We start from the raw sequence: 57,671 nt of genomic DNA on the forward strand, positions 1-57,671 counted from the left end.
TATGTGCGCGAGTTGCGCGATCGCAGCTACACCGTGGATGAGCTGAACCGCGCGATCGACCGCCTGTGTCGTGAAAATGACATCAATATCGCGTTCAATCAGTTGGAAGTGTATTTGCACAATGAGCAGGGCAAGGAAGTGAAAGAAATTTCCCGTTCGTTGCCGGAAAACCCATCGCTCCTGTAAAGGGGGGCGGGAAATAGCCGGAACAAACGCCTGAAACGTCTGTTCCGGCTTACAACCGCTAGTCGGTTGAGAGATCGCCCTGTCCCTGGGACTTGTGCAGATAATCCTTACGTACAATGTCGAGTGCGGCCAGCACCACCTCGGGTTCAATCTGGTTGGTCTCAAACAACATGATGAGATCCACCGCCAGTTTGACTTCGGGAGCTGCATTTTCCAGTGACATAGTGGGTTCACCTTCCCGTTCGCTCGGAATCAACGTGTAGATATAGCAGATATCACCGCGGGCAACGAGTTTTAGGAACCTTGTTCCCGTCTTTCTATCTGTCGCTCTAAACGCGTGAGCGCCTGTCGACACCGCGCCAGCCGGCCTTCCAGCGCCGCCAACTCTTTCTGTAACCGCTGTTGCTCGTCAAAGGCGGTTTGCTTGAGAAGTAAACTTTCCCGATCCTGAATCATCGCGATCAAACGCCGCTCATAGCCCTGATGCTCCGCCAGCTTGTGGTAAAGATCGGGCGGCGGCGTGGCTGCTGGGCTCTGCTGCCGCATTTTCCAGGTCCCCAGCTCGCGCTGCAGCGCGGTAATCTGAGCCAGCAGTTTCTCGGCCATAAAGGCCACCCGGTCGGTGCGATTCTCGGCGACATATTGTTGCAGATGCTGGTGATTTTGCTTCACTTCGGCCAGATAGTCGCCGAAACGTGTGCCATAACAGCCAAACAGCTGCCGGTCAAAGCGGGAGCGGGCTGTCGTCATCCCTATCACCGGCGCTATCTGCTCGGCCAAGCTGGCGATCTGATGGTCTAGCGCTTGCAGCAGCGTAGAGGTACTCATTCGGTTGCCTCAGTCATCAATAGGTGAAACTCGGAGGCGGGCCGGCGTCAAAGACGGGGCTTGCCGCTATGAAATTTAAAATCGTCATCAGGCGAGACGATCAGCTCGGCCTCGACTTCGGCAAAGAACGCGATCCTGGGTGAAAGATCCCGATCGGCGATCTGCCGGGCCAGCGCAAGATAGTCCTGATAGTGGCGGGCCTCAGACCTCAACAGGGAGAGATAGAATTTCTGTAACTGCGTTTCCAGACACGGGGCCAGTTTAGCAAAACGCTCGCAGGAGCGGGCCTCAATAAATGCGCCGATAATCAGCTTGTCGACCAGCGTATTCGGCTCATGGGTAATGACATGTTGTAACATGCCTTTCGCATAGCGGCTGGCTGGCAGTCGCTGGTAAACGATGCCCAACGACATCATGATTTCCAGCACCTGATGAAAATGGTGCAGTTCTTCTTTTATCAGCAGCACCATTTTATCGATCATATCCTGACCATAATGGCAGCCGGGTCGAATACCTAACTGTTTGGACACCGGGCTTTTTGTTCCCAGTTCAGCGAATTCGCCGCGGTGGTGATAAGCGAAGTTTTCATAGGGCGTGAGCCAGTCCATCAGCTGTCGCTGGCCAGGCTCATCGACGGCGTAGCGCCGCAGGACGTGCGCCGCATTTTGCGCCGCTTTCAGCTCGCACAGCGCGTGGTCGCGTAATATCGTCGGTAGATTATCGGCTTTTTGTGCTCGATAACCCACTCATCAGGCGTTTCCGCCGTCAAGAATTGGTCGATGGGGGTGAGAATAGCGCGATCGAACATGGATTAGGTACAAAGCAACGGTGGATGAAATAGATCGTCATGATACCGACTTTGTCGTCATTTGCGATCCCGCTCCGCGATGGTCAAATCAGCGTGATACCCGTTACTATAAGCGGGCAGCGTTTGGCGGCGTCTAACAGCGGGAGTATTGTGTATGTATCGTGTGACTTTGATCGTGCTGGGATGGCTTGCCGTCGTACTGGCGACGCTAGGCGTCGTACTGCCGCTTTTGCCCACCACGCCGTTTCTGCTGTTGGCCGCCTGGTGTTTTGCCCGATCGTCGCCGCGTTTTCACTACTGGCTGTTGCATCGTTCGTGGTTCGGCGGTTATTTACGGTACTGGCAACAACATCGGGCTTTACCGCCGGGCGTCAAGGTTAAAGCGGTTGTGGTGATCGTCGTCACCTTCGCCGTCTCGATATGGATGGTCCATATTCCGTGGGTCAGGGGAGTATTACTGGCGATCATGGCCTGCCTGCTGATCTTCATGTGGCGTCTGCCGGTGGTTGATCGGGAGCAATAAAAGTAGGCGACCGGATGCAGGGCTGTTGCATTTGTCAGTCAGTTTGACTAGATTTGAGCGTTTTCGTGCGCGCCCCGCCTCTATACCTTTCCCGGCGAAGGGCGCGTGATGGCCGTCAGAGCTACAGCGGGCGTCCGTTATTCACTGAACAGATTGTTTTATCAGGCACAGGATTATGACCGTAACACAGCCAGAATTAATTAAAAACAGTATCAAGAGCGTTCCCGACTACCCAAAGCCGGGCATACTGTTCCGTGACGTCACGAGCCTGTTGGAAAATCCGCAGGCTTACGCGGCCAGCATTTCCCTCCTGGCAGAGCGTTATCGTCATGCTGGCATCACCAAAGTCGTTGGAACCGAAGCGCGTGGCTTTCTGTTCGGTGCGCCGGTGGCGCTGGCGATGAACGTAGGCTTCGTGCCGGTGCGCAAGCCCGGAAAATTGCCGCGTAAAACGTTGAGCGAAAGCTATGAACTGGAATACGGCACCGACACGCTGGAAATCCACGAAGACTCTATTACTGCCGGCGACAAAGTGCTGGTGATCGACGATCTGCTGGCAACCGGCGGAACAGTCGAAGCAACGGTAAAACTGATCCGTCGTTTAGGCGGCGAAGTGACCGATGCTGCCTTTGTCATCAACCTGTTTGACCTCGGTGGTCAGCAGCGCCTGGAAGCCATGGGCGTACAGTGTTTCAGCCTGGTCGACTTCCCCGGTCATTAAGCACAACAGTCTCGCCGATGGCGGCGAGACTGTGTTAGCATCACCACCTCAATAACTCAACTGTTGCGGTATTGATGAGCTATCAGGTTCTTGCCCGTAAGTGGCGCCCTCAAACCTTTGCCGATGTCGTGGGTCAGGAACATGTCCTGACCGCGCTGGCTAATGGTCTTTCGCTAGGCCGAATCCACCATGCCTATCTGTTTTCCGGCACCCGCGGGGTGGGGAAGACCACTATCGCGCGTCTGCTGGCGAAAGGACTGAACTGTGAGGCCGGCATCACGGCAACGCCCTGCGGTAAATGCGAAAACTGCCTTGAGATCGAGCAGGGCCGTTTTGTCGATCTGATCGAGATCGACGCCGCTTCCCGCACTAAGGTCGAAGACACGCGCGACTTGCTGGACAACGTGCAGTACGCTCCGGCACGCGGCCGCTTCAAGGTGTACCTCATTGATGAAGTGCACATGCTTTCCCGGCACAGCTTCAATGCGCTGCTTAAAACGCTGGAAGAGCCGCCGTCGCACGTCAAATTCCTACTGGCTACCACCGATCCCCAAAAGCTCCCGGTCACCATTCTGTCGCGCTGCCTGCAGTTCCATCTCAAAGCGTTGGATGCGGAACAAATTCGCGCCCATCTGCAGCACGTCTTGCAGGAAGAGCAACTGCCCGCCGAGGCGCGTGCATTGCAGTTGCTGGCGCGTGCGGCGGAAGGCAGCCTGCGCGATGCGCTTTCTCTGGCCGACCAGGCTATCGCTATCGGTCAGGGGCAGGTCACGACCGAAACGGTCAGCCAGATGCTGGGAACGCTGGACGACGAACAGCCTCTGGCATTGATAGAGGCGCTGGTGAAAGCCGATAGCGCACAGGTGATGGCCTTGCTGCAACAAGCGGCCGCGCGCGGCGTGGATTGGGAAACGCTGTTGGTGGAAACGCTGACCTTGCTGCATCGTATCGCCATGGTGCAAATGCTGCCTTCGGCGTTGGGCGACGAGTACAGCAGCGTGGCGCCTCGCCTGCGGGATTTGGCGCGCGACGTCCCCCCTGCGGAAGTGCAGCTGTATTACCAGACCCTGCTGATTGGCCGCAAAGAGCTGACCTATGCGCCGGACCCGCGAATGGGCGTTGAAATGACGTTACTGCGCGCGCTGGCGTTTCATCCCCGCCAGGTCATTGAAGCGCCTGCCCCCGTCACCGTCGCGGCGCCGATAGCCGCTCCGCAGATGACGACGAATACGGCCAATACGCCAGTGCAGCCAGCCCCTCAGGCTGCGGCCGCGCCGGCGGACGAGATGTCGCCACCCCCTCAGCAGCCAGCGGAGCCCGCTCAGCCACCCGCGTCCGCTGCGCCATCGACGAGCCATTTACCGGACACGACGGCGCAGCTGTTGCAGGCGCGCAGCCAACTGTTGCAGAAACAGGGAACGCCTCCGCCAAAAAAGTCTGAACCGGCAGCGTCAGGAAGAACGCGGCCGGGGACGTCAGCGCTGGAACGATTGGCTTCAGTGAGCGAACGTGGTCAGCAGCGGATGGCGTCGAAGGCGGAAGAAAAACGTGAACCGAAGAAGCCGGAGGCCTATCGCTGGAAGGCGCAGAATACGGTTCCACAGGAACAAAAAGTGGAAGTCGCGACGCCCAAGGCGCTGCGTTCCGCACTAGAGCATGAGAAGACGCCGGAGCTGGTCGCCCGGTTGGCGGAAGAAGCCAAAACGCGCGATGAGTGGGCGGCTGAAATAGACCATCTGCCGCTGCCGAAATTAGTGCAGCAGTTGGCGCTTAATGCGTTCAGAGAGAGACCGACGGAGAGCGAGATTCATCTGCATCTGCGTCCGTCTCAACGTCATCTGAACACCAGCGCGGCGCAGCAGGCGCTGGCATCGGCGCTATCAGCGTACCACGGGCGTGATATCGCGCTGACGGTCGCTGAAGATGATAATCCGGCGGTTCGGACGCCGCTGGAGTGGCGACAGGCCATTTATGAAGAAAAACTGGCGCAAGCGCGTCAGTCGATCATGACGGATAATAACATTCAGACGCTGCGCCGATTCTTCGACGCGGAGCTGGATGAAGACAGTATCCGACCCGTTTAACTGCTGCTGTAGCAGCCCGAGTGATAGAGAGAACGATATGTTTGGTAAAGGCGGAATAGGCAATCTGATGAAGCAGGCTCAGCAGATGCAGGAAAAAATGCAGCAGGCTCAGGAAGAAATTGCCAATCTGGAAGTCACTGGGGAATCCGGTGCCGGACTGGTTAAAGTCACCATCAACGGCGCGCACAACTGCCGTCGCGTCGAGCTGGATCCTAGCCTGCTCGAAGATGACAAAGACATGCTGGAAGATCTGATCGCAGCTGCGTTCAACGATGCGGCGCGTCGCATTGCGGAAACGCAGAAAGAGAAAATGGCCGCAGTTTCTGGCGGGATGCAGCTGCCGCCGGGCTTCAAGATGCCGTTCTGATGCAAACCAGTCCGCTTCTTGAATCACTGATGGAATCCCTGCGCTGTTTACCCGGCGTAGGGCCCAAATCAGCCCAGCGTATGGCCTTTCACCTGCTGCAGCGCGATCGCAGCGGCGGGATGAAATTGGCGCAGGCGCTGACGCGCGCCATGTCGGAAATCGGCCACTGCGAGGACTGCCGTACCTTTACCGAACAGGACGTCTGCAATATCTGTGCAAACGCCCGTCGTCAGGAAAACGGTCTGATCTGCGTCGTGGAAAGTCCGGCTGATATTCATGCCGTTGAGCAAACCGGCCAGTTCGCCGGCCGCTACTTTGTCTTGATGGGACACCTTTCGCCGCTGGACGGCATTGGTCCGGATGATATCGGCCTGGGTCGACTGGAGGAACGCCTGGAAACGGAGAACATCAGTGAGGTGATTCTGGCGACCAATCCGACGGTAGAAGGCGACGCTACGGCGAACTACATCGCCGAGCTGTGCGCCGAGCATGGCGTGATGGCAAGCCGTATCGCCCACGGTGTGCCGGTAGGCGGCGAGTTGGAAATGGTGGACGGCACGACGCTGTCGCATTCGCTGGCGGGACGCCACCCCTTCAAGTTCTGACTGTCTGACTGCCGAAAATATCGGCAGTCGCACGCCATTCCGCCTTTTTCGCTGCTGAACGCCACCATTGCCCCTTGAAATCCCCCTGTCTGACCCCACCTGTTGCTTATCTGAGAATAAATCAGCCTGAATAAAACACGTTTTGAGGTGAGTCATAATGAGTATGAAAGGCCAAGAGACCCGCGGCTTCCAGTCTGAAGTGAAGCAATTACTGCACCTGATGATCCATTCACTGTATTCCAACAAGGAAGTGTTCCTGCGTGAATTGATCTCTAATGCGTCAGATGCGGCGGATAAACTGCGTTTTCGCGCGTTGTCCACCCCCGATCTGTATGAAGGCGACGGCGACCTGCGTGTACGCGTGTCCACCGATAAAGAAAAACGCACGTTGACCATCTCCGATAACGGTATCGGGATGTCGCGTGAAGACGTTATCGAGAATCTGGGTACTATCGCCAAATCCGGCACCAAAGCGTTTCTGGAATCGCTCGGTTCCGATCAGGCGAAAGACAGCCAGCTGATCGGCCAGTTTGGCGTGGGCTTTTACTCCGCGTTCATCGTCGCTGACAAAGTCACCGTTCGTACCCGTGCCGCGGGCGCCAGCGCCGATCAGGCGTCTTCTGGGAATCTGCGGGTGAAGGCGACTACACCATCGCCGATATCGACAAGCCGGAACGTGGTACTGAAATTACGTTGCACCTGCGTGAAGGCGAAGACGAGTTCCTCGATACCTGGCGCGTACGCTCCACCATCAGCAAATATTCTGACCACATCGCTCTGCCGGTAGAAATTCAAACTGAAACTGAAAGCGAAGAAGAGGGCGGGGAAAAAACCGTCACCTGGGAAAAAATCAACAAGGCTCAGGCGCTGTGGACGCGTAATAAATCCGATATCAGCGACGAAGAGTATGTGGAGTTTTACAAACACATTTCTCACGACTTCGCCGATCCGCTGACCTGGAGCCACAACCGTGTGGAAGGAAAGCAGGAGTACACCAGCCTGCTGTATATCCCTTCTCAGGCACCGTGGGACATGTGGAACCGCGATCATAAACATGGCCTGAAACTCTATGTTCAGCGTGTTTTCATCATGGATGACGCAGAACAGTTTATGCCGAACTACCTGCGTTTCGTGCGTGGTCTCATCGACTCCAACGATCTGCCGCTGAACGTATCGCGTGAAATCCTGCAGGACAATCGCGTCACTCAAAGCCTGCGTACCGCGCTGACCAAACGCGTGCTGCAAATGCTGGAACACCTGGCGAAAAGCGACAGTGAAAAATATCAGACAGTGTGGCAGCAGTTCGGTCAGGTCCTGAAAGAAGGTCCGGCGGAAGACGGCGGCAACCGCGAAACGATCGCTAAACTGCTGCGCTTTGCTTCTACCCATACCGACAGCGCGGCGCAGACCGTCTCGCTGGAAGACTATGTCAGCCGTATGGTGGAAGGTCAGGACAAGATCTATTACATCACCGCCGACAGCTATGCCGCCGCGAAGAGCAGTCCGCATCTGGAGCTGTTCCGTAAGAAAGGCATCGAGGTGCTGCTGCTGTCCGATCGCATCGACGAGTGGATGATGAGCTACCTGACCGAGTTCGACGGTAAATCCTTCCAGTCCGTCAGCAAGGCTGACGAAGCGCTGGATAAGCTGGCCGATGAAGCTGACGAAAGCCAGAAGGAAGCGGAAAAAGCGCTGGAGCCGTTTGTCGATCGCGTGAAAACCCTGCTGGGCGATCGCGTGAAAGAGGTGCGTCTGACGCATCGTCTGACCGATACTCCGGCTATCGTCACCACCGGTGCTGACGAAATGGGAACGCAGATGGCGAAGCTGTTTGCCGCCGCTGGCCAGCAGGCTCCGGAAGTGAAATACATCTTCGAACTGAACCCGGACCATGCGCTGGTTAAACGCGCCTCTGACACCACCGACGACGCTCAGTTCGGCGAGTGGGTCGAGCTGCTGCTGGATCAGGCGCTGTTCGCCGAACGCGGCACGCTGGAAGATCCTAACCAGTTCATCCGTCGCATGAACCAACTGCTGACGGCATAATTTTTCTTCTTTCCCGCCCCGGTTCTCCGGGGCTTTTTTTTGCAGGCGCAACCTCCATTTATTTCCGATCGGATGTCGGCTGAACCGAGCCCGTTCCTTGAGGATGGCGGTACGGAATGGTATGGTTTAGCGTTTTTTCAATTTTGTTTAAATTTTCGAGGGGATCTACGCGATGCGTATTATTCTGCTGGGCGCTCCGGGCGCAGGCAAAGGCACTCAGGCTCAGTTCATCATGGAAAAGTATGGCATTCCGCAGATTTCCACGGGTGACATGCTGCGCGCTGCGGTGAAAGCCGGCAGCGAACTGGGTAAACAGGCAAAAGAGATCATGGATGCGGGCAAATTGGTGACTGACGAGCTGGTCATTGCCCTGGTCAAAGAACGCATCGCTCAGGACGATTGCCGCAACGGTTTCCTGCTGGACGGATTCCCGCGCACCATCCCTCAGGCCGATGCCATGAAAGACGCCGGCATCAACGTTGACTACGTGCTGGAATTCGCCGTACCGGACGAGCTGATCGTCGAACGCATCGTCGGCCGTCGCGTACACGCGGCGTCAGGCCGTGTTTACCACGTTAAATTCAACCCGCCGCAGGTGGAAGGCAAAGACGACGTCACCGGTGAAGCTCTGACTATCCGTAAAGATGATCAGGAAGAGACGGTACGTAAACGTCTGGTCGAGTACCATCAGCAGACGGCTCCGCTGGTCAGCTATTACCAGAAAGAAGCCGATGCCGGTCACACTCAGTACCACAAACTGAACGGCACCCGCAGCGTCAGCGACATTAGCGCGGAGCTGGCCCGCATTCTGGGCTAAGCGATAGTGCCTGCAAAGGCGAGCGCGCAAAAAGCACCATGCCAGACTGTGTCTGGCATTTTTTATGCCTGGCGTTCGGCGCGATCTCGCTGGCTGCGGCGGTGGTTTCGTCGGCATTGCTTCCGGCGATTGCTGATATCGGCACTAACCTCGCTATCGTCCCCGACTCAGGCCGGTTTTTAGCTACAATAAGCGCCTGATCCAGAGTGAATGGCGGAACTGTAGCCCGCTGTCGGAATGAGGAATGCATCAATGAAAGAAGAAAAACACGGTGTGCTGTTGGTCAATCTGGGCACGCCTGATGCGCCCACCCCGCAGGCGGTGAAGCGTTATCTGGCCGAGTTTCTCAGCGACAGGCGCGTTGTGGATGTGAACCCGTTACTGTGGGCGTTAATCCTGCGCGGCGCTATTCTGCCGTTCCGTTCACCGCGTGTAGCCAAGTTATATCAGTCTGTATGGATGGATGGGGGCTCCCCGTTATTGGTCTTCAGCCGCCGTCAGGAAAAAGCGTTGGCTGAACGTCTGTCTGGCACGCCGGTGGCGCTGGGGATGAGTTATGGCTCTCCCAGCCTGCGTTCCGCATTGGAAAGCCTGATGGCGCAGGGGGTGACGTCTCTGACCGTCCTGCCGTTGTATCCGCAATACTCCTGCTCCACGACGGCTGCGGTGTGGGATGGTCTTGCAAACCTTATGAAATCCACTCGCCGGATGCCGGGCATCCGCTTTATCCGCGACTACGCTGAACATCCCGCTTATATCGCGGCGCTGAAACATAGCGTGGAGGCCTCGTTTGCTGAGCATGGCGTGCCTGAACGGCTGGTGATGTCATTCCACGGGATTCCTCAGCGCTATGCTAATGAGGGCGATGACTATCCGCTACGCTGTGCCGCCACGACGGCGGCGCTGACGGCGGCATTGGGCCTACCTCAGGATCAGGTGATGATGACCTTCCAGTCACGTTTCGGACGTGAGCCTTGGCTGACGCCGTATACGGATGAAACCATGCAGGCATTGGGCGCTCAGGGCGTGAAGGATATTCAAATCATGTGCCCCGGATTCGCCTCCGACTGTCTGGAGACGCTGGAGGAGATTCAGGAAGAAAACCGGGAAATCTTCCTGCATGCGGGGGGAGAGCGGTTTAACTATGTTCCTGCGCTGAACGACGACCCGCTGCATATCGATCTGTTTGAACAGCTAGTCACCGCTCCCTAAGGCGATCGAAGGCGTGAGAGACGCTTTCCTGCGATAGACATAAAAATGCCAGACTGAGTCTGGCATTTTTTTATCTGCGTCAGCGCGGGGACCGCGCCGGAATCCGGTCCGTTAAATCGGACACTCCCTCGTCGGCATATCGGGGGTGATGTTCAGCATGGTAATCATGGTATCCGCGATTTCCCTTTCGCCCATCACGACATGATCGGCGCCGTGTTCGGCGATATAGCTCACCTCATCGTCGTAGTGCGCGCGCGCGATGATTTCGAGATCGGGACGCCGGGCGCGGGCGGTGGCGACGATTTCACCGGCCTCGTAGCCGTTCGGGATCGTGAGCAGCAGCCAGCGAGCGCAATCGAGGCGGGCGATATCCATAATTTCCGGCTTGGTCGCATTGCCCAATACCGCTTTGATGCCCTGTTCACGCAGCGCATCGACGCGCGCGCGGGAGGTTTCAATCACTACCATCGGTATGCCGGACTCATGCAGCTGAGCGCCAATCAGGCTGCCGACGCGGCCATAGCCCACCAGACAGGCGTGGTCGCATAGATCCACTGGGATCTGTTTTTCTTCCTCGATAGCCTCTTCCACGATCTGCTCTTCAATGGTTTCGTTCTTAGCCAGATAACGCTCCAGCAGCGAGAACAACAGCGGGTTGAGCATAATCGACAGAATCGACCCGGCCAGCACCAGATGGCGGCCATCTTCGGTCAGAAGACCGAGGTAAATCCCCAGACCGGCCAGAATAAAAGCGAATTCGCCGATCTGGGCCAGACTGACGGAAATGGTCAGCGCCGTGCGTTTCGAATGACCGAACAGTCTGACGATGGCGAAGGCCGCCAGCGATTTGCCGAAGACGACGATCAGCAGCGTACACAGGACGGCCAGCGGCTCGTTGATCAGAATCATCGGGTCGAATAGCATGCCGACCGAGACGAAGAACAGCACGGCGAAAGCATCCCGCAGGGGAAGGGTATCGTGGGCGGCGCGCTGACTGAGTTCGGATTCGTTCAGGACGACGCCGGCGAAGAATGCGCCCAGCGCAAACGAAACATCGAACAGCTTGACCGCGCCGAAGGCGATACCGAGCGCCATGGCGAGTACGGCCAGCGTGAACAGCTCGCGAGAGCCGGTGCTGGCGCTTTTGGCCAGCACCCACGGGACCAGACGACGGCCGACGACCACCATCAGGGTAATGAAGGCGACGACTTTACCCAGCGTGAAAGCCAGATCCTTGAGCAGCTTGCTGGTATTGGCCGTTTCCGAACCCAGCATATCGCTGAAGGCCGGCAGCAGTACCAGCGTCAGGACCATCGCCAGGTCTTCTACTATCAGCCAACCGATGGCAATCTGTCCTCGCTGACTGTCGATAAGCTGGCGTTCTTCGAGCGCTCTCAGCAGCACGACGGTGCTGGCGGTGGACAGACACAGCCCGAACACCAGCCCGCTTTGCAGGCTCCAGCCCAGCAGCGAAGAAAGCCCCAGTCCGAGTAGCGTCGCGACGACGATCTGGACGATAGCGCCGGGGATGGCGATCGATTTGACGGCCATCAGATCACGTAAGGAGAAGTGCAGGCCGACGCCGAACATCAACAGAATCACGCCCAGCTCGGCGATTTCCGGCGCCAGCTTGGTATCCGCGACGAACCCGGGTGTGAATGGACCCAGCAGAACGCCCGCCAGCAGGTAGCCGACCAGAGGTGAAATTCGCAGGCGATGCGCCAAAATACCCAAAAGAAAGGCAAGGACCAGTCCTGCGGCCATTGTGGAGATTAACGGGGTGGTATCATGCATTCCGACTCCTTTGCGAGGGTAAAGTGAGTGAGCGGATGTTCCTGAGCCTTGCATTGTCCGGGCTGGAGCCTGCGACCCTTGAACCCTGGCGGCCCTGATTATCGTGGGCTCTGCCTCTATACTTATGCGCTTGTATGACAAACAGATAAATCAATTTATATAAATAAAGCCAGAGTGGGGCAACGGAATTTTTGTAGAAATGCTGGGCCCCGACAGCTTATGAAGTGGGATGTGCCTTTTTTTATGATAATTAGATTTTATAGTTGATATAAAAGAATAAAAATCACGATAAAAAGCATAAATGTCGGCTTTCCGGCTGAGTGGTGCGGTTATCAGCCTGGTTATATTTGCCTGATGTATCTACTATGCCACAAAATAGTCACTTATGGGGGGAGACGAAGAAAATTTCATCTAAAACGTCTTTTTTGCAAAATACATATTCGACAGGTGTCATTTTCGCTACGTCTCACCACTGACATCAACCGGTGCTATAACGGTTTTCTCTTGGCCAATGACAAAGGTCAAAAGCTAAAAGTTAACTTATGTTAATGTAATGCGCGCTTTTTGGCAGTAAATAACGTCTAAAAGGCGATAAATACACTTTTGTTATAAGTATTTTTAATATTTAAATTGTGGAGATTTGCCATGGATTTTTCTAAGAAGGCACTGGGCTGTGCGATTGCACTGACGTTGGCGCTGACATCGACTTTTGCGCAGGCATGGGAAAAAGATAAAACCTACAACATCACTATCCTGCATACCAACGATCATCATGGACGTTTCTGGCAAAACGATGCCGGGGAATACGGCTTGGCCGCGCAAAAAACGGCGGTGGACGCTATCCGCCGTGAAGTGCAGCGGAAAGGCGGTAGCCTGTTGTTATTGTCTGGCGGCGATATCAACACCGGCGTGCCGGAGTCCGACCTGCAAGACGCCGAGCCGGATTTTCGCGGGATGAATCTGGTGGGTTACGATGCGATGGCTATCGGTAACCATGAATTCGATAATCCGCTGTCCGTCCTGCGCCAGCAGGAGAAATGGGCAAACTTCCCGCTGCTTTCCGCCAACATCTATCAGAAAAGCACCCAGCAGCGTCTGTTTACACCCTATCGCCTGTTCGACAAACAAGGTGTGAAAATCGCGGTTATCGGCCTGACTACCGACGATACCGCTAAAATCGGTAATCCGGCGTTCTTTACTGACATGGAATTCCACAAACCGGCTCAGGAAGCCAAGCAACTGGTGGAAGAACTGCGCAGCCGTGAGAAACCCGATGTCATCATCGCCGCCACGCATATGGGCCACTATGACAACGGCGATCACGGCAACAACGCGCCGGGCGACGTGGAAATGGCGCGCAGCCTGCCGGCCGGTTATCTGGATATGATTGTCGGCGGACACTCACAGAATCCTGTCTGTATGGCGAGCCGAAACAAGAAGAACTGGGATTATGTGCCGGGCACTTCTTGCACGCCGGATCGTCAGAATGGCGTATGGATCGTGCAGGCGCATGAGTGGGGGAAATATGTGGGTCGCGCGGATTTCACGTTCCGCAACGGTAAACTGACGCTGAAACATTATCACCTGATCCCGATCAACCTGAAAAAGAGCGTGACGCAAGAAGACGGTACGGCCCAAAGCGAGTACTACACGCAGGAAATCAAGCAAAGCCCTGAAATGCTGCAGCTGTTGACGCCGTTTCAGGAAAAAGGTCATGCCCAGCTAGGCGTGAAAGTCGGCAGTACGCTGGGACGCCTGGAAGGCGATCGCAGTAAAGTGCGCTTCGAACAGACCGATCTGGCTCATGTTGTGCTGTCCGGCTGGTGGATCGTACCAGCGCGGATTTCGCGGTGATGAGCGGCGGCGGCGTGCGTGACTCTATTGAAGCGGGCGATATTACCTATAAATCGATTTTGCAGGTGCAGCCATTCGGCAACACGGTGGTGTATGTCGAAATGAAAGGCAGCGACGTTGAGCAGTATCTGGCGACGGTCGCGAACTTCAAGGTCGATGCCGGCGCTTACGCCCAGTTCCTTAACGTGAGCCTGGAAGCCGATGGCACCGGCGTGAAAAACGTCAAGATCAAAGGCGAGCCGCTGCAAGCGGACAAGCTCTACCGTATGGCGACGCTGAGCTTTAATGCAGACGGCGGAGACGGTTATCCGGTCATCAGCAAGCGCTCGGATTTCGTGAATACTGGCTTTGTCGACGCTGAAGTGCTCAAGGAGTATATCGCTCAGCATTCACCGTTGAATCCGGCAGACTATGCGCCGAAAGGCGAGATCGTTTATCACTAAGTTGGTGATGCGATGAACGACGGGCGACGTGGGTGAAAACCGGCGTCGCCCGTTTTGTTATGCGCTTTACGCGCGTCAGTCGCGCTTGGCGATATCGGCAAAGCCTGCGCTGAGCAGCGAGGCCAAATCGGAGGCGGCCAGTTCAATGTCCAGCCCGCGTTTGCCGCCGGAAATAAATATGGTGTCGAACGGCTCTGCGGCGATGTCGATGGCCGTCGGCAGGCGCTTTTTCTGCCCGAGCGGGCTGATGCCGCCAACCAGATAGCCGGTCACGCGCTGGGCCAGCTGCGGATCGGCCATGTCCGCCTTTTTGGCGCCGAACGCCTTAGCGACTTTTTTCAGATCCAGTTGTCCCGCCACCGGCGTCACGGCAACGGCCAGATTTTTAGCGTCGCCGTTGAGCGCCACCAACAATGTTTTGTATATCTGCTGCTTATCGACCCCAAGTTTACGCGCAGCTTCTTCGCCGAAATGGGTTTCATCGGCGTCGTGATGATAGTTGTGCAGAGTGAAGTTGATCTTGTGCTTTTCAAGCAGCTTGACTGCGGGTGTCATGATGTCTGTCCTTACGTACTGTCAAAGTGAGTGCGCCCGCAATAGGGCGGGCAAATTATCATCGCCAAACAGGTGCAGTGCGCCTACCGAGATCACATAGTGTCCCTCTGGTAATGCCGTCAGCTGTTGCTGCCAGCGCCGATTGCGCTGCTGCATTAATATTTCCGACATGGCATTGCCGAAGCTGTCGGGCAAATTGTCGATGCGCAGGGTTTTATAATCCAGCCATCCGTTGATCATGGTCTGCAGCAGACGGGCGTTACTGTGCCAATGGGTCAGGGTATCTTCCAGCAGCGGCAGTCCGCCGCGAGGCAGTCGCTCCAGCAGTTCGACCTGCGCCTGTTGGCCTTCAAGTTCGATGATGGGCAAGCCCCGTTCCCGGGCGATGTTAATCAGCTGATAATCGATGCCGTACTGAGGACGTAGGCCCAGGGAGGTCGCCTGTCTGGCCTGCAACATCAACGCGACCTGCCAGGCAGGTAGACGATCGAGGCTGTCATAGCTGAGCGCCAGCGAATGGCAGCATTGCAGCAGTTGATCCAGCGCCTCGGCGTCCAGTCGCTCAGACAGCGGCGGCGCTTCCTCAGCCAAGGAGAAAGGCGAGCTGCTGTCCGAGATATCCGCCTCGACGACCAGCGCTGTCGCCGTGTCCAGTTGCTTGAGCAGCGCGTCCGGCAGCGGCGACATATCCGCCGTCCCCATATGAATACTGCCGACCAGATGATAGCGATGACCGACGAGTTCGATATCGACCGCGGGATAGCCGTAGCTGCGCGGAGAGATCAAGCCGAGGAACGTAGCAATGCGGCGTAATAAGGGCTTCATAGCGTCATCTCCGGAGATCAATACGTTATGCTAAACGCTTCGCGGGCAAAGTTGTATCGGTAATTGCGACGAGGAACGGCATGTGGTGAGAAGCCGACGGTGGACGTAGTCTGAATCGTTCTGAAAGAAATTTCACAACGTGCGGGACGTTGAGGAAATCGCGGGGATCGCGCTGGAGAAGGAGGAAATCACTGTCATTGCCGATAGGCGAGGGTGGACGTTTTCAAGATCGCCGGACGTCTTCTTGTCGAGCGGCTAGCCAGGCAGCAGCCGCTCGACAAGAGGCGCGTAACGTTAATGATTCTGCGGACGAACGCGAAGCGTAATCCCTTCCACAGCAACGATTTCGACCGGGGTTCCCGCGGGCAGGTCGCAGTCAGCCGTGACGCGCCAACTGCTGTCGCCAAGGGTGATACGCCCTAAACCGTTGACGACGGGCTCGCTCAGGTTAGCCTTGCGTCCCACCAGTTGCAGTCCGCGCTGGTTGAGTGTCGAAGCCGGGCTGTGCAGCGTACGCTGGCGCAGCCAATACCACCACAAGCACGCCGTCAGCACGGTGAGCAGGGCAAACGCGACACCTTGCGCCGGTAACCCCAGCGGCAGCAGCCAAACCAATATGCCGACACACAGCGCGGACACACCGCTCCATAGCAGATACCCGCCCGCGCCCAGCATTTCCGCTGCGAGCAGCAGGCCGCCGAGCGTCAGCCAGAACCAGCGCGCATAGGTCATCAGCCAATCAGTCATCGTTAGGCTTTCCGGCCGGACTGGCTTTCTTTAATCAGTTCGCTAATCCCGCCAATCGCGCCCATCAGGTTGCTGGCATCCAGCGGCATCATGATGACTTTGCTGTTGTTGGCTGAACCGATGTTCTGCAATGCGTCGGTATATTTTTGCGCGACGAAGTAGTTGATCGCTTGAATGTTCCCGGCGGCAATAGCTTCGGATACCATCTGGGTCGCACGGGCTTCGGCTTCGGCGGAACGTTCGCGGGCTTCGGCTTCCAGGAACGCAGACTGACGCTGCCCTTCGGATTTCAGGATCTGCGACTGCTTTTCCCCTTCCGCTTTCAGAATGGCGGCCTGACGTACGCCTTCGGCTTCAAGAATATCGGCGCGCTTGTTTCGCTCGGCTTTCATCTGGGCGTTCATCGCTTCAATCAGCTCTGCCGGCGGACGAACGTCGCGGATCTCAATACGGGTGACTTTAATTCCCCAAGGGTTAGTGGCTTCATCCACGATGTGCAGCAGACGAGTATTGATGCTGTCGCGCTGAGATAACATCTCGTCCAGCTCCATCGACCCCAATACGGTACGAATGTTGGTCATGGTGACTATCTAAACGTACAGTATGGGTGAACAAACTATGAAAGACTTTTTGTTACTTTGTCTTATCTCCTACCTGTTTGTAACAGTATCTGTGGTAGCGGGATGTCACTAATAAAAAATGAAGCAATGAATTAACGCCTCACCAGCGGAAAAAACAAACCTTTTCAATTACTTCAGGTAAGGATTTATGAAACTTAAATTAACTCTGGTTGCACTATTAGCAGCCTGTTCAATGTCAGTACAGGCTATGCCTAAGACAGCTGAGAATTCACTATCAGAAGTCTTTGTAAGGGGAGCACTTGATAACGTGTCAGGCAATGGAGACTCCCCTTCAGCCAATTATTTTATGGGTGTGACTAATACGACACTAACTTTCCTGAACTGTGAGTTAGGTGATGCTTCCATAAGTGAAGTGTGGTCACGTGTAGCAAGTAAAGTTGTGCGTAGTAAAGATGACCTGACGTCGATGACTGACTCTGCACCAGTTGCAGCTCGTATCATCCTTGCTTCTTACAAGTGCAAGGGGGTTGTCTTAAAATGAAGCTCAAACTAACTCTGATATCACTTTATTAAGAAAGCTTATCCTTGCAAACGATAACCTTAGACATTTTGTACCTTTTGGCTCCTTCATCGGGAGCCTTTTTTATGCGTATAATTCCACTATGAAAACAGCCTATCCATACATCCGCTACAGCTCTGATAAGCAATCTCATGGTGATTCAGTGAGGCGTCAGCAATCACTCATTACCTCATGGCTGCAAAGCAACCCTGATTATCTCCTGTCACAACACACCTATAAGGATGAAGGTTTGTCCGCCTTTACCGGGAAACATGCAACCGGTGAATTAGGGCAACTGATGCAGGACATCGGCAACGGCTCTATAGCAGCTGGTGACATGGTATTGATTGAATCACTAGACAGATTAAGCCGTGAGGACATATCAACCGCTACAGACCGCCTCAAAGCTATTCTGATTCACCATGTGGACGTAGTGACCTTGTCAGATGGAAAGCATTACACCCATGAATCACTGAACAACCCTATGGACCTCATCATGTCTATTCTGACCGCTCAAAGAGCACATCAGGAGAGTGAAGAGAAATCTAGACGTATGCGTCAGGTTTGGGCTAATAAAAGGGCTGAAGCAGAATCTCAGGGTAAAGTCATATCTAAGTCATGCCCCCGTTGGCTAACGGTGAAGGACGACCGTACAGGCTTTGATATAGTCCCAGAACACGCACAGACAATAAGGCAAGTGTTCAGCCTAAGAATTAAAGGCGAGTCTCTATCATCCATTGCAAAGACTCTGAATGAAGAGGGGAGGCTGACCTTTACAGGTAGGGTAGGGAAATGGAATCAGTCCACTGTACAGCAGCTGGTTAGCAATAAAGCGCTTATAGGCTATAAGGTACAGTCTCGTAAATCCGTTGTGAACCATCCAGATATACCAGACTACTACCCAGTAGTGGTAGACCTCCAGACATTCCAAGCTGTTCAACAGCTGAAATCTGACCAGTTCGGGAAAAAGCAAACAAGCAACATCCCCGCATTAGTGAACCTGTTCAAGTCCATCATCCGCTGTAAGAAATGTGGGAACATCTTTATCCTGAACTCGGTCACAGTTAACCGAGATGGTTACTATGTGTGCTCTATGAGGCGGCAAGGGCGATGTGATGCCAAGCCAATCAAGCGCAAGGATACCGATGACATGCTGGTTAAAGGACTCTTCCATAATCTGGATAGACTGCTGTTATCAAAGCCTGAAGAGAATCCTGTATCAGCACTAGAGGCACAGAAACAGGATTTAACCGAAAGATTAACCAAGCTTGTATCAGCCTTAGAGATTGCACCTGATATCACAGAGATAACAAGCCGTATGAGTGTTATTCAAGGTGAACTACAGAGCATAGAGGCTCAGATAAAGGGGCATAGGCAGAGGGTTCAATCTCATGTGTCTGATACGGTAAAGTGCCTCAACCTACTGAATAAAGCTGACAGGGTAGAATTCCAGCTCATCATGAAACGTCATGTGAAAGCCATCATGGTGGATACTCTGAAAAGGACTGCGGATATCTATTTTCACAGTGGATTACGGCTGTTTAATTACCCGCTAGATAGGCTGGTGGATGGGGAGCACTTCTTAGAAGTCTTGCCAGTGATTGATGCCGATGAGTTTGATTTCAATACTTATCGGGTGATTGGTTAGGTGCTATCACTGCATGTGGACAGATGCTGGACAGTCTCTATAAAATCCCTTATTGCTACTTGCAGGCAGACTCTGTAGAGCCTCTTTTTGTCTCTATAAATACCTTATGGCTAGCCACATTTATTTTCGTATATCAAGAAATTTCTCAATTTATTTGTGTGAATACCGGTATAGTTGCATCTGGTAATCACTTCACCTGTGATTATACAGAAAATAACAGTAACATAGTTTGCATAGTTTTACCTATCAATCCCAGCCCACACATAAGGTTTTACCTATTAACTGTTCTTATAACCAAAAGAGTATAAAAGCAGATTCTTTATAACCTGTTTAACACTTTTCACCTCTAAAACATTTTCAGCTAAAAACTCCTCAATCAAGATTCATTCTCATGTAGGTTCTTCCTATCAATCTATCCATTTAAATAGGCAAAAGCTTTATAATCTAAAGTTAGGTTGAATCACTTTCTTATAACCAACCTGAGTCTTAAAACCACCTCCTTTTGAGACTCTGTAAAAAGTCCCCTGAGACAGTCTTAAAAGGTTGATTCTGGATTTTGAGACAGGTAGAGTTATGAGACTACCTTTTGAGACTAAATAGGACTTCACATGGCAATCATCGGTTACGTTAGGGTATCAACTAATGACCAGACAGTGATTAATCAGAAACAAGTAATCACTGAGAAGAATTATAACGTTGAGAAATGGTTCAGTGACGAGGGTATTTCCGGTTCTGTAGAAGCTGCTAAACGTAAGGGGTTTGGGTCACTACTGGATTACATCCGTGAGGGTGACCAGCTGGTTATCGTCGGTATAGACCGCTTAGGGCGTAACACAATCGACGTTTTAGAGACGGTTAAGGTGCTACAGAGCAAGGGTGTACAGGTCATATCCATCCGTGAAGGGTTCGACTTGAGCACTCCTGTAGGCCAAGCCATGCTCACCATGATGGCTGGTTTAGCACAGTTAGAGAAAGACCTCATAGCAGAGCGTAGAACAGCCGGTATCAAACGTGCTCAATCTGAAGGGGTACACTGTGGCCGTCCTGTCAAGGTGACACCGGGTCAGGTCAAGGCTCTTATCAGTGCTGGTATGAAACCTGCTGAGGTTCAGAAGTCATTGGGAATTAGTAAAGCGACCTATTATCGCCTCAGAATGGACCTGTAAGGGCTTCTTGGAGGCCACCCCATACAATCACCTTGGTTAGGCCTAGAATCGCTTAGAGAGCTGTTTAGAGGCCTTACTATTGACGTTGCATCTTTGCTAAAAGTGTTACAGATATGTTGAGATTTTGCAAAGGGTACGTTACCTTACATTTCCGGGCTACTAAGTAGACATACAATTAGTGTCCAAATCTTCCCAGATATGTTCAGCCACCAGCAAGAATCCTGCCAGAATAGTGACACCTAAATTTTTAAAAAATTTAAAATTAGCCAAATGGTGCGTATAACGCATTCTAAGCCATTTTAACTCAAAGTAAGGTGATTGTACCTTATCCCTGTTTAAACGGCTTAGAGAGCTAGCAGTCCACCTCTATGGCTTCTTTGGAGGGGTACTCTGGCAAACCATCACTAATATGCTGGTAGAATTTGCCTTTCTCGGTATGGAAGGGGAATCTCGTGATGTTCGGAAAAACAATTTTGTCAGCCATTCGTTAAATCTCAACTGTAAAGTTATCCAGTTCACCGGTGACGATGAAGAAGACCCTTTACACTCAATTGAGATTTTCACTTGGCTTGAGGGTGGGTAAAGTCCCACAAGTGGCAAAAGAGCCTGTACCATGCTGCTGTAGTTGGTCACGTTTTGGGGACGTGAACCACATGGTGCAAACTCTTTAGGTGGTTTGTCTGGTCATGATGTTTTAGATGGAGGGACTAACCGTGATTCCCAGTGACGTATTGGGCTAACAATACCTCTTGAGCAGTGACACCCTATGTTTCCAACGTTTCACAACATCAGGAAGAGACAGGACATTTTATAGGTTCTGAATGAGGATTGCAACATGTATTTTAAGGCTCTGTGAGGGCTTCTAAGAGTAAGGCTGTAGGGTAGGGTGGGTCAGGTTGATTAAATCGCTTAGAGACGGTTACAGGAGGGTTAGATGTCTACTTAAGAGACCTGTCTAGACAGTGACTTGAGCTGCCGCTCTGTGGGGTCACTATTTGAGGGGATTATATCACTCAGCAATCTGTACAGAACACTCCAATACAAAAAGCTCCCATAGCGAAGCAAGAGCTTGTACTGTACAGATTCTATTGTTCTTTATTTATTATCTTATTTTATCTGAGTGTTCTTTTAAAAGAACTGTTCAGAGGGTAAAGCAAGCACAGCATAGCTGGGATTTTTTCACCTGTCAACTTAAAAGTTCTCTGTAGCCAAAAGAAGCTCACACATAGCGAAGCTGAGAGCGACCTTTACTGAGTGATTCCACTGTACAGTGTTCTGTTTATCCCTCATGGCCTTTTGGCGTTAGCCATGCTTTTCATGAAGCCCTCTTTACAGAGTCTTTAAAGTAATCTGTTAAGTTAATCTTATTTCTCTAATCTTATAGTGTTCCCTTTTGGCATACCCCCCTATGCCGAAAAGACATACCCCTTGTGCCGAAAAGGTATACCCCCCATAAAATGTTAACACTATGTTAAATATATGTTGACATTACCCACACGGATGGTACAGTTGTATTATAGTTTTATAAAAGTCAAGGAAAAAATTTATGGAACGAGCAAAAGTCCAATTTCAAATCTCGAAAGCTCTGGATATCAAGCTCCGAGAAATGGCAAAACAACAGGGGTTGAGTTATTCAGCCTTACTTAACCGATTACTGAGACAGGGACTCGATAAAGTCATCTGACAGAATCACTCTACCGCTTAAAGCGGACCCTTCTTTCTCAATACAAGGAATACCCCATGAATGGAACAGCCAACTGAAACGTTCTTCAAGTCGTTTTACTGTATTAAGCGACTGACACAGTTTAATAACGTTAAACTCTCACCTACAGCAAAAGACATTTTTCTCTTCATGCTCTCTCTCCATAGTAGTGGATTGGAAATTTTCCCGTCTCACGCTTATTTAGCCGACATGTTAGGCGTCGGACGCAAAGCAATCATCCTCGGTATCTCTCAACTTGAAAAAGCGGGAATGATTGAATCCACTCAGAGAATGGACAGCTCAAAAGTTTATCGTGTCCTACTCACCCCTGACCAAATTATTAAGAATGAACCTCTCCCATCCTATAAGAGCGATGAGGAAGACTCCGATTATAAACTTCCAGCCTATGAAGGAATTGAATGAACAAAATCAACACACACACCGTTATGTACATTCCACCAGCTCTATTATCAAAGTTGAATGAAATTGCAGAGTACTATGGTTTATCCCGCCAGCAGACATTGAACCTCCTGTTAAAGCAAGAAGGAATTAAAAATGAAATTAAGAGATAGGATTCGAATCTCCTACAGCACTCTCATTCTTGTTGATGAGTTAGCAGATGAAAATGACTTAACCCGAATTCAGTTTCTCGCAACCATTTTAAGCAACGCTTTAAAGGAAATTAAAAAATGAAGAACCGATATTACGAGTGTTTCAACTTACCCCGTGGTCCACATCCTGATTTAACAGACTGTGTCCTTGATAATTCCAGTGAACCAGAATTAATGGTCACCATTCTAAAGGCACTGCCTGAAATTAACGTCCTCACACTGATGAAACTTTTTGAAAAAGAGAATCTGAGGATTGAATCCGCTGTCTTGCTCTATGAGATGGTGATTAAAACCCATGACGCTCTCTTGGATTTAATCTGGAGCACAACAGAAAACGTAAATGTGGAGTATTAAAAAAGTGAATGGCTAATAATTTTACTGTGGATGAGTTTATTATCCAGCTTGGCTTTAATGACCAAGTGACCAAACAATTATCCCGTCTCGAAAAGGATGTCTTGAAAATTGCATCCCGATTAGAGACAAACCTCAATAAAGCATTCTCACCCAAAGGCAACCTTAACCATGTGACCAAGGCTGCACAATCGTCAGCCAGACAGGTGAAAAAGGCTTACTCTGATGCAATGGACTTCTCAGGGGCCGGTAAAGCCTCATTAAAAGCTCTGGAGCGTTCAGCGAGAGGGTCTGCTAAACGTATCAAACAGTCCGTCACACAGGCCTATGAACCGTCTAACTCCGGCCCACGCACACCGAAGCGCGGCCAATCAGTCAACCCTGACCGATATCGAAACGTAGCTATGACGCAGCTCTATTCGCCACTGACACGTAAACTGGAAGGGATGGGGGCATCTGGTCAAGCGCGGGCATACAGCTCCGCCAGCAGGTTACAGGGCTTCGAGATGATGCCATTGGTAAAGGTACAGCGGCGTCACTAACCCAGCTTAAAGCCAGTGTCCGGGCTGCTACTGATTCAGCACACAAATGGGCCTCTGCCAACAGTCGAGCCGCCAGCAAGGCCGAAGGGTTAGGGTCTGGCTTAGGACGTCTTACAATCGCTGCTGGGAGCCTGTATGCCGCAATCAACTTGGTTCAGAAGTCTGTGGAAGCCGGGGTCAAGCGACAGTCCGCTGATATCGCTGCATCCGCTGTCTTCAAGGGTAATACAGCAGATGCTAAAGCCACCGCTGCGGCATTCGGTCAGCAGATTGGGATGTCTTACACAGAGACTCTGAAAGGTATGACTGATTTCGGTGCTGGTGCAGCTCCTTCCCTCGGCTATCAAGGTTCGAAAGATTTTTATGAGCAAGCCAACATCTTTGGCCGGTTACGCGGATTAGACAACGAGAAGATGAAGGGCATGATGCTCGCGTTCACACAGATGGCCTCTAAAGGGACACTGTCTGCTGATGAAGTGAAGAACCAGTTGCCTGAACACGTACCGGGTGGTGAGCAGCTGATTGCTGATGCTATCGGTGTCTCTGTACCAGAGCTGAATAAAATCATGTCCACCGGCAAATTGATGTCCAAAGACGTTCTGCCTAAACTATCTGACCATCTAGCAAAACTAAATGAGGAAGCTGGCGGGCTGGCTAAAGTCAGCGGCATGGCCGTCACCGGTATCGGACGAGTTAAAGCAGGGCTTGAGAATAACCTTGTGAAGGGTTTCGATGCTGCTGAGGGTGGTATGGGTAAATTCAACTCGTCACTGGCTAAGTTGCTGGCTGACTCCGTGCCAATCTCTGAAGCATTGGGCCACATCTTCGGTGAGATTGCTTCTGTAGCCGCTAGCGCAGTGGATGATATCGACTACATGGCTCGTATGGCCTCTGTAGCATTCCTGCGTATGTCAGCGTGGTATATGGACCTTGACGACGGTCAGAAGAAGCTTGTCGACGGAGCGCAACGGTTCGGTACAGAGCTGGTAGCTGTAGTCGCAACAGTAGGGACTCTGGCTACTGTAGCAGGTAAATTGAAATGGCTCGCTAACATCGCTGGTGCTGCAAGCACTGCTGGAACAGTTGCTGGTGAGGCTGGAACGGCTGCTGCTGGTGCTGCTGCTAAAGGGGCCGGTAAAGGGCTGCTGGCACGTGCTGGTGGCGCATTCATGGTTGTGGGTGCTGCTGAGTTGGCACAGTGGCTTATGTCTCCTGAGACGCTGTACAACGTGATGGGAGCGAAGGACACAGATACACCGTCTGATAGTCCATTCACCCGTCTTATGGAACCATTAACTGAGTGGTTGCGCAGTAACAATGCCATGAACCCGTCCAACGGTACGATGGGAGCTGATAACCTGACGTACTTCAATACACCGATTCCCAGCTCCTTTAACCCGAGTATGGCAATCCCTGCACCTGATGTTAAAGCAACTCTGAATTTGAATGTGATGTTAGACGGTAACCAGATTGGACATATCACTGATAAGAGCATCAGCCTCCACGGTGAGGACGTCAACGTTGCCACAGAGCATCTAGGTGATTAATTTCATATGGGGCCATGCGCCCCTATTTATTTTATTATTGAGGTTGAATGAAAAAATGCTACACAGTGGTAAATAAGCGTCCTATTCGAATTAAAGAAAGAAGCAATCCTGATTATGTGATTCCAAAAATGATGACCTATGACAGACGGTATCAATTAATTAAAGATATCTGTGAAAATAGGCTATTAACATATTGACAACATATATATACATGCTAAGATGGTTTTATGACGTTTGAAAACGGTTTCCTTTTTAGTTGCTCTTCCTTTTGTCATGCTCCTCGGTTGTTATTCTCTTTCACCAGAGAAGATAAAAAGTCCTGTTACCGCGACGTAACAGGCACCCAAATAAGACCCGGTTGATTTGTTTTTTAAATTTCATCCATTTTTAGCAATTCAGCCGGGCAACCCAATTAAATATACCTCGTTTGAGTTCCATTAAGTTGGCTCGGACGGGGATTTTTTACATCTGAAATAAGGTATAAACAATGTCTGAATTTAATCTGAAGCAAGCCACAGTAATCTCACCTATTGGTGAGTCAATCTCCCACCTGCTGCCGTATGAACAAAAGCAGCGTGTTGAAGAAGTATTTATCCCAAAAATTAAAGCAGCCTCTGAAAAAGTCGAATCAGTCACTTCTGAATATCAGTCAGCAAAAGAAGACTTCGATATTATGGTGGCTCGTAAAGAAGCTGACCTATTAGCACTGCCAAGTGAACGCCACGGTTTCACTATTAAGCAGGTATACCCCACTAACCAGCAGCGTATTATCCGGGAGATGAATGAGCAGGGCTTTATGGTTCATCAAATCATGTCTGGCTTTATTGCATTCACCCCGATTCCTAAGAATGCTAAAGATGATGTGATGAAGCCTATTATGGACGCCATCAAGTCCGAAGCCACCAGCTCAGTTAATTCCCAACTGTCTCGTCGGGAACATAAAGTTAAAGATGCCATCCACCAGCGTAATTTGATTGTGAAAGAAGCCCGTGAAGCATTGGCCTCTATTCAGTCCTTTGAAGATTACCTGAACATTTCTATTACCGATGAGGCTGAATAATGAATCCCCAAGAGAAAGCTTACCAAGAACAGATTAATAAGCTGAAAGCAAGGTTGTCCCTTCAGGCCACCAGCAAGGCCATTGAATCATTCAAACCACAATGTGAAGCATTGGGAATTGATGCCGTCCAGTTTGTCAAAGTGACAGCCTCTCTACCGTCTGGTGCTAAAGCATTCTGTGAAGATGTGATTAGTAAGGCTTCAGCAACCCTTAGCCATGTTAAACAGCAATCAGCAGCCCAGTTACTGGAAGCTCAAGCAAACGTCCTCAAGGCCCGTACAGCAGCACAGTACGCCATTGATGCAGCCACAAAGATGGAGTTATCTGATGACTGAGATTGATTTCACCCCGGACCCAAACCAGTACTACGATTCAAAGGGGCGTGAGGTTGCCTATGCTAACGTCAGCGGCAAGATTCACCCTAAACTGTTCTCGAAGCTGGTCAGACGCTCTGACGATGGCTCAGAGTTTTCACAGCAGACCAAGATTCACCGTTATCTGGAAGGAGTGTTAAGAAATGTGTAATGAACCTGTAACATTTGAGGGTAATATCTGTACCAAGTGTGGGAACCGTACCCGCTACGTTAAATCCCATAACTGTTCTCACTGCACCAAAGAGTATACCCGTCGATACAGCCGTACTCAGAAGGAGAAAATCCTCCCAGCTGAGGCCACAGGGCCATTCACCAGCGAATCCGGTTACAACGGTGCAAACATCCTGCTTAAGCTGTCTGAAACAGCCCTGAACCGGTTAGATGAGATTGGTTATGGACTGATTAAGAAGTACAAAATGGGTGGGCTTACACAGAACCGCGTACGCTTGATTGGCTTGGCATACTTGATTGATGAGGACTAAAAAATGATAACTCTCTCTTCTTTGGTGAAATGTTGTATCTGGCTCTGAGTGTCTCCCTTCTCAATCAACTGGAGAATAGTTCTTGACTCTTATTTACCCGTATTGCATGATTAGACTCGTACATTGGTCATGGTCAGGTTGATAATCGCCAGTTCCAGATTGCTGACTTCATAGGCGGCCTGCGCGGCGTCGATCACCTGAATAAAGCACACGGCATCGATGGTGACGTTGGCGTTGTCTTTGGAGATGATTTCCTGAGACGGGATCTCCAGCACTTGTTCCATCATGTTGATTTTGCGCCCTACGCGGTCCATGAAAGGCACTATCAGGTTGAGGCCGGGCATGAGCGTGCGGGTGTAACGGCCAAAGCGTTCTACCGTCCACTGGTAGCCCTGAGGCACGATTTTAATGCCTGACCAGACGATGATCAGCGCAACGATAATAATGACAAAAATAAAAGTTAGCATTTAGTTCACTCTCCCTGGTGTTTTATCCGCTTAGTGTAACCTAATTTGTGCGGCCAAATGGTGCGATGAACCGGGATTCTCATGGCGTCATCTTTGAGCGTCGCCGTCGCGGCTGACCGGGTTGGTAACCCTCAGCGTCATTAGTGAGATAATACGATGTTATGGGAGGTGTTTTTGTCGTACGCGTGTTACGTCATTACTGCGCGCAAGTTGTTTTCTGTTTTAGGTTGTCGCGTCTACGGGAAAGTGGCGAGTAGGGTAGGCGGCTGATCGATGTGGGAGCGGCTTCGTGCGTCAGCCCGACTTTTGCCGGTCTGATGTTATCAGGAAGCCTACCGAGGACGAGGGGCTGACAGAGAAGGACAGGGTTGGAAAATGCCAGCGGCGTGAACCGGCTGGCTAGATATCCAACTCGACGTCGTTAAGCGGTTTACAGCAGCAGGGGAGAATTTCGCCTGGCAGAAAGAACGCCAACGGCGTCTGCACATAGGCGACCTCACCTTTGAGGAGGCGAGTGCGGCAGGCGCCGCAGTAACCAGAACGGCAGTGGTACTCCACGTTGACCCGCTGCGTTTCTAACGCTTCCAGCAAGGTGGCGTTTTCTTCTTCGCTATACTCAAACTGCGCACCGGACGTGCGCAGGGTGATGGTGGGCCTACTCATGATTACAGCTGGAAGTCGCTCAGGTCGTCGGCATTAATTTCCGAGTCGATTTGTCCGACCAGATAGGAGCTGACTTCGACTTCCTGCGGGGCGACCTGCACGTTGTCCGACACCAGCCAGGCATTAATCCACGGAATTGGGTTGGTGCGGGTTTCAAACGGCAGCGGCAGTCCGACCGCCTGCATGCGGATATTGGTGATGTACTCGATGTACTGGCACAGAATATCTTTGTTGAGGCCGATCATGGAGCCGTCGCGGAACAGGTATTCCGCCCACTCTTTTTCCTGCTGTGCAGCCAGCACGAACAGATCGTAGCTCTGCTGCTGGCACTCTTCCGCCACCTTCGCCATTTCCGGATCGTCATGTCCCGAACGCAATAAATTCAGCATATGCTGCGTTCCGGTCAGGTGCAGCGCTTCATCGCGGGCAATCAGCTTGATGATTTTGGCGTTGCCCTCCATCAGTTCGCGTTCCGCGAAGGCGAAAGAACAGGCGAAGCTGACGTAAAAGCGGATCGCTTCCAACGCGTTGACGCTCATCAGGCACAGGTATAGCTGTTTCTTCAACTGATACAGGTTGATCTCGATGGTTTTACCGTTCACCTGATGTGTTCCTTCACCCAGCAGATGATAGTAATTGGTCATCTCGATCAGATCGTCGTAGTAGCCGGAGATGTCTTTGGCGCGCTTGAGGATCTCTTCGTTGGCGACGATATCGTCGAACACCAGAGACGGGTCGTTGACGATATTTCGAATGATATGCGTGTAAGAGCGGGAGTGGATGGTTTCGGAGAACGCCCAGGTTTCCACCCAGGTCTCCAGCTCAGGAATAGAAATAAGCGGTAGCAGTGCCACGTTCGGGCTTCGACCCTGAATGGAGTCCAGCAGCGTCTGATACTTCAGGTTGCTGATGAAAATATGCTTTTCGTGATCTGGCAGAGCCTGATAATCGATGCGGTCGCGGGAGACGTCGACTTCTTCCGGTCGCCAGAAGAAGGAGAGCTGCTTTTCGATCAGTTTTTCGAAAATCTCGTATTTCTGCTGGTCGTAACGCGCCACGTTAACCGACTGGCCGAAGAACATCGGCTCCAGTAGCTGATTGTTTTTGTTCTGTGAAAAAGTGGTATAGGCCATGGTATCTCCAAAAAAAGGCCGGAGCATTTTCAACGCCGTTTGCGGCGATCTCGGACGGACAGCGCGTCCGTCATAGAAAATCAGAAAACTGCCGTCCGGAAGACGGCAGTTTCTATTGAGTTTACTGATAACCCGGCGATGACGAAACGGTCTTCGACACTTAGGACAATCGTTTCGCGCACGGCATTAGATTTTGCAGGCGCCGCCTTCGCAGCCATCATCCTGTGCGGCAACGTCTAACAGGTCGTCCTGTGAATCCTCTGCGCCGTCACGCGTATTTTGGTAATAAAGCGTTTTGACGCCGAGTTTGTAAGCCGTCAGCAGATCTTTCAGCAGCTGTTTCATCGGCACCTTGCCAGATGCGAAGCGCGACGGATCGTAATTGGTGTTGGAGGAAATCGCCTGGTCGACGAATTTCTGCATCAGCCCCACCAGTTGCAGATAACCGTCGTTGTTCGGCATTTCCCACAGCAGTTCGTACTGACCCTTCAGGCGCTCATATTCCGGCACGACCTGACGAAGGATCCCATCTTTCGATGCTTTCACGCTGATGTGGCCGCGCGGCGGCTCAATGCCGTTGGTGGCGTTGGAAATCTGCGACGACGTTTCGGACGGCATCAGCGCGGACAGCGTGGAGTTGCGCAGGCCGTGGGTCTTGATGTCCTGGCGCAGCGTTTCCCAGTCGAAGTGCAGCGGTTCGTTGCTGATGTTGTCCAGATCGCGCTTATAGGTGTCGATCGGCAGTACGCCCTGAGAGTAGGTGGTTTCGTTGAACCACGGGCAGGCGCCTTGCTCGCGCGCCAGCACATTGGAGGCTTTCAGCAGGTAGTACTGAATGGCTTCAAAGGTGCGGTGCGTCAGGTTGTTGGCGCTGCCGTCGGAGTAACGGACGCCGTTTTTCGCCAGATAGTAGGCGAAGTTGATCACACCGATACCCAGCGTACGGCGGCCCATCGCGCCACGTTCGGCGGCGGGGATGGGGTAATCCTGATAGTCCAGCAGCGCATCCAGCGCGCGCACGGCCAGCGTCGCTAGCTCTTCCAGATCGTCGAGGCTATCAATCGCGCCAAGGTTAAAGGCGGACAGCGTACACAGCGCGATTTCGCCGTTTTCGTCATTTACGTCGTTCAGCGGTTTGGTCGGCAGCGCGATTTCCAGACACAGGTTGGACTGACGCACTGGCGCGATCTGCGGGTCGAACGGGCTGTGGGTGTTGCAGTGATCGACGTTCTGAATATAGATACGGCCGGTCGATGCGCGCTCTTGCATCATCAGTGAGAACAGTTCGACCGCTTTGATGCGCTGCTTGCGAATGCTGTCGTCCTGCTCGTATTTAACGTACAGGCGTTCGAACTCTTCCTGATTGACGAAGAAGGCGTCGTACAGACCGGGAACGTCCGACGGGCTGAACAGGGTGATATCTTCGCCCTTGAGCAGACGCTGGTACATCAGCTTGTTGAGCTGTACGCCGTAGTCGAGATGGCGAACGCGGTTGCCTTCGACGCCGCGGTTGTTTTTGAGGACCAACAGGCTTTCGACTTCCAAATGCCAGAGCGGGTAGAACAGCGTCGCCGCGCCGCCGCGTACGCCGCCCTGAGAGCAGGACTTCACCGCCGTCTGGAAGTGTTTGTAGAACGGTACGCAGCCGGTATGGAAGCTTCGCCGCCGCGGATCGGGCTGCCCAGCGCTCGGATACGCCCGGCGTTGATGCCGATGCCGGCGCGCTGAGATACGTATTTCACGATAGCGCTGGAGGTCGCATTGATAGAGTCGAGGCTGTCGCCGCACTCGATCAGGACGCAAGAGCTGAACTGCCGGGTCGGGGTACGAACGCCGGACATGATCGGGGTCGGCAGAGAAATCTTGAAGGACGACACCGCGTCATAGAAGCGTCTCACGTAATCCAGTCGCGTTTCGCGTGGGTAACCGGAGAACAGGCACGCCGCGACCAGCATGTACAGGAACTGGGCGCTTTCGTAGATCTCGCCGGTCACGCGGTTCTGGACCAGATATTTGCCTTCCAACTGTTTCACGGCGGCATAAGAGAAGTTCATATCGCGCCAGTGATCGATAAAGTCGTTCATCTGGGCGAATTCTTCCGGCGTGTAGTCTTCCAGCAGGTGGCGATCGTATTTACCCATGTCGACCATTTTGACGACGTGATCGTACAGCTTGGGCGGCTCGAACTGGCCATACGCTTTTTTACGCAGATGGAAGATAGCCAGACGGGCGGCCAGATATTGGTAATCCGGGCTTTCTTTGGAAATCAGGTCTGCTGCGGCCTTGATGATGGTCTCATGAATGTCGGCGGTTTTGATGCCGTCATAAAACTGGATATGGGAGCGCAGCTCAACTTGAGAAACCGAGACGTTGTGCAATCCTTCGGCTGCCCATGTGATAACCCGGTGAATTTTATCCAGATTGATGCGTTCTTTACTGCCATCGCGTTTGGTAACGAGCAGACTCTGGTTCATGTGGCGGAATACCTGTTTGAGTTCTAGGCACCCCCGTACGCCTGCATTTTTGCATGCGAAAAATAGTGTTTGATACATAAGATAAACACTATATATAGGGGGGTGGGTTGGTTTTGATAACAAGATAGTGAGAATTACGTGTTAATGCAAGTGAACGGATTGCTCGCTTTTTCACCCGAGCAATGCAATGAAATGGAGTGGAACCAGCCGATCCCAGACGTGATGCGGCTTTGTTTTATGTCAACCTTTTGCGCTAAAAAATAAAAAAATTGATCGACCGCTGGATTCTTAATCCGAACGTAAAAAACGACTTCTTGATCTGGTCATGTGTTTGGTTGTTTGACCAGCAGATGGGGTGGTCACAAAAAAAGCGCCGTTTCCCTTCAGACTCCGACTTGGTGGTTCGACCTTTTGGGGCCTTAATGCACGTCTATTGCTTTGTGTTTTGATACGAGGAGAGGAGCGATGTTGAGTCGGAGACGGCCAGGCGTGGAGAGCGATAGACGTCTGTGTGCGAGCTAAAACCGCTTTTAAAAAGAAATGAAATCGCGCTCGACGATAACGTCGGGGGGATCAATGCGGGGGCATAGCATGGCGTGCGCCGTGTTTTTATTAATGAAATGTATTAGTTATGTTTATTAATTACCGAGCAGATAAAAAAGAGGCTCATATTTAAAATGTTATCTTCTCGGTTTTTAAATAGAGATAAATAAAATGGTTGCTTGGTTATTTTTTATATTTTTATTGATTGCAAAAAAAACGCACTAAGTAATAATGTTATATTATAACTATCTCTGTAAAAATAAATATTCTCTATTCGCTTTTATCATATTGAGTTACATTTATTATATTATGTTTATTTTTTAATATTTTCTTATTGGGTTAATGTTTAAATGGTTTTATTAAATCCATGAATAAGGAAAATTCAATATGCAATATAGAAAAGTCTCTATTTTACTTAGTTCTATTACCGGTTTGGTTATATCCATTGCCTCCCTGAATGCCTATTCCAGCACCGAAGGTGTTTATCCTGGTACTGTGAGCAACGATAGCCATGTCGCAACGTCTGGCCATCAGCTCAGTGGGTGTTGGCGTCTAGTTCGGCAAGTAGTCGCAGTAGCAGCCCTTCGCAGGGCAGCTCGAGCGGAAAATCATCCGGACGTAGTAACAAGGGAAGTAATGACAATAGAAATGGTCGATTCTAAATGAGTCTGCGCATCTTCCGGGGTAAATAATCAATTCCCCGGCGCCACGTATAACGCTAAATAATCTCTGCGATAAAAATAGATGGTCGTGACCATGCTATTGTGGCTACGCTTTTTTACGCATCGATTATTTTGTGTGGTTACCACAAGGTTATCCATTGTTATTGCTGTGGTGATATTTAGGGGCGGAGTTTCCCGCCCCTATGATTGAGGTCATCGAAGCGATAAAAGACACAAATAAAAAATAAATAGCTTTTTAGGAATAATCTGGAAGAAATAATAGAAATATCGAAAATACTTCTACTGCTTTTACATATTAAAAATATTGAACATTGAAGGCGGCATCTTATTCATCTGCCGTGGACAGACATCAGGCTAGCGTTGGTTTTGCCTTGTCCCCGACCGAATGACGGCGTCACCATCATTGAAAGAGGAGGAGTGGCAATGTCAGCGGCAAGCAGGAAAGCAATAGTCAGACAGGAACAGGGAGGACGATGTGGTTTCCCCGCTTGTTATGCCGTCCTCCCGAATCGATGATGAGAGCGTATTCGATGCGGAAGGAACGAGGAGAACTTAAACGACTGGCATGGCTTGTCAGTTTATTCGGCGTTTTCACGCTGTGTATGCAGCATATAGTTAACGTCTACATTCCCACCCAGACTGAATGTGTCGAACAGCGGATTATAGTGCAACCCGGTGATGTGCTTTTCCCGCAGTGGCGTCGTATCAAGCATCCCAGGAGTTCGGCAGGGCGTATAAACTTTTTGATATCATGCGTTCCACGCGGCACCATTTTCGCGACATATTCGGCGCCGACTATCATCATCAGCCACGCTTTGGCGTTGCGGTTGATCGTGGAGAAAAATACCTGACCGCCGGGCTTGACCAAACGGGCGCAGGCCTCGATGACGGAACGCGGGTCAGGCACATGCTCAAGCATCTCCATGCAGGTCACCACGTCATATTCGCCAGCGTGAGCCTCGGCATGAGCTTCTACGGTTTCCTGCACGTAATGTACGTTGATTCCACTTTCCAGAGCATGAAGGCGCGCAACCTGCAACGGTTCGCCCCCCATATCCAGCCCCGTCACCTGAGCGCCTTCGCGCGCCATGCTTTCGGACAAAATACCGCCCCCGCAGCCTACGTCCAGGACCTTCTTGCCAAACAGGCCTTCGGCATGGCGGGAGATATATCCCAAACGCAGCGGATTAATGCGGTGTAGGGGTTTGAATTCGCCTTCCAGATCCCACCAGCGGGAGGCGACGGCTTCAAACTTGGCGATTTCGTCGTGGTCGACGTTTTGGGTATGGGAATCAGCCTTCATGTGCATGTCTTACCTTATCGTCATTTTTCGCTGTTAGTGAGTATATCCGGCCTGCCGCGGTTGTTGTAGTCGAGCCGATGCGTATGGACGGGAAGGCATCGGCGCAAGCCGTAAAAATCAGTCTCCTGGCCCGGCGGTAAAAACCCGGCGCGGGGTGCGGAGTTTCCCCCGAAACCCCGCTTTGTGATATACTTTTTCACCTTTTGAACTCGGGTAGATGCATTAATAGAGGGATAGCGGCTCCATGAGCGACCTTGCCAGAGAAATTACACCGGTTAACATCGAAGAGGAGCTGAAAAGCTCGTATCTGGACTATGCCATGTCTGTTATTGTCGGACGTGCGTTGCCAGATGTTCGCGATGGCCTGAAGCCGGTACACCGTCGCGTACTGTTCGCGATGAACGTACTCGGGAATGACTGGAACAAACCTTATAAAAAATCGGCCCGTGTGGTCGGGGACGTCATCGGTAAATACCACCCCCACGGTGACAGTGCGGTTTACGACACCATCGTGCGTATGGCTCAGCCATTCTCGCTGCGTTACATGCTGGTGGATGGACAGGGTAACTTTGGCTCGATCGACGGAGATTCCGCTGCCGCCATGCGTTACACCGAAGTTCGCATGTCGAAAATCGCCCATGAATTGCTGTCCGATCTGGACAAAGAAACGGTCGATTTCGTGCCGAACTACGACGGCACGGAACAGATTCCAGACGTCATGCCGACGCGCATTCCCAACCTGCTGGTCAACGGATCTTCCGGTATCGCAGTGGGGATGGCGACCAACATTCCACCTCACAACCTGTCTGAAGTGATTGACGGCTGTCTGGCCTACATCAACGATGAAAACATCAGCCTTGAAGGCTTGATGGAGCACATCAAGGGACCCGATTTCCCTACCGCCGCCATCATCAATGGTAAGCGCGGCATCGAAGAAGCGTATCGCACAGGCCGCGGCAAGGTGTATATCCGCGCTCGCGCCGAAGTCGAAGCGGATGCGAAAACCGGCCGTGAAACCATCATCGTGCATGAAATTCCTTATCAGGTGAACAAAGCTCGCCTGATTGAGAAAATGGCCGAGTTGGTGAAAGACAAGCGCATCGAAGGCATCAGCGCGCTGCGCGATGAGTCCGATAAGGACGGGATGCGTATCGTCATCGAGATCAAACGCGATGCGGTGGGTGAAGTAGTTCTGAACCACCTCTACTCCCAGACGCAGATGCAGGTCTCCTTCGGTATCAACATGGTGGCGCTGCATCAGGGCCAACCGCGTTTAATGACGCTGAAAGAGATCCTGTCCGCATTTGTTCGTCACCGCCGTGAAGTGGTGACGCGCCGCACGATTTATGAGCTGCGCAAAGCGCGAGAACGCGCCCATATTTTGGAAGGTCTGGCCATTGCGCTGGCGAACATCGACCCCATCATCGAGATGATCCGTCAGGCGCCAACGCCTGCCGAAGCGAAAGCCGCGCTGGTGTCACATGCCTGGAAACTGGGTTCTGTCGCCGCCATGCTGGAACGTGCTGGCGACGATGCCGCGCGTCCTGAGTGGCTGGAGCCGGAATTCGGTATTCGCGACGGTCACTATTACCTGACCGAGCAGCAGGCTCAGGCCATTCTGGATCTGCGTCTGCAGAAACTGACCGGTCTGGAACATGAAAAGCTGCTGGACGAATACAAGGCGTTGCTGGAGCAAATCGCCGAACTGCTGTTCATTCTGAACAGCCCGGATCGTCTGATGGAAGTGATTCGCGAAGAGCTCGAAGCGATCAAGGAACAGTACAACGATCCACGTCGCACCGAGATCACCGCGAACAGCGCCGACATCAACATCGAAGACCTGATCAACCAGGAAGATGTGGTGGTGACGCTGTCCCATCAGGGCTACGTGAAGTACCAGCCGTTGACCGACTATGAGGCGCAGCGTCGTGGCGGACGCGGCAAGTCTGCCGCCCGCATCAAGGAAGAGGACTTCATCGATCGTCTGCTGGTGGCGAATACCCACGATACGATCCTGTGCTTCTCCAGCCGCGGTCGTCTGTACTGGATGAAAGTCTATCAGCTACCGGAAGCCAGTCGTGGAGCCCGTGGACGTCCTATCGTCAACCTGCTGCCGCTGGAGCCTAACGAACGTATCACCGCCATTCTGCCGGTACGTGAATACGAAGAAGGGCTGAACATCTTTATGGCGACGGCCAGCGGTACGGTGAAGAAAACCGCGCTGACCGAGTTCAGCCGCCCACGCAGCGCTGGCATCATCGCCGTCAACCTGAACGACGGCGACGAACTGATTGGCGTCGATCTGACGGATGGCAGTAACGAAGTCATGTTGTTCTCCGCTTCAGGCAAAGTCGTGCGCTTCTCCGAGCAGGCGGTACGTGCGATGGGTCGTACTGCGACCGGTGTGCGCGGTATCAACCTGCAGGACGATGACCGCGTGGTTTCGTTGATTGTGCCTCGCGGCGACGGCGATATCCTGACCGTCACGCAGAACGGCTTCGGTAAGCGTACTGCGGTGGGTGAATATCCGGTGAAATCTCGCGCCACCAAAGGGGTGATCTCCATCAAGGTGAGTGAGCGTAACGGACAGGTCGTCGGCGCGGTGCAGGTCGATACGGCCGATCAGATCATGATGATTACCGATGCCGGAACGTTGGTGCGTACCCGCGTATCCGAGGTCAGCATCGTCGGTCGTAACACCCAGGCGTCACGCTGATTCGTACTGCCGAAGACGAAAATGTCGTCGGCTTGCAGCGCGTAGCCGAACCGGTGGAAGATGAAGAGCTGGACGGCGTCGTTGGCGTCGACGGTGAGAGCATTGAAGAGGAAGGCGATGAGCACGAATCTGACAATGACGACGATGAAGCCGTAGACGACGAGTAATCCGAGGCGGTTGCTCCGGATGCGATAACTAAGCCAGCGTGTGATGCGCTGGCTTTTTTTATGCGGGATCGGTACTGTGGTAGCCGCTGGTTCAGCGGCAGTTTTTTATCCCATAACCTGACGGTATTCCCTTGAAATTTGTAGCTTCATTTCAGACCACTCTGAAATTTTCCCGGTATTTGTTCCGGGCGCTGGCTCTGGCGCTGTGGCTCCTGGGGGCGCTGATCTCATTGTTTTATATCAGCAAGGCGCTTAACGAACGCGAGTCTCAACTGAGGCATCTGTTCACCCTGAACGCCGATCAGTCTTTGGGGTATATTCGCCGCGCGACCGACGTGGCGCGCGAGCTGAAATACATGGCGACTAACCGGCTGAGCGTGCCGAATCCCGGTCGGGAGCATCTTACCGAAGTGCAGGAGAAGGCCTACTCGATTTACGGTATGTCGTCGTCGGTCAACTGCGCCGCAGAGTATGAGAAAAATCCCTCCCAACTGACGCCGCTCATCCACTTCTTTGAGCAGTGGCATCACGATTTCTCTTCCGTCTACGATCTGAACCGTATTTTCTTCGTCGACCGACGCCAGCAGTGTCTGGTGGATTTCGGCATCCGCAACCAGTCGCTGGACAGCGAAAGTCTGGTCAGAAACGTGCAGGAACGGCTGCAAGGGCAGCGCAACAGCAAGCTGTCGACCCGGCGTGACGACAGTCTGTTTTGGGTCAGCTCCGGCCTGACCTCTGAGACCGGCTACTTCTACGCATTAATGCCAATTTATGTGGAAAACCAGCTGGTGGCGGTGATGGGAATCGAACAGCCCATCCGGCTGGATGATTTCATGCTGAGCAGCGATTTGCCGTTCAGCGTCAAACTGCTTGATCAAAACAACCGTACGCTGATGCAGTTCAGCGATGCGGCGCGTAATAATATCAACGGGCCTTATCCAGACATCAGCGCCTACTTCGGTTACATCAATAACTACAACGCCCTGATCCTGAAGAAGGCGCTGCTGCCGACTACGCTGAGCGTCGTGTATGCGCTGCCGCTGGAGGTCATTCTGGCGGCGCTGAACTCTCTGATTATGAACATGGCGTTGCTGAATTTGCTGTCGGCCATTGCGCTGTTTGTGATTACCCGGGTGCTGGAGCAGCGCATGTTTCTGCCAGCGGAAAGGAACGCGTTTCAGTTGGAAGAAAACGAACAGTTCAACCGTAAGATCGTGGCCTCCGCGCCGGTGGGGATCTGTATCCTGCGTATCAGCGACGGCGCCAATATTCTGAGTAACGAGCTGGCTCATAACTACCTTAGCCTGCTGACCTACGAAGACCGTATCCGCGTCACCAAGATTATCTGCGAACAGCAGTCCAAGTCCGTGGATGTATTGACCAGCCGTAACCACCATCTGCAAATCAGCTTCGTGCATTCACGCTATCGCAATGAGAACGTCGCGATTTGCGTCCTGTTGGACGTCAGCGCCCGCGTCAGAATGGAAGAGTCGCTGCAGGAAATGGCTAACGCGGCCGAGCAGGCCAGCCAGTCCAAATCGATGTTCCTGGCGACGGTCAGCCATGAACTGCGCACGCCGCTATACGGCATCATCGGCAACCTGGATTTGCTGCAAACCAAGACGCTGCCGAAAGATGCTAACCGGCTGGTGACGGCGATGCACAATTCGTCTGAGCTGCTGCTGAAAATCATCAGCGACATTCTCGATTTCTCCAAAATCGAGTCCGAGCAGCTGAAGATCGAAAACTGCCAGTTTATCCCGCGTGAAGTGATCAGCCACGTGGTGAGCAACTATCTGCCGCTGGTGGTCAAGAAGCGCCTGACGCTCTACTGTTTTATCGAACCCAAGGTGCCGTTGAGCCTGTCGGGCGATCCGGTGCGTTTGCAGCAGGTGCTGTCCAATTTGCTGAGCAACGCCATCAAGTTCACCGATACCGGCTGTATTGTCTTTCAGGTGCGCTGTCGCGACGGGTATATCGAGTTTCTGGTGCGGGATACCGGCGTCGGGATCAATACGCGCGAAGTGATGAAACTGTTCGATCCTTTCTTCCAGGCTGGAACTGGCGTGCAGCGGCATTTCCAGGGCACCGGTCTGGGGCTGGCGATTTGTGAAAAGCTGGTCAACCTGATGGATGGCGACATCACCATCGAGTCGGCTCCAGGGCTGGGCAGCCAGTTCGGCATTCGCATTCCGCTATATCAGGCCCAGTATCCGCTCACGGTGATTAATCCTCTCTTACAAGGGAAAAACGCCTGGCTGCGTATTCGCAACGCGTATATGGGAAATTACCTGCGTGCCTTCCTGCAGGAACACGGTCTGAATGTGCAGGACTATAGCGGGCAGAGCGTGGCGGCCGACGAGATCGTGATCAGCGACTATCCGTTGAGTCAGAACCTCGGCGCGCGGGCGCACATCCTGATCAGCGGCTCGCATACCGGATCGGCGCAGGAAGTGTCGCCTGGATGCTGGGAGCACAGCACTTCGGCCCCGCAGGATCTACCGCAGCTGCTGCAACGTATTTATCGCGGCAAAGAAGCGCTGCCTGCCCCAACATCCGCCGCTCCGGCATCTCTAAGCTATAGCTGCGATAACGACGACATCCATATTCTGGTCGTGGACGATCACCCGATTAACCGCCGTCTGCTGGCGGATCAGCTGGGGTCGTTGGGTTATGAGGTCGTCACGGCCAACGATGGGCTGGACGCGCTCGATGTGTTAAGCAAATCTTCCGTGGATATCGTGCTGACGGATGTCAACATGCCGAATCTGGATGGGTATGGCTTCACACGCCGGATGCGGGAGATGGCGATGACGCTGCCGGTCATTGGCGTGACCGCCAACGCTCTGGCGGAAGAACGACAGCGCTGTTTAGAAGCCGGTATGGATAACTGCCTGTCGAAACCGGTCACGCTGGATACGCTGCAACAGTCTCTGGCGTATTACGCCAATCTGGTGCGGCAGAACAACGCTGTGGAGTCCAAGGATAGCTGACCGTCATCCTCGTCTCGCTATAGGCGGGTGGCAAGTCAGGTGGTGATGAGTAGGGGAGTGTGAACGAAAAAAAAGGCTCTGAGAAGAGCCTGAGTATGAAATGCCCGCCGAGACGATCGGCGGGTGGTCGGCATTACTCTTTTTCTGTCGACGCGACGCCGACGGAGGAGAGGTAGTTCAACAACGCGATATCGTTATCGACCCCGAGTTTGGTCATGGCCGATTTCTTCTGGCTGCTGATGGTCTTGATGCTGCGGTTAAGCTTTCTGGCGATTTCAGTCACCAGGAAACCTTCCGCGAACAGACGTAGCACTTCGCTTTCCTTCGGCGACAGGCGTTTATCGCCATAGCCGCTGGCGCTGATTTTCTCCAACACTTTGCTCACGCTTTCCGGCGTAAATTTCTTGCCTTTCTGCAATGCAGCCAATGCTTTAGGCAGATCCGTCGGCGCGCCTTGCTTCAGGACGATCCCTTCGATGTCCAGCTCCAATACGGCGCTAAGAATGGCGGGGTTGTTGTTCATGGTCAGAACAATAATCGACAGCTGCGGAAAGTGACGCTTGATATATTTGATCAGCGTAATTCCGTCGCCGTATTTATCCCCTGGCATGGATAAATCAGTAATAAGAACGTTGGCGTTGAGCTTTGGTAAATTATTGATTAATGCTGTTGAGTCTTCAAATTCCCCAACGACGTTCACCCACTCGATTTGTTCCAGTGATTTTCTGATGCCGAAAAGAACGATAGGATGGTCGTCTGCAATAATTACATTAATGTTGTTCATTGTAGTTTACTCATATTGTTGGCCACCTTGCTGTAGTAATGCACTGACAAAACGTTCAATCTGTTGAAGGTTATTTACTATCTGCACACTATCCTGCGAGGTTATAAGTTGTTCCAGGACTTCACACAATTGTTTGCCCGGATGCAGATTCAGCATGGCAAACACGCCTTTGAGCCGGTGGGCTGTTTGAGCCAGTGACACAAAATCGCCATCTTGGATTTCAGTATACAGCCTGTTCATATCCTCCGGTACTGTCTCTACGAACAGTGAAAAGTAATCGCTGCTGCGCAGTTGGCGAGCATAAAAACCGATGTCGTCATCCGTTGCCGGACGGCTCTCGTCGGTGGACGTTTCCAACTGCTGCTCGATCAGTTTCAGCAGAGCATCCAGCATCAGATGACTGATGTTGTAGCTGGTGCGCAGCCGCCGGTTGCCCAGAGAAACCCACTGCGTGTCTTCTCCCGTCACCAATAGCGTGTCGTCTGCGACTTTTCCTGCGTTATCCGTAATCGTGAGGTCCGCTTCCTGATTAATCAGGCGTTCGTCATAAATGACGAAGTTCGCGCCCCACTGACTGACCATGCGGCTAACAATCTGCCGTACTTCATCCGTGGTGATATCCAGCAACACTGTAATATCATCCAGCAGCTTTTCCTCTTCCTCTTCCGGGAGCTCGACGGGCTCCATTTTTAGCGTCAGCGTATATTGCGTACCTAAATCCGGCAGTCGGTTGATTTGCAATTGACCGCCCAGTTTGTGGCAAAGTTGATGACATAAAAATAAGGTTAATCCGGAATTTTGGCTGAATCGATCAGAAAGTGCCGGCGCAGCGAACGGATGCTGTCCATTATCGAGTTCTTCGACGGAAACATCCGTACCCGTATCGTTAATTTGTATGACCAATTGTCCTGATGACTTTTCAGGATGTTTCAGCGTCAACGTGATTTTGCCGTAGTCCGTATTCGTAACGGCATAATCCATTAATAACGAGAGCGTTTTCTTTAATAACTCGCCGTCGCCCAGATACGTCTGTCGAATATCCAACTGGTAATGATTAAACAGACTGATTCCTTTTTGCTGCATACGCGGCAATAAGGTCAGCAGTAAATCGTCAACGAGCGCGAGCGGGGCAAAGGGCGCGTGCGCCACATCCCATTCGTCGTTTTCCAGCTGTGCCTGCAGAGCGATATTTTCCATCAGACTCAGAGCGCAGGCGGCTTCGCCAATCAGCAATTGCAGCGACTGCTGCCGTTCATCCGACGTCTGTTCATTACGTAGCGACAGCGCCAACTGATGCACGGCGTTAAGCGGTTGTTTGAACTCCTGACTCAGGTTTTGGAACAGCCGCTTACGCACGGCGATGTTCTTGTCAAACTCCTGTTGCGCCAGTTGCAGTTTCTTGTTGATAACGATTTCCTGCTCTTGTTCGCGTAGCAGAAACAGGCAGTAGTCCGGCACGAACAGGCTATAGAACAGCCTGACTTCATACATCTCATTATCGACGGTGGCCTGAATCACGCCTGATGCTCTTCCGCCAGTGTCGCAATCTTCTTCAGGCTGAGGTGTGGATACAGCCGTTCCGCCAGCGCGTTCGCCACCACCACCTTATTGGTGCTGAAGTCGTAGACCAGTACGCCCACCGGCAGATGGCTGATGATCTCGGTATACATGTTCTGCTGTTTCTTCAGCCGATACGACAGGTCTTCCCGAGGACGGGAAAAGTGGCGTCGGAAGGCGTAAAAGCCCATCAATGCGATCAGCAGCAGCGCCAGATTGAGCAATATCATCCAGATGTTGGTGCGCAGCATGTCGGCGATCAGACGGTCCAGCGGGATGCTGTACACCATTTTGAGCGGCGCGTTGGTCAACTGGGCGGACACTTCGACCATCGTGCCCTCCAGGCGGACGTCGGTCGGCGTTTCGTTATCGGTACCGGTTTCCATGCTCATCGGCAGCGTTTGCTGACGCAGCATGAGATTCTCCCGCTCCATGTTGCGCGGGATTAAATCGTTGATCGACAGGTCGAAGGCGATAACGGTCGCAAGATGGCCCGGCTGATTGAAGGTCGTGCGCAGGGTGAAATAATAGTTGTTGTAGAAGCGCAGCTTGCGCAACGGCGAGAAGCTCTCGCGTTCATCCAGCGCATTCGCTTGCTGCAGCATTTCGGCCTTACGGGCTTCGATCAGCGCCGCGATATAGCTGCCGCGAAACTGGGAGGAGACGTCTTTTAGCGGCTGAGTCGACACCATCGTCAGGCTGTTATCGGTGCCGTTGAGGTAGTACATCGAAAACACGTCAGTCTTCGCGCCCCACAGAATGTCCAGATACTGCGAGATCTTGTGCATGGAGTAGAGCGTACTCTTCTCGTGCTGACCGAAAATCAGCGTATCGGTCTTCTGGCCGCGCTGCTCAACGTAGAACACGTTCGGCACCAGCGTGATCACATTCACCGCGCCTTCGGTCGGAGGCGGAGCATCCACAAGCAGGTTTTTATAAATTTGATCGGTAAAGAAGCGATAAGTGTCGATCCGCTTCTGCATACTTTCAGCGATATCAGTCAGAGCATATTTCTTCTCCGTCATCCAGCCATTGATGTAGTTGTAGCTGAACGCCCCGAACACCAGCAGTAGCAGTAAAACGAACAGAGAAAAATAACGCATGATGATGGCGGGCATGTCAATCAATCTCCAGACGAACGGATGATGGCGCGAGAGCCGGCACAGACTGCCAGCAACAACATAACGATCACGCCCAGCGCCAGCGACAGGCTGCTGATCTGGGCGACAAATCCTAACAGCGTCGGGCCGAGCAGAGAACCGGCATACCCCATCGTCGTAATGGAGGCCAGCGCCAGATGCGGCGGCATGATCGTCTGATTACCGGCGGAGGAAAACAGAATGGGCACCACGTTGGCCGCGCCCAGACCGACCAGCGCGAAACCGGCGATGGCCGTCATGGGATTATCGATGGTAATCGTCATCAATAATCCCGCGGCGGCGCACAGACTCCCGCCCGCAACGACGGCGAAGCGGCCTAAGCGGTTGACCACGCGATCGCCATACAGCCGACCCAACGTCATCGTGATAGAAAAGGCGGCAAAGCCGATACCGGCCTGACGTGCGTCAATGCCGCGAAAGGCGGTTAAATACAGCGCCCCCCAGTCAAGAACTGCGCCCTCAGTCAAAAACATAATGAAGCACAACACGCCGATGAACAGCACCCACCCTCGGGGGATCGCCAGCAGAGGTCCTTCGTTGGCGCGGGACGTCGCGCGCAGCATATAGCGCTGCGACCAGAACAGCATGAGCCAGACCAGCAACGCGACCGCCAGCGTCGCAAGCAGGGGAGACAGTCCCAGCCACAGCAGCAGGCTGACGCACCCGGCGCCAACGATCCCGCCGACGCTATAAAAGCCGTGAAAGCTGGACATCTGGGCCCGTTGATTGGCGCGCTCCACTTCGACGGCCTGCACATTGATGGCGACATCCATCAATCCGAGCATCGCGCCCAGCAATCCTAGAACCAGCGCCATTGATGCAAACGTGCCGGGCAGCGTCAGCAACGGCAGCAACGCACACAGCACGGTGCCGGACGCGAAAATGACACGTCGGCAGCTAAACCGAGCGGTCAGAAATCCCGCTAACGGCATGGAGATCAGCGAGCCGATGCCAATACTCAGCAGCAACATTCCGAGCGTAGCATCGTTGATGTGCAGCCGATGTTTGGTATAAGGCACCAGCGGCGCCCAGGCGGAGATGACCGTCCCGGAAATCAAAAAACCGATCCGGGTGGCGACCTGTACGGCTTTATCCGTCAGGGGAAAGTCAAGGGTAATGGGCTTGGTGTCGACGGTTGAACGCATGAGAGACAGAGACCACGTCTGGAATCAGAGATATAGGGTACTTTTATCATAACTCAGGGCTTTTATCGAAAGGGGATCTGCTTTTCCTCACCGTAACGCCGTCTTTTTTCAGGCGGCGCATGGGGGCTATTCGCACCTGACGGCGGCGCGTTTCAGGGAGTCAAGACGCCGGTAAAAACGCCGGTGCGCGGGACAATCTGCGCCCAAAAGTCACCCGGCGTTTTTTTTCCAGAGGCGCGCCCGTATAATCCCACACTTTCAGTTAGGATTCCGGGGGCGACGTGAAGCAACTTTCAGGCCTGTTGCAGCGTATGGAGCGGGCGCTGGGTGCGCCGCTGCCAGACAACGCGGGCTTTCGCACGTTCACGCTGTCGGCGGAATGTGCGGACGCGGCAGCGCTGTTGGCCTGGCTGGCCGCTCAGGCGTTGTATCCGCAGTTTTACTGGCAGCATCGGCGAGAGCCGGAAGAAGCTGCCGCGTGCGGCGCTGTGTGCACCTTCGCTTCCGTCTCTGAAGCTGAAGCCTTTTTGCAGCGTGAAGACATCGACGACGATGTGCGGCTGTGGGGGGTGAATGCGTTCGGTTACCCCACGCTGGCTCAGGCGGAGCCGCTCGACGGCTACCTGTTTTTACCGCGTATCACGCTGCTGCGACAGGGCGAGCGAGTTCAACTCCGGGTCAATATCTTCAGCCCTATCTCGCTGCGTCAGGATGCGGAGATTGCCTTAAGCGCGTTGCGTCAGCTATCGGCCGCACGTCCTTTGCCGCCCTTATCGGCCACCGTCAGGCTGACAGCGCATCATCCCGAAAAAGCGCAATGGGCCGACCTGGTCCAACAGGCATTGACGGAAATCGAAGGCGGCGCGCTGGAAAAAGTCGTGTTGGCGAGGATGACCCGGTTGACGCTGGATCACCCGCTGCCGGCGGCAACCCTGATGAGCGCCAGCCGGACGGCTAATCATCATTGCTACCATTTCATGCTGGCTTTTACGCCAGAGAGCGCCTTTCTGGGCTCCAGCCCCGAGCGGCTCTATCGCCGGGAGGGAAAACGCCTGGAGACCGAAGCGTTGGCGGGAACCGTCGCCAACGACCGGGACGATCGGCGTGCGGATGAACTGGCGCAGTGGCTGATGCAGGACGTCAAGAATCAGAACGAGAACCAGCTGGTGGTGGATGACATCCGCCAGCGCTTGTCTCAGGCCGCGACGGCGTTGGACGTCTTGCCGATGGAGACGATCCGTTTGCGCAAGGTACAACATCTGCGCCGCGCGATCCGCGCCGAACTGTATGACGCGAAAGACCGCGCCTGTTTGCAGCTGTTGCAGCCGACGGCAGCGGTGGCGGGGCTGCCTCGCGCCGCCGCCCGAGACTATCTGGCCTGTTATGAACCGTTTGACCGCGGCTGGTACGCCGGGTCGGCCGGTTACCTGTCACGTCAGCAGTCGGAATTCTGTGTTTCGTTGCGTTCGGCGGATGTCGAAAGGGATCGGCTGACGTTGTATGCCGGTGCGGGAATTGTCGCCGGCTCGGATCCACAGCAAGAATGGCAGGAACTGGAAAACAAGGCCGCGGGCCTGAAATCGCTGCTGGACAGCGATATGTCATAGTTTTGTTTTATGTTTGTTGTGCCTGCTAAGTGTTTACATCAAAGTTGGCGATATAAAACAAAATATAATTATTGCTACAACCCGCAACCAGAGTTGTTGAGTCGACCATGTCCACTAATGTATTTAATCGCCGCTGGGCGACAGTTCTGCTGGAAACGCTGACCCGGCATGGCGTATGCCATGTCTGCATCGCGCCCGGCTCTCGCTCGACGCCGCTCACGCTCGCGGCGGCGGAGCATCCGGCGCTAACCTGTCATACCCACTTCGATGAACGTGGGCTGGGGCATCTGGCGCTGGGACTGGCAAAGGCCTCCGGGCAGACGGTGGCGGTGATCGTGACGTCGGGAACGGCGGCGGCGAACCTGTATCCGGCGATCATTGAAGCCGGTCTGACCGGTGAAAAGCTGGTGGTGCTCACGGCCGACCGGCCGCCGGAGCTGATCGACTGCGGCGCGAATCAGGCCATTCGCCAACCCGGCATGTTCGCCTCTCATCCTACGCATACGCTGGCGCTGCCAAGGCCCACCCCGGATATTCCGGCGCGTTGGCTGGTATCCGCCGTTGACGATGTCGTCGGGCGGTTGACGCACGGCGCGCTGCATATCAACTGTCCTTTCGCCGAGCCGCTTTACGGCCCGGACGACCCGGAGGCCTACTCCATCTGGCTGCGGGCGTTGGGATCGTGGTGGCGTGAATCGTCGCCGTGGCTTCGGACGGAGGAATCTGCGCGGCATTGCGCCGAGCAGCCTGACTGGTCGATGTGGCGTCGTAAACGCGGCGTGGTCATCGTCGGTCATGTACCGGCCGAAAGCGGGGAGCTATCGCCCGCTGGGCCGAGCAGCTGGGTTGGCCGTTGATCGGCGATGTGCTTTCCCAATCCGGTCAGCCCTTGCCTCATGCGGATCTGTGGCTGGCGCATCCGCAAGCCTATTGTTTGCAGCAGGCCGAGATGGTCGTCCAGCTCGGCGCCGGTTTGACCGGTAAGCGGCTCTTGCAGTGGCAGGCGGCCATTCAGCCGCAGGAATACTGGCTGGTAGACGCGTTGCCCGGTCGGCTGGACCCGGTTCATCATCGCGGACGTCGGCTGGTCGCGCCCATCGCCGACTGGCTGATCGCACATCCTCCTGAACCTAATGCGCCCCAACCGTGGGCCACCGACTTGCCCGCGTGCGTCGAACGCGTCGGCGCGCAGGTGGCCGCCCGACTGGCGGAAGGATTTGGCGAAGCGCAGCTGGCGCATCGGTTGCCTGCGCTGTTGCCGGAAGAGGGGCAGCTTTTTCTGGGCAACAGTCTGACGATCCGCTTGGTGGATGCATTGGCCCAGCTGCCCGCGGGCTATCCGGTGTACGCCAATCGCGGCGCCAGCGGCATCGACGGTCTGGTCTCCACGCTGGCGGGCGTGCAGCGCGCTACCGCACGTCCCATGCTGGCGGTGATTGGCGATTTGTCCGCGCTGTATGACGTCAATGCGCTGGCGCTTCTGCGTCATCCCCCTGCGTCCCTGGTACTGATCGTGGTGAATAACAACGGCGGCCAGATTTTCTCTTTATTGCCGACGCCCGAGCAGGCGCGGGAAACATTCTATTGTATGCCGCAGCAGGTGGAGTTCAGCCACGCTGCCGCCTTATTCGGCTTGCGCTACGCCCGGGCGACGAACTGGCGTGAGGTCGTCGACGCCGCATCCGACGGGTTTAAACAGACGGCGACGACACTGCTGGAGGTGTCGGTATCGCCGAAGGCGGGCGCGGAGTGCCTGCAACAGCTTCTGGCCGAGGTCGCCACATGGTGATGCACGCCCGCCGTGTTCAACAGGGTGAGCCGGGACAGCCGTGGCTGGTTTTGCTCCACGGTCTGCTGGGCAGCGGCGAAGACTGGCAACCCATCCTTCCTTTTCTCAACGATCGTCCCGTGTTGCTGGTCGATCTGCCGGGTCACGGCGACTCTCGCCATCAGTCCGCCGATAGCTTTGACGACGTCAGTCGCCAACTCACCGCGCTGTTGGCGGAGGAGGGCATCCATGACTACTGGCTGCTGGGCTATTCGCTGGGCGGCCGTATCGCCATGTTCCATGCCTGTCACGGCGAGACCCCGGGGCTACGTGGTTTGCTGGTGGAAGGCGGGCATCCCGGATTGGCGTCGGAGGACGAGCGCGAGGCGCGGGCGCTGCATGATGCCCGCTGGGCGCGCCGTTTTGCGGAGGAGCCGCTGGCACAGGTGCTGGCGGACTGGTATCGACAGCCGGTCTTCGCAAATCTCACCCGCGCGCAGCGGCAGGCGTTGGTGCAGCGGCGCAGTGACAACGACGGCGCTGCGGTGGCTAACATGCTGAATGCCACCTCATTATCTCGTCAGCCGAGCCTGACTGCCTCGTTGCAGCAGCTGTCGGTGCCGTTTGGCTATGTGTGCGGCGAGCGCGACATCAAGTTTCAGACGCTGGCGCGGCAGGCTGCTCTGCCGCTGCTGAGCGTGGCCGACTGCGGCCATAATGCCCATCAGGAGAATCCGTCCGGCTATGCGGCGCGGATCCGTTCATTGATTTCCCATCCCGTAAAGGAATAAACCCTATGCTGTATCCGAGTGAAGAACTGCTGTACGCCCCCACCGAATGGCACGACTGCAGCGGTGATTTTGTCGATATTCTCTACCACAAATCGGCTGACGGGATTGCTAAAATCACCATCAACCGCCCCCAGGTTCGTAATGCCTTTCGTCCGCTGACCGTCAAAGAGATGCTTCAGGCGCTGGACAACGCGCGCCACGACGACGGCATCGGCGTGATTATCCTGACCGGCGCGGGCGACAAGGCGTTCTGCTCCGGCGGAGACCAAAAAGTCCGCGGCGACTACGGCGGCTATCAGGACGACAGCGGCGTTCACCACCTGAACGTGCTCGACTTCCAGCGTCAAATCCGTACCTGCCCGAAACCGGTGGTAGCGATGGTGGCGGGTTATTCCATCGGCGGCGGCCACGTGCTGCATATGATGTGCGACCTCACCATCGCGGCGGAAAATGCCATCTTCGGTCAGACCGGTCCCCGTGTCGGCTCCTTCGACGGCGGCTGGGGCGCTCCTACATGGCGCGCATCGTCGGTCAGAAAAAAGCGCGGGAAATCTGGTTCCTGTGCCGCCAGTACGACGCGCAGCAGGCGTTGGACATGGGACTGGTTAACACCGTCGTTCCACTGGCCGATCTGGAAAAAGAGACGGTGCGCTGGTGCCGCGAAATGCTACAGAACAGCCCGATGGCGCTGCGCTGCCTGAAGGCCGCGCTCAACGCCGACTGTGACGGTCAGGCGGGATTGCAGGAGCTGGCGGGCAACGCCACCATGCTGTTCTATATGACCGACGAAGGGCAGGAAGGGCGCAACGCCTTCAATGAAAAACGCCAGCCTGACTTCAGCAAATTCCGGCGGAATCCGTAATGCGTCGGGCGACGCTCTACCGTTACAGCGTACCGATGGATGCCGGCGTGGTGCTGCGCAACCAGCGGCTCAAAACCCGTGACGGGCTGATCGTGCAGTTATGCGACGGCGAACGGTGCGGTTGGGGCGAAATCGCTCCGCTGCCGCAGTTCAGTGTCGAAACGCTGGACGATGCCGAGACCGCCGTACGGGAGTCGTTGCTGCGCTGGCTGAACGGCGACGCGCTGGAAGAAACCGGCGTGCCATCGGTCGACTTCGGTTTGAGCTTCGCCGACGCGGAGCTTTCAGGAACGCTGCCACAGGACGCCGACTATCGCAAAGCGCCGCTGTGCAGCGGCGATCCGGACGAACTGTTCGCGATGCTGCAAGGGCTGCCGAATCCGGTAGCGAAAGTCAAAGTCGGGCTGTACGAAGCCGTGCGGGACGGCATGATCGTTAACCTGTTGCTGGATGCCTTGCCGCAGCTCTCCCTGCGTCTGGATGCAAACCGCAGCTGGACGCGGGCCAAAGCCGACGGTTTTGCGCGCTACGTCGATCCGGCCGTGCGATCCCGTATCGCCTTTCTGGAAGAGCCGTGTAAAACCCGCGAGGAATCGCGGGCCTTCGCGCGAGATACCGGCATCAATATCGCGTGGGACGAGAGTGTGCGTGAGCCGGACTTCCGCGTGGAAGCCGAACCGGGAGTCAGCGCTATTATCATCAAACCCTCGCTGACCGGCAGCCTGAATCGCTGTCGACAGTTAGTTCGTCTGGCGCATGAGGCGGGCCTGACGGCGGTGATCAGCTCCAGCATTGAATCCAGTCTTGGTTTGACCCAACTGGCGCGATTGGCGCACTGGCTCACGCCAGAGGTCATCCCCGGTTTGGATACGCTGGATCTGATGCAGGCGCAGGTGTTGCGGCCTTGGCCGGACAGCCCATTGCCGCGGCTCAACGTTGAACAGTTGGACGAACTATGGCGGTCGTAGCCGACTGGCCGTGGCGGCACTGGGCGCGACATCAGCCCGACGCGACGGCGCTGATCCGTGATGATGAAGACTGGAACTGGCGCAAGTTGGCCGCTGAGGTTGAACAGCGTTCTGCGGCGTTCGTCCGTCAGGGCGTCACCGAGGGAAGCGGAGTAGCTCTGCGTGGGCGTAATAGCAGCGAAATGTTGTTAAGCTACCTGGCGCTATTGCAGTGCGGCGCGCGCTTGCTGCCGCTCAATCCGCAACTGCCCGCCACGCAGACGGACGTGTTGCTGCCCTCGCTGGATATCCGCTTTGGTCTGTGTTTCAGCGAGACGCCTTGGCTGATGCGATCGTCCCTCTCTCCGCCGGGAACGACGAAGCCGTAGATCCTCAACCGCGCACCGCATGGGATCCGGAGCGGCTAGCGACGATGACGCTGACCTCCGGTTCTAGCGGCCTGCCGAAGGCGGCGGTGCATTCGTTTGCTGCGCATCTGGCGAGCGCAGAGGGCGTACGCGGGCTGATGCCCTATTCGATGGGCGACAGCTGGCTGCTCTCCTTACCGCTATTTCACGTCTCCGGGCAAGGGATTGTCTGGCGTTGGCTGGCGGCGGGAGCCAGTTTGGTAGTGCGGCCGGATCGTCCTTTGGATGTGGCGCTGCGGGGCTGTACGCATGCCTCGCTGGTGCCAACGCAGCTATGGCGTCTGCTGGCGCAGGGCGACGTGCCGACATCGCTGACCTCGGTGCTGCTGGGCGGCGCGATGATCCCGTTGACGCTGACGCAACAGGCCGAAGCCATCGGCATTCGTTGCTGGTGCGGTTACGGGCTGACGGAGTTGGCTTCCACCGTGTGCGCCAAACGCGCCGACGGGCGTCCCGGCGTCGGTATGCCGCTCGCCGGACGTCAGATTCAAGCCGTGGACGAGGAAATTTGGCTGCGAGGCAGCAGTCTGGCGTCCGGCTATTGGCGCGATGGCGCGCTACACCCTTTGGCCGACGAGCAGGGCTGGTTCCATACCCGCGATCGCGGCTGCTGGGATGGCAGCGAGTGGCGCATAATGGGACGGTTGGATAATCAGTTCTTCAGCGGCGGGGAAGGCGTTCAACCGGAGGACGTGGAAGCGGTGCTATTGCAGCATCCGGAAGTTGAATTCGCCTGCGTCGTGCCGGTGGATGATGTGGAATTCGGGCAGCGCCCGGTTGCGGTGGTAGAGACCGCGGGGGAGTGCGATCTGACGATGCTTCGCGACTGGCTCGCTCCACAGCTGGCGGGATATCAGCGCCCCGTGGCGTTCTATTCTCTGCCCGGGACACTGAAAAACGGCGGGATAAAAATTTCCCGTCAGCAGGTCGCGGCCTGGGTGCGGCAGCGGCACGACTGACGAACCCGCGGGCGGCGTGTCCGTGAAAGACTCACGCCGTCCGCGGGTGGGAAATTAACGGCCCAGCGCTTTGGCGACGCCCGCGCCGTAGGCCGGATCAACCAGGTTGAACAGCGCGATCTGACGGTCCTGAATGAACTCCGGCACCTGGGACAGCTCGCCGGCGATACGCTGGAACATCCGCTGATGTTCTTCTTCGCTCAACAGTTGGAACAGTGCGCGTGGCTGGCTGAAGTAATCGTCGTCTTCGCGGTGGTTCCAGTGATCGGCCGCGCCTTCCAGCGACAGCGGCGGTTCGCTGAAGTCAGGCTGTTCCTGGAATACGTTGAAGCTGTTCGGTTCATACGTGGCGCCGTTGCCGCTGTTGCCGTCCACGCGCATCGCACCGTCACGGTGATAGCTATGGAACGGGCAGCGCGGTTTGTTGACCGGGATCTGGTGGTGGTTGACACCCAGACGGTAACGTTCGGCATCGCCGTAGGAGAACAGACGACCCTGCAACATTCTGTCCGGAGAGAAGCTCACGCCAGGCACTACGTTCGCCGGGCTGAAAGCGGACTGCTCCACTTCGGCGAAGTAGTTTTCCGGGTTGCGGTTCAGTTCGAAATAACCGACATCGATCAGCGGATAGTCGCCGTGCGGCCAGACTTTGGTCAGATCGAACGGGTTATACGGCACCTGAGACGCTTCCGCTTCCGGCATGATCTGCACTTGCAGATTCCAGCGCGGGAAGTCGCCGCGGTCGATGGCGTCGAACAAATCGCGTTGGGAGCTTTCACGGTCTTTCCCGATCAGCTGTTCCGCTTCGTCGTCCATCAGGTTTTCGATGCCCTGCTGGCAACGGAAGTGGAATTTCACCCAGAAACGTTCGTTATCGGCGTTGATAAAGCTGTAGGTATGGCTACCGAAACCGTGGATGTGGCGATAGGATTTCGGCAGGCCGCGGTCGCTGAAGTCGATAGTCAGCTGGTGCAGCGCTTCCGGCAACTGGGAGAAGAAGTCCCATTTGTAGACCGGGTTACGCAGGTTAGTACGCGGATCGCGTTTTACCACGTGGTTCAGGTCCGGGAATTTCAGCGGGTCGCGCAGGTAGAAGACCGGCGTGTTGTTGCCGACCAGATCCCAGTTTCCTTCTTCGGTGTAGAATTTCATGGCGAAACCACGAATATCGCGCTCAGCGTCGGCGCCGCCACGTTCACCGGCGACGGTGGAGAAACGCAGGAACATGTCTGTCTGCTTGCCAACTTCGGAGAAGATTTTAGCGCGGGTATAGCGGGTGATATCGTGGGTAACGGTGAAAGTACCGTAAGCGCCGGAGCCTTTGGCGTGCATGCGTCGCTCAGGGATCACTTCACGGTCAAAATGGGCCAGCTTTTCCAGGAACCAAACGTCCTGCAGCAGCATCGGGCCTCGGGGGCCTGCGGTCATTACGTTGTTATTGCTGACGACCGGCGCGCCGGAGGCCGTGGTCAGCTTTTGTTTTTCATTGCTCATGTTTACTTCCTTACGGTTTGACTCGACTGCTAAGAACTATCAGTCAGAGCCGTTAATTAGGCAAATCGGCGACGCTTATCATTGATATCGCCAGCGCTGAAAAATGCGAATTTGTCGCATTTCGTCAGGCGAAACCCGCATTTTTAGCCTTATTCTGGCTCCCAGCGCAGTAAACATCACGTAGAATCATTGCGTTTTGTAACGTCTATATTGACTTTGTAGCCGGCGACCGGCACGAATTGATATCACTCACCCCTGATTTAAGGACGATAACGATGAAAAAATTGATGACTGCCTGCCTCGGCGGACTTTTGCTGGCCTCGGCAGGCGCTCAGGCTATCGGCATTTCGGCGGAAGCGGGGAAGGACTATGTGAGCGGCGGCGCCAGCATCGGCTTGCCCTTCCCGGGTTTGTCCGCCAATGCGGGCTGGGGTCATGATAATGACAACAACAACGATGCCTACACTCTTGGGGTGGACTACGGCTTCAGCCTGGGCCGAGCCGCGGTCAAAGCGGGCGTCAAAGGCGTTTATCTGCAACCCGACCACGGCGATGACGGCTACGGCTTGGCGGTGGGCGGCGGCGTGCAGTTCCCGCTGACCTCGTCTCTCTCGCTGTTCGGGGAAGGCTACTACTCGCCGGAGGCGTTCACCAGCCATCTGGATCACTACGTTGAAGCGAAAGGCGGAGTCCGTTGGCAGCCGCTGCGTCCGCTTTCCGTGGACGTGGGCTATCGCTACATCACGATGGGATCGTCCAACGACGATCGCAGAATTGCCGACGGCGTCTACCTCGGCGCGGGTCTGAGTTTCTAATACCTGCCACAGGGCGCGGTTTTCCGCGCCTTCTTATCTGAATCATCAATCCCACGTTTACCCACAGCGTCATTCCTTTATTATCTCAGTATCATAAATTGTGATGACCTCGTGCCGACAGGAGCTGGACCGCAGGTTGCCGGTCGGCGACGTCCTGTTATTACCGCCTGCCAGATAAGGTGCGCTGGCGCCAGACAGACGAAGGCCCGACGAGTCACGAATGGAGAAAGTAAACATGCTTAGGGTTGAGATGCTTTGCACCGGCGATGAGGTGCTGCACGGCCAGATCGTCGATACCAATGCAGCCTGGTTGGCGGATTACCTGTTTCAGCAAGGCGCGCCGATGACCAGCCGCATGACGGTCGGCGATGAATTGGATGCGTTGGTGACGGCGTTGACCGAACGTAGTCATGTCGCGGATGTGTTGATCGTCAACGGCGGACTGGGGCCGACCAGCGACGATCTAAGTTCGCTGGCCGCGGCGACGGCGGCAGGAGTATCGCTGGTAGAGCACTCGGCATGGTTGGCGAAGATGACGGCTTACTTCGCCGATCGCGGGCGTCCCATGTCGGCGTTGAATCGCAAGCAGGCGCTGATCCCGGACGGTGCGGAACTGCTCGACAACCCGGTCGGCACCGCCTGCGGCTTTGCACTGAAGCTGAACCGCTGCCTGTTATTTTTCACGCCCGGCGTGCCGTCTGAGTTCAAAGTGATGGTCGATCAGCAGATTATGCCGCGTTTACGTCAGCGTTTTTCGCTCGGTGAAGCGCCGCTCTGTCTGCGCCTGACCACCTTCGGGCGTGGTGAAAGCGATTTGGCGAGCGCGCTGGCGGCGCTCACTCTGCCGCCGGCCGTGGTGCTGGGTTACCGTTGCGCCGTGCCTATCGTCGAAATCAAATTGACCGGCCCTGCATCGCAGCAGGATGCCATGCAGGCGTTGTGGCGACAGGTGAAGGAGATTGTCGATGACAGTACGGTGTTTGAGGGGACCGCGGGTCTGCCTGCGCAACTGGCGCAGACGCTGTCTGAGCGTCAACTGCGATTGGCGATAGGCGAAGCGTTTACCGCCGGGTTGCTGCACTGGCAGCTACGCGGCGCGGATGTGCCGTTGGCCGGCGGGGAGCTGTTGACGGCCTCCGACAAGACATCCAGTCCATTAACAACGGTGTCGCATCAGGCGCGTGAGCTGGCGCAGCGAGTCTCGGCGCAGGTGGCTCTGGTGGTGGGTGAGCTGAACGACGGCCGTTTGTCTCTGGCGCTGCATACGCCTTCGCAAACGCTGGCTCAGACCGTGCAGTTCAATGCGGCACGTTACGCGTTATCGACGCAGCAGGAAATTGTCGCGATGGCGGCGATGAATATGTTGCGGCGTTGGTTGAGCGGCGTCTCGCCCTACGGGGGTAACGGCTGGATTGAAACGGTGGAAACCTGCTAGGGGATAACACGAGAATGACGACGGGCCGGGGCGGCCCGTCGAAACGTGCGGTAATCAGTACAGCAGCGCGTAAAGCTGGCGACGATAGCGCGCGGCCAGCGCATCACCGGTGCCCAGCGCCGACATGATGTCCATCATCGTTTTGCGCGCGCTGCCGTTGGCGGCCGCCAGATCCTTTTTCAGCATGCCGATCAGCAATTCCAACGCCTCTTCGTTTCGGCCGACCTGATGCAGTTGCAGGCTCAGTTTCACGGCCAGCTCCGCATTGTCCGGATCCGCGTCCAGCTCCTGCTGCAGCTGTTTGATTTCCGGGGTATCGGCGGCCTGTTTCAGCAGTTCAATCTGCGCGATCAGACCGTGGTAACGGGTGTCCTGATCCTGAATCGGAATGGTGCTCAGCACGGCTTCGGCGTCTTCCGCACGATTCAGCTCGATTTGCACTTCCGCCAGCAACAGAGCGATGTCGCTGCGTTTGCTATCTAACTGCCAGGCATCTTTCAACAGCGGCAGGGCGTCTTGCAGTTGGCCGTCCTGAATCAAACGCTCGGCTTCTGCCGTTTTGAGATCTTCCTCTTTGGGCAGAACGCGTTGCAGCAGTTCGCGGATCGCTTCTTCCGGCTGAGGCCCCTGGAAACCGTCCAACGGCTGACCGTCTTTGAACAGATAGACGGTAGGGATCGCGCGCAGGCCGAATTGCGCGGCGACGCGTTGTTCTGCATCGCAGTCCACTTTCGCCAGCAAGAATTGCCCTGCGTATTCGGCGGCCAGTCGGTCCAGTACCGGGCTGAGCTCCTGACAGTGCGGGCTGCGTTCCGACCAGAAGTAAATCAGCACCGGAGCGGTCATCGACTGTTCCAGCACCTGCTGCAGATTCGTTTCGTTAATATCAATCACGTTGGCGTGTTGTTCTAGCATGGGATTCTCTCTTATCCGTTTCAGCGAGTTATGGGGGCAAATTCCCTCTGCTTCAACCCCTGTCAGGAGCGAGTGCGTAATAAGCCGTCGAGCGCGCGTCCGGGAAGCAGGCGGCGAAGGATCGACAGCGCATAGGTCATCAAGGTGACCGGATAGCGTAATTTGGGGCGCGGACTCTCCAGAGCATGGCGCAGTTTGGGCAATATCGCCTCTGGCGTCAGGGTGAATCGCTTGGCGATGCCGGGATTCGTGACGGGGCGATCGTGCTGCGTTTGGTTCACGTTGGCGGAGAACTGCGTGCTAATCGGCCCCGGCTCTATCAACGACACGTGGATTCCGCTGCCGTGCAGCTCCATACGCAGCGCGTCTGACCAGGCCTCGAGCGCATACTTGCTGGCGGCATAGGCGCCGCGTCCCGGCGTGACCACCAGCCCCATGACGGAACTGGTCTGAATGATACGCCCTTCGCCGTGCGCGAGCATGGCGGGCAGCAGTCGCTGCGTCAGTTGATGGGTGCCGAACAGATTGCTGGAAAATTGTTGTTCCAGTTGCTGACGGGAGATCGTGTTCAACGGACCGTAAACGCCGTAACCGGCGTTGTTGAACAGACCGAACAACCGGTTGCCGGTCAGCGAAATAACGCGATCGGCGGCGCGATCCACACTGTCGCTGTCGTCCAGATCCAGCTCGATGCCTTCCAGCCCCAGCGCGTTCATTCTTTCCACATCTTCCGCACGTCGGCAGGCGGCCAAAACCCGGTAGCCGCGTTGCTTAAGATCCTGTGCGGCGATCAGGCCGATACCGCTGGAACAGCCGGTGATTAA

38 protein-coding genes, 12 pseudogenes and 1 other annotated feature (1 of these 51 running past the window's edge) are annotated in these 57,671 nt (G+C 54.4%); of the genes and pseudogenes, 31 read left to right on the forward strand and 19 right to left on the reverse strand.

The annotated features are described in order from the left end of the window. A partial coding sequence (locus tag AU509_RS02930) for a hypothetical protein (RefSeq protein WP_139824008.1) occupies positions 1 to 186 on the forward strand: 186 nt, incomplete at its 5' end. Between the two features lie 58 nt (positions 187 to 244). Here the strand turns inward: AU509_RS02930 and rsmS are convergent. The 3 genes and pseudogenes from rsmS to miaE all read right to left on the reverse strand — a co-directional run bounded on the left by rsmS (position 245) and on the right by miaE (position 1,822). Next, the gene (gene rsmS / locus AU509_RS02935) at positions 245 to 409 is read right to left on the reverse strand and encodes a pleiotropic regulatory protein RsmS (RefSeq protein ID WP_085652956.1); all 165 of its coding nucleotides are present in this window, start codon (positions 407 to 409) and stop codon (positions 245 to 247) included. Positions 410 to 480: 71 nt separating this feature from the next. Further along, positions 481 to 1,014, reverse strand: a complete 534-nt coding sequence (gene priC, locus AU509_RS02940) for a primosomal replication protein PriC (RefSeq protein WP_085652957.1) — start codon at positions 1,012 to 1,014, stop codon at positions 481 to 483. 47 nt (positions 1,015 to 1,061) lie between these two features. Continuing rightward, positions 1,062 to 1,822 (reverse strand): annotated as a pseudogene (gene miaE / locus AU509_RS02945) (tRNA isopentenyl-2-thiomethyl-A-37 hydroxylase MiaE). Positions 1,823 to 1,976: 154 nt separating this feature from the next. On the opposite strand from miaE, the gene AU509_RS02950 reads away from it, so the two are divergent. The 8 genes and pseudogenes from AU509_RS02950 to hemH all read left to right on the forward strand — a co-directional run bounded on the left by AU509_RS02950 (position 1,977) and on the right by hemH (position 10,197). Continuing rightward, complete coding sequence (locus AU509_RS02950) at positions 1,977 to 2,345, forward strand: DUF454 family protein (protein WP_094117618.1); 369 nt, start codon at positions 1,977 to 1,979, stop codon at positions 2,343 to 2,345. Between the two features lie 175 nt (positions 2,346 to 2,520). Then, on the forward strand, positions 2,521 to 3,066 hold the full coding sequence (gene apt / locus AU509_RS02955; RefSeq protein WP_026738858.1) for an adenine phosphoribosyltransferase: 546 nt from the start codon (positions 2,521 to 2,523) through the stop codon (positions 3,064 to 3,066). Positions 3,067 to 3,140: 74 nt separating this feature from the next. Then, positions 3,141 to 5,150 (forward strand): DNA polymerase III subunit gamma/tau, encoded by a 2,010-nt coding sequence (gene dnaX, locus AU509_RS02960; protein WP_094117619.1) that lies wholly within the window; start codon positions 3,141 to 3,143, stop codon positions 5,148 to 5,150. Next, positions 4,477 to 4,541 (forward strand) — a sequence feature (DnaX frameshifting element). (Overlaps the previous gene by 65 nt.) A 37-nt stretch (positions 5,151 to 5,187) precedes the next feature. Then, positions 5,188 to 5,517, forward strand: coding sequence for a YbaB/EbfC family nucleoid-associated protein (locus tag AU509_RS02965; RefSeq protein WP_085652961.1), 330 nt, complete (start codon positions 5,188 to 5,190; stop codon positions 5,515 to 5,517). Continuing rightward, complete coding sequence (recR, locus tag AU509_RS02970; RefSeq protein ID WP_085652962.1) at positions 5,517 to 6,122, forward strand: recombination mediator RecR; 606 nt, start codon at positions 5,517 to 5,519, stop codon at positions 6,120 to 6,122. Before AU509_RS02965 ends, recR begins: the two co-directional genes overlap by 1 nt. 163 nt (positions 6,123 to 6,285) lie before the next feature. Next, a pseudogene (gene htpG, locus AU509_RS02975) lies at positions 6,286 to 8,168 on the forward strand (molecular chaperone HtpG). 172 nt (positions 8,169 to 8,340) lie between these two features. After that, entirely contained in the window at positions 8,341 to 8,985 is a 645-nt protein-coding gene (gene adk / locus AU509_RS02980; protein WP_094117620.1) for an adenylate kinase, read from the forward strand. A gap of 252 nt (positions 8,986 to 9,237) precedes the next feature. After that, the gene (hemH, locus tag AU509_RS02985; RefSeq protein ID WP_094117621.1) at positions 9,238 to 10,197 is read left to right on the forward strand and encodes a ferrochelatase; all 960 of its coding nucleotides are present in this window, start codon (positions 9,238 to 9,240) and stop codon (positions 10,195 to 10,197) included. Positions 10,198 to 10,308: 111 nt separating this feature from the next. Here hemH and ybaL read toward each other — a convergent pair whose 3' ends face one another. Further along, positions 10,309 to 11,991: a YbaL family putative K(+) efflux transporter gene (ybaL, locus tag AU509_RS02990; protein ID WP_085652966.1), complete on the reverse strand. Its 1,683-nt coding sequence runs from the start codon at positions 11,989 to 11,991 to the stop codon at positions 10,309 to 10,311. 645 nt (positions 11,992 to 12,636) lie between these two features. Here ybaL and ushA point away from each other — a divergent pair. Next, a pseudogene (gene ushA / locus AU509_RS02995) lies at positions 12,637 to 14,288 on the forward strand (bifunctional UDP-sugar hydrolase/5'-nucleotidase UshA). A gap of 75 nt (positions 14,289 to 14,363) precedes the next feature. On the opposite strand, the gene ybaK reads toward ushA, so the two are convergent. From ybaK to AU509_RS03015, 4 genes and pseudogenes are all read right to left on the reverse strand, one after another. Continuing rightward, positions 14,364 to 14,843, reverse strand: coding sequence for a Cys-tRNA(Pro)/Cys-tRNA(Cys) deacylase YbaK (gene ybaK, locus AU509_RS03000; protein ID WP_085652968.1), 480 nt, complete (start codon positions 14,841 to 14,843; stop codon positions 14,364 to 14,366). Between the two features lie 21 nt (positions 14,844 to 14,864). Next, positions 14,865 to 15,668: a TraB/GumN family protein gene (locus tag AU509_RS03005; RefSeq protein WP_094117622.1), complete on the reverse strand. Its 804-nt coding sequence runs from the start codon at positions 15,666 to 15,668 to the stop codon at positions 14,865 to 14,867. Positions 15,669 to 15,962: 294 nt separating this feature from the next. Beyond that, positions 15,963 to 16,415 carry an NfeD family protein gene (locus tag AU509_RS03010; protein ID WP_085652970.1) on the reverse strand — a complete coding sequence of 151 codons (453 nt, stop codon included), beginning with the start codon at positions 16,413 to 16,415 and terminating at the stop codon, positions 15,963 to 15,965. Between the two features lie 2 nt (positions 16,416 to 16,417). Then, positions 16,418 to 17,002 (reverse strand): annotated as a pseudogene (locus AU509_RS03015) (SPFH domain-containing protein); the annotation flags it as partial. Between the two features lie 181 nt (positions 17,003 to 17,183). Here AU509_RS03015 and AU509_RS17905 point away from each other — a divergent pair. From AU509_RS17905 to AU509_RS03060, 11 genes are all read left to right on the forward strand, one after another. Continuing rightward, on the forward strand, positions 17,184 to 17,537 hold the full coding sequence (locus AU509_RS17905) for a hypothetical protein (RefSeq protein WP_139824009.1): 354 nt from the start codon (positions 17,184 to 17,186) through the stop codon (positions 17,535 to 17,537). 121 nt (positions 17,538 to 17,658) lie between these two features. Next, complete coding sequence (locus AU509_RS03020; RefSeq protein ID WP_094117623.1) at positions 17,659 to 19,203, forward strand: recombinase family protein; 1,545 nt, start codon at positions 17,659 to 17,661, stop codon at positions 19,201 to 19,203. Positions 19,204 to 19,811: 608 nt separating this feature from the next. Next, a complete protein-coding gene (locus tag AU509_RS03025; protein WP_094117624.1) occupies positions 19,812 to 20,369 on the forward strand; it encodes a recombinase family protein in 558 nt (185 codons plus the stop codon). 1,744 nt (positions 20,370 to 22,113) lie between these two features. Further along, positions 22,114 to 22,494, forward strand: coding sequence for a helix-turn-helix domain-containing protein (locus AU509_RS03030; protein ID WP_094117625.1), 381 nt, complete (start codon positions 22,114 to 22,116; stop codon positions 22,492 to 22,494). A gap of 132 nt (positions 22,495 to 22,626) precedes the next feature. Next, a complete protein-coding gene (locus AU509_RS18090) occupies positions 22,627 to 22,764 on the forward strand; it encodes a hypothetical protein (protein WP_162896343.1) in 138 nt (45 codons plus the stop codon). Continuing rightward, positions 22,761 to 23,036, forward strand: coding sequence for a hypothetical protein (locus tag AU509_RS03035; protein ID WP_094117626.1), 276 nt, complete (start codon positions 22,761 to 22,763; stop codon positions 23,034 to 23,036). The genes AU509_RS18090 and AU509_RS03035 overlap by 4 nt, the downstream gene beginning before the upstream one ends. 8 nt (positions 23,037 to 23,044) lie before the next feature. Beyond that, positions 23,045 to 23,575 carry a hypothetical protein gene (locus AU509_RS03040; RefSeq protein WP_094117627.1) on the forward strand — a complete coding sequence of 177 codons (531 nt, stop codon included), beginning with the start codon at positions 23,045 to 23,047 and terminating at the stop codon, positions 23,573 to 23,575. Between the two features lie 149 nt (positions 23,576 to 23,724). Continuing rightward, a complete protein-coding gene (locus AU509_RS03045; RefSeq protein WP_094117628.1) occupies positions 23,725 to 25,122 on the forward strand; it encodes a tape measure protein in 1,398 nt (465 codons plus the stop codon). A 487-nt stretch (positions 25,123 to 25,609) separates the two neighbouring features. Continuing rightward, positions 25,610 to 26,182, forward strand: a complete 573-nt coding sequence (locus AU509_RS03050) for a hypothetical protein (RefSeq protein ID WP_094117629.1) — start codon at positions 25,610 to 25,612, stop codon at positions 26,180 to 26,182. Then, the gene (locus AU509_RS03055) at positions 26,182 to 26,517 is read left to right on the forward strand and encodes a hypothetical protein (protein ID WP_094117630.1); all 336 of its coding nucleotides are present in this window, start codon (positions 26,182 to 26,184) and stop codon (positions 26,515 to 26,517) included. The genes AU509_RS03050 and AU509_RS03055 overlap by 1 nt, the downstream gene beginning before the upstream one ends. Further along, positions 26,510 to 26,707 carry a hypothetical protein gene (locus AU509_RS03060; protein WP_244200937.1) on the forward strand — a complete coding sequence of 66 codons (198 nt, stop codon included), beginning with the start codon at positions 26,510 to 26,512 and terminating at the stop codon, positions 26,705 to 26,707. The genes AU509_RS03055 and AU509_RS03060 overlap by 8 nt, the downstream gene beginning before the upstream one ends. 447 nt (positions 26,708 to 27,154) lie before the next feature. Here AU509_RS03060 and AU509_RS03070 read toward each other — a convergent pair. The 5 genes and pseudogenes from AU509_RS03070 to ubiG form a co-directional block, all read right to left on the reverse strand. After that, positions 27,155 to 27,505, reverse strand: a pseudogene (locus AU509_RS03070) (SPFH domain-containing protein); the annotation flags it as partial. Positions 27,506 to 27,904: 399 nt separating this feature from the next. Beyond that, complete coding sequence (yfaE, locus tag AU509_RS03075; protein ID WP_085653509.1) at positions 27,905 to 28,168, reverse strand: class I ribonucleotide reductase maintenance protein YfaE; 264 nt, start codon at positions 28,166 to 28,168, stop codon at positions 27,905 to 27,907. A gap of 2 nt (positions 28,169 to 28,170) precedes the next feature. Beyond that, complete coding sequence (gene nrdB / locus AU509_RS03080) at positions 28,171 to 29,301, reverse strand: class Ia ribonucleoside-diphosphate reductase subunit beta (RefSeq protein WP_085653511.1); 1,131 nt, start codon at positions 29,299 to 29,301, stop codon at positions 28,171 to 28,173. 186 nt (positions 29,302 to 29,487) lie between these two features. Next, a pseudogene (gene nrdA / locus AU509_RS03085) lies at positions 29,488 to 31,775 on the reverse strand (class 1a ribonucleoside-diphosphate reductase subunit alpha). 1,804 nt (positions 31,776 to 33,579) lie between these two features. Further along, a pseudogene (gene ubiG / locus AU509_RS03090) lies at positions 33,580 to 34,304 on the reverse strand (bifunctional 2-polyprenyl-6-hydroxyphenol methylase/3-demethylubiquinol 3-O-methyltransferase UbiG). 244 nt (positions 34,305 to 34,548) lie between these two features. Between ubiG and gyrA the strand changes: the two are divergent. Together gyrA and rcsC are read left to right on the forward strand one after the other, a co-directional pair. After that, positions 34,549 to 37,187: pseudogene (gene gyrA, locus AU509_RS03095) on the forward strand (DNA topoisomerase (ATP-hydrolyzing) subunit A). A 131-nt stretch (positions 37,188 to 37,318) separates the two neighbouring features. After that, a complete protein-coding gene (gene rcsC / locus AU509_RS03100) occupies positions 37,319 to 40,180 on the forward strand; it encodes a two-component system sensor histidine kinase RcsC (RefSeq protein WP_094117632.1) in 2,862 nt (953 codons plus the stop codon). 133 nt (positions 40,181 to 40,313) lie between these two features. Here rcsC and rcsB read toward each other — a convergent pair whose 3' ends face one another. The 3 genes and pseudogenes from rcsB to AU509_RS03115 form a co-directional block, all read right to left on the reverse strand. Continuing rightward, entirely contained in the window at positions 40,314 to 40,964 is a 651-nt protein-coding gene (gene rcsB, locus AU509_RS03105; protein WP_026738877.1) for a response regulator transcription factor RcsB, read from the reverse strand. A gap of 6 nt (positions 40,965 to 40,970) precedes the next feature. Continuing rightward, a pseudogene (gene rcsD / locus AU509_RS03110) lies at positions 40,971 to 43,639 on the reverse strand (phosphotransferase RcsD). A gap of 5 nt (positions 43,640 to 43,644) precedes the next feature. Beyond that, entirely contained in the window at positions 43,645 to 44,826 is a 1,182-nt protein-coding gene (locus tag AU509_RS03115) for an MFS transporter (protein ID WP_094117633.1), read from the reverse strand. Between the two features lie 281 nt (positions 44,827 to 45,107). On the opposite strand from AU509_RS03115, the gene menF reads away from it, so the two are divergent. From menF to menE, 6 genes and pseudogenes are all read left to right on the forward strand, one after another. Then, positions 45,108 to 46,433 carry an isochorismate synthase MenF gene (gene menF / locus AU509_RS03120; protein ID WP_094117634.1) on the forward strand — a complete coding sequence of 442 codons (1,326 nt, stop codon included), beginning with the start codon at positions 45,108 to 45,110 and terminating at the stop codon, positions 46,431 to 46,433. Between the two features lie 107 nt (positions 46,434 to 46,540). Then, positions 46,541 to 48,222 (forward strand): annotated as a pseudogene (gene menD / locus AU509_RS03125) (2-succinyl-5-enolpyruvyl-6-hydroxy-3-cyclohexene-1-carboxylic-acid synthase). Further along, on the forward strand, positions 48,222 to 48,992 hold the full coding sequence (gene menH, locus AU509_RS03130) for a 2-succinyl-6-hydroxy-2,4-cyclohexadiene-1-carboxylate synthase (protein WP_094117733.1): 771 nt from the start codon (positions 48,222 to 48,224) through the stop codon (positions 48,990 to 48,992). Before menD ends, menH begins: the two are co-directional and overlap by 1 nt. A 5-nt stretch (positions 48,993 to 48,997) precedes the next feature. Continuing rightward, a pseudogene (gene menB, locus AU509_RS03135) lies at positions 48,998 to 49,854 on the forward strand (1,4-dihydroxy-2-naphthoyl-CoA synthase). After that, positions 49,854 to 50,822 carry an o-succinylbenzoate synthase gene (gene menC / locus AU509_RS03140; protein ID WP_094117635.1) on the forward strand — a complete coding sequence of 323 codons (969 nt, stop codon included), beginning with the start codon at positions 49,854 to 49,856 and terminating at the stop codon, positions 50,820 to 50,822. The pseudogene menB and the gene menC overlap by 1 nt, the downstream one beginning before the upstream one ends. Further along, positions 50,810 to 52,188 (forward strand): annotated as a pseudogene (gene menE / locus AU509_RS03145) (o-succinylbenzoate--CoA ligase). The gene menC and the pseudogene menE overlap by 13 nt, the downstream one beginning before the upstream one ends. Positions 52,189 to 52,242: 54 nt before the next feature. Here the strand turns inward: menE and katA are convergent. Further along, positions 52,243 to 53,682, reverse strand: coding sequence for a catalase KatA (gene katA, locus AU509_RS03150; RefSeq protein WP_026738886.1), 1,440 nt, complete (start codon positions 53,680 to 53,682; stop codon positions 52,243 to 52,245). Between the two features lie 275 nt (positions 53,683 to 53,957). Here katA and AU509_RS03155 point away from each other — a divergent pair, with 275 nt between their 5' ends. Together AU509_RS03155 and AU509_RS03160 are read left to right on the forward strand one after the other, a co-directional pair. After that, a complete protein-coding gene (locus tag AU509_RS03155) occupies positions 53,958 to 54,497 on the forward strand; it encodes a YfaZ family outer membrane protein (protein WP_085653681.1) in 540 nt (179 codons plus the stop codon). Positions 54,498 to 54,732: 235 nt separating this feature from the next. Then, positions 54,733 to 55,932: a nicotinamide mononucleotide deamidase-related protein YfaY gene (locus AU509_RS03160; protein WP_094117636.1), complete on the forward strand. Its 1,200-nt coding sequence runs from the start codon at positions 54,733 to 54,735 to the stop codon at positions 55,930 to 55,932. Between the two features lie 54 nt (positions 55,933 to 55,986). Here the strand turns inward: AU509_RS03160 and AU509_RS03165 are convergent, their stop codons facing one another. Both AU509_RS03165 and AU509_RS03170 read right to left on the reverse strand, forming a co-directional pair. After that, complete coding sequence (locus AU509_RS03165; RefSeq protein ID WP_094117637.1) at positions 55,987 to 56,847, reverse strand: co-chaperone YbbN; 861 nt, start codon at positions 56,845 to 56,847, stop codon at positions 55,987 to 55,989. Between the two features lie 62 nt (positions 56,848 to 56,909). Further along, positions 56,910 to 57,671, reverse strand: partial view of an SDR family oxidoreductase gene (locus AU509_RS03170; RefSeq protein ID WP_094117638.1) — the 3' portion only. The gene runs 15 nt beyond the window's last position; the window shows 762 of its 777 coding nt (coding positions 16-777); the start codon falls outside the window, past its right edge; it ends in the stop codon at positions 56,910 to 56,912.

The organism is Lonsdalea britannica (genome assembly GCF_002111595.1).
GTDB lineage: Bacteria > Pseudomonadota > Gammaproteobacteria > Enterobacterales > Enterobacteriaceae > Lonsdalea > Lonsdalea britannica.

Excerpts from the sequence above, each read along its gene's own strand:
- rsmS (WP_085652956.1), bottom strand. The coding sequence starts at position 409 with ATGTCACTGGAAAATGCAGCTCCCGAAGTCAAACTGGCGGTGGATCTC.
- priC (WP_085652957.1), bottom strand. The coding sequence starts at position 1,014 with ATGAGTACCTCTACGCTGCTGCAAGCGCTAGACCATCAGATCGCCAGC.
- AU509_RS02950 (WP_094117618.1), top strand. The coding sequence starts at position 1,977 with ATGTATCGTGTGACTTTGATCGTGCTGGGATGGCTTGCCGTCGTACTG.
- apt (WP_026738858.1), top strand. The coding sequence starts at position 2,521 with ATGACCGTAACACAGCCAGAATTAATTAAAAACAGTATCAAGAGCGTT.
- dnaX (WP_094117619.1), top strand. The coding sequence starts at position 3,141 with ATGAGCTATCAGGTTCTTGCCCGTAAGTGGCGCCCTCAAACCTTTGCC.
- AU509_RS02965 (WP_085652961.1), top strand. The coding sequence starts at position 5,188 with ATGTTTGGTAAAGGCGGAATAGGCAATCTGATGAAGCAGGCTCAGCAG.
- recR (WP_085652962.1), top strand. The coding sequence starts at position 5,517 with ATGCAAACCAGTCCGCTTCTTGAATCACTGATGGAATCCCTGCGCTGT.
- adk (WP_094117620.1), top strand. The coding sequence starts at position 8,341 with ATGCGTATTATTCTGCTGGGCGCTCCGGGCGCAGGCAAAGGCACTCAG.
- hemH (WP_094117621.1), top strand. The coding sequence starts at position 9,238 with ATGAAAGAAGAAAAACACGGTGTGCTGTTGGTCAATCTGGGCACGCCT.
- ybaL (WP_085652966.1), bottom strand. The coding sequence starts at position 11,991 with ATGCATGATACCACCCCGTTAATCTCCACAATGGCCGCAGGACTGGTC.
- ybaK (WP_085652968.1), bottom strand. The coding sequence starts at position 14,843 with ATGACACCCGCAGTCAAGCTGCTTGAAAAGCACAAGATCAACTTCACT.
- AU509_RS03005 (WP_094117622.1), bottom strand. The coding sequence starts at position 15,668 with ATGAAGCCCTTATTACGCCGCATTGCTACGTTCCTCGGCTTGATCTCT.
- AU509_RS03010 (WP_085652970.1), bottom strand. The coding sequence starts at position 16,415 with ATGACTGATTGGCTGATGACCTATGCGCGCTGGTTCTGGCTGACGCTC.
- AU509_RS17905 (WP_139824009.1), top strand. The coding sequence starts at position 17,184 with ATGAAACTTAAATTAACTCTGGTTGCACTATTAGCAGCCTGTTCAATG.
- AU509_RS03020 (WP_094117623.1), top strand. The coding sequence starts at position 17,659 with ATGAAAACAGCCTATCCATACATCCGCTACAGCTCTGATAAGCAATCT.
- AU509_RS03025 (WP_094117624.1), top strand. The coding sequence starts at position 19,812 with ATGGCAATCATCGGTTACGTTAGGGTATCAACTAATGACCAGACAGTG.
- AU509_RS03030 (WP_094117625.1), top strand. The coding sequence starts at position 22,114 with ATGGAACAGCCAACTGAAACGTTCTTCAAGTCGTTTTACTGTATTAAG.
- AU509_RS18090 (WP_162896343.1), top strand. The coding sequence starts at position 22,627 with ATGAAATTAAGAGATAGGATTCGAATCTCCTACAGCACTCTCATTCTT.
- AU509_RS03035 (WP_094117626.1), top strand. The coding sequence starts at position 22,761 with ATGAAGAACCGATATTACGAGTGTTTCAACTTACCCCGTGGTCCACAT.
- AU509_RS03040 (WP_094117627.1), top strand. The coding sequence starts at position 23,045 with ATGGCTAATAATTTTACTGTGGATGAGTTTATTATCCAGCTTGGCTTT.
- AU509_RS03050 (WP_094117629.1), top strand. The coding sequence starts at position 25,610 with ATGTCTGAATTTAATCTGAAGCAAGCCACAGTAATCTCACCTATTGGT.
- AU509_RS03055 (WP_094117630.1), top strand. The coding sequence starts at position 26,182 with ATGAATCCCCAAGAGAAAGCTTACCAAGAACAGATTAATAAGCTGAAA.
- AU509_RS03060 (WP_244200937.1), top strand. The coding sequence starts at position 26,510 with ATGACTGAGATTGATTTCACCCCGGACCCAAACCAGTACTACGATTCA.
- yfaE (WP_085653509.1), bottom strand. The coding sequence starts at position 28,168 with ATGAGTAGGCCCACCATCACCCTGCGCACGTCCGGTGCGCAGTTTGAG.
- nrdB (WP_085653511.1), bottom strand. The coding sequence starts at position 29,301 with ATGGCCTATACCACTTTTTCACAGAACAAAAACAATCAGCTACTGGAG.
- rcsB (WP_026738877.1), bottom strand. The coding sequence starts at position 40,964 with ATGAACAACATTAATGTAATTATTGCAGACGACCATCCTATCGTTCTT.
- AU509_RS03115 (WP_094117633.1), bottom strand. The coding sequence starts at position 44,826 with ATGCGTTCAACCGTCGACACCAAGCCCATTACCCTTGACTTTCCCCTG.
- menH (WP_094117733.1), top strand. The coding sequence starts at position 48,222 with ATGCACGCCCGCCGTGTTCAACAGGGTGAGCCGGGACAGCCGTGGCTG.
- menC (WP_094117635.1), top strand. The coding sequence starts at position 49,854 with ATGCGTCGGGCGACGCTCTACCGTTACAGCGTACCGATGGATGCCGGC.
- katA (WP_026738886.1), bottom strand. The coding sequence starts at position 53,682 with ATGAGCAATGAAAAACAAAAGCTGACCACGGCCTCCGGCGCGCCGGTC.
- AU509_RS03155 (WP_085653681.1), top strand. The coding sequence starts at position 53,958 with ATGAAAAAATTGATGACTGCCTGCCTCGGCGGACTTTTGCTGGCCTCG.
- AU509_RS03160 (WP_094117636.1), top strand. The coding sequence starts at position 54,733 with ATGCTTAGGGTTGAGATGCTTTGCACCGGCGATGAGGTGCTGCACGGC.
- AU509_RS03165 (WP_094117637.1), bottom strand. The coding sequence starts at position 56,847 with ATGCTAGAACAACACGCCAACGTGATTGATATTAACGAAACGAATCTG.